61 protein-coding genes, 1 tRNA gene and 1 pseudogene (2 of these 63 cut by a window edge) are annotated in these 56,402 nt (G+C 41.9%); 23 read left to right on the top strand and 40 right to left on the bottom strand.

All coding sequences use genetic code 11. The features are described 5' to 3' along the window. A protein-coding gene (locus V7S75_RS01740; protein WP_459510967.1) for a VOC family protein crosses the window boundary here: on the bottom strand, positions 1 to 368 show its 5' portion. 25 nt of this gene lie to the left of the window's left edge; only the first 368 of its 393 coding nucleotides appear in the window; it begins with the start codon at positions 366 to 368; its stop codon lies beyond the left edge, outside the window. Positions 369 to 386: 18 nt separating this feature from the next. Beyond that, positions 387 to 764, bottom strand: coding sequence for a hypothetical protein (locus tag V7S75_RS01735; protein ID WP_459510966.1), 378 nt, complete (start codon positions 762 to 764; stop codon positions 387 to 389). A gap of 99 nt (positions 765 to 863) precedes the next feature. On the opposite strand from V7S75_RS01735, the gene V7S75_RS01730 reads away from it, so the two are divergent. Together V7S75_RS01730 and V7S75_RS01725 are read left to right on the top strand one after the other, a co-directional pair. Continuing rightward, positions 864 to 1,796: an alpha/beta hydrolase gene (locus V7S75_RS01730; RefSeq protein WP_459510965.1), complete on the top strand. Its 933-nt coding sequence runs from the start codon at positions 864 to 866 to the stop codon at positions 1,794 to 1,796. A 5-nt stretch (positions 1,797 to 1,801) separates the two neighbouring features. Next, positions 1,802 to 2,440: a peptidoglycan DD-metalloendopeptidase family protein gene (locus V7S75_RS01725; RefSeq protein ID WP_459510964.1), complete on the top strand. Its 639-nt coding sequence runs from the start codon at positions 1,802 to 1,804 to the stop codon at positions 2,438 to 2,440. On the opposite strand, the gene V7S75_RS01720 is transcribed toward V7S75_RS01725, so the two are convergent. The 11 genes from V7S75_RS01720 to V7S75_RS01670 form a co-directional block, all read right to left on the bottom strand. Then, on the bottom strand, positions 2,426 to 2,773 hold the full coding sequence (locus V7S75_RS01720) for a hypothetical protein (protein ID WP_459510963.1): 348 nt from the start codon (positions 2,771 to 2,773) through the stop codon (positions 2,426 to 2,428). The two genes, V7S75_RS01725 and V7S75_RS01720, sit on opposite strands and share 15 nt — an antisense overlap. 46 nt (positions 2,774 to 2,819) lie before the next feature. Further along, on the bottom strand, positions 2,820 to 3,224 hold the full coding sequence (locus V7S75_RS01715) for a VOC family protein (RefSeq protein ID WP_459510962.1): 405 nt from the start codon (positions 3,222 to 3,224) through the stop codon (positions 2,820 to 2,822). A gap of 124 nt (positions 3,225 to 3,348) precedes the next feature. Next, positions 3,349 to 3,807, bottom strand: a complete 459-nt coding sequence (locus V7S75_RS01710; protein ID WP_459510961.1) for a hypothetical protein — start codon at positions 3,805 to 3,807, stop codon at positions 3,349 to 3,351. Between the two features lie 2 nt (positions 3,808 to 3,809). Then, a complete protein-coding gene (locus tag V7S75_RS01705) occupies positions 3,810 to 4,004 on the bottom strand; it encodes a hypothetical protein (RefSeq protein WP_459510960.1) in 195 nt (64 codons plus the stop codon). 19 nt (positions 4,005 to 4,023) lie between these two features. Next, positions 4,024 to 4,587 carry a pyridoxamine 5'-phosphate oxidase family protein gene (locus V7S75_RS01700; RefSeq protein WP_459510959.1) on the bottom strand — a complete coding sequence of 188 codons (564 nt, stop codon included), beginning with the start codon at positions 4,585 to 4,587 and terminating at the stop codon, positions 4,024 to 4,026. 190 nt (positions 4,588 to 4,777) lie between these two features. After that, the gene (locus V7S75_RS01695; protein WP_459510958.1) at positions 4,778 to 5,599 is read right to left on the bottom strand and encodes an alpha/beta fold hydrolase; all 822 of its coding nucleotides are present in this window, start codon (positions 5,597 to 5,599) and stop codon (positions 4,778 to 4,780) included. Between the two features lie 59 nt (positions 5,600 to 5,658). Continuing rightward, positions 5,659 to 6,117 (bottom strand): YybH family protein, encoded by a 459-nt coding sequence (locus V7S75_RS01690; protein ID WP_459510957.1) that lies wholly within the window; start codon positions 6,115 to 6,117, stop codon positions 5,659 to 5,661. Positions 6,118 to 6,134: 17 nt separating this feature from the next. Continuing rightward, on the bottom strand, positions 6,135 to 6,989 hold the full coding sequence (locus V7S75_RS01685; protein ID WP_459510956.1) for an alpha/beta hydrolase: 855 nt from the start codon (positions 6,987 to 6,989) through the stop codon (positions 6,135 to 6,137). 18 nt (positions 6,990 to 7,007) lie between these two features. After that, positions 7,008 to 7,850, bottom strand: coding sequence for an alpha/beta hydrolase (locus V7S75_RS01680; RefSeq protein WP_459510955.1), 843 nt, complete (start codon positions 7,848 to 7,850; stop codon positions 7,008 to 7,010). A 13-nt stretch (positions 7,851 to 7,863) separates the two neighbouring features. Continuing rightward, on the bottom strand, positions 7,864 to 8,718 hold the full coding sequence (locus V7S75_RS01675; RefSeq protein WP_459510954.1) for an alpha/beta hydrolase: 855 nt from the start codon (positions 8,716 to 8,718) through the stop codon (positions 7,864 to 7,866). A gap of 14 nt (positions 8,719 to 8,732) precedes the next feature. Continuing rightward, entirely contained in the window at positions 8,733 to 9,458 is a 726-nt protein-coding gene (locus V7S75_RS01670) for a hypothetical protein (RefSeq protein WP_459510953.1), read from the bottom strand. Positions 9,459 to 9,626: 168 nt separating this feature from the next. Here V7S75_RS01670 and V7S75_RS01665 point away from each other — a divergent pair, with 168 nt between their 5' ends. The 3 genes from V7S75_RS01665 (at position 9,627) to V7S75_RS01655 (ending at position 11,679) form a co-directional block, all read left to right on the top strand. Further along, positions 9,627 to 10,298: a DUF5715 family protein gene (locus V7S75_RS01665; protein WP_459510952.1), complete on the top strand. Its 672-nt coding sequence runs from the start codon at positions 9,627 to 9,629 to the stop codon at positions 10,296 to 10,298. A gap of 151 nt (positions 10,299 to 10,449) precedes the next feature. Further along, a complete protein-coding gene (locus tag V7S75_RS01660) occupies positions 10,450 to 11,124 on the top strand; it encodes a DUF1349 domain-containing protein (protein ID WP_459510951.1) in 675 nt (224 codons plus the stop codon). A gap of 114 nt (positions 11,125 to 11,238) precedes the next feature. Next, positions 11,239 to 11,679, top strand: coding sequence for a DinB family protein (locus tag V7S75_RS01655; protein ID WP_459510950.1), 441 nt, complete (start codon positions 11,239 to 11,241; stop codon positions 11,677 to 11,679). 118 nt (positions 11,680 to 11,797) lie between these two features. Here the strand turns inward: V7S75_RS01655 and V7S75_RS01650 are convergent, their stop codons facing one another. The 3 genes from V7S75_RS01650 to V7S75_RS01640 form a co-directional block, all read right to left on the bottom strand. Continuing rightward, entirely contained in the window at positions 11,798 to 12,034 is a 237-nt protein-coding gene (locus tag V7S75_RS01650; RefSeq protein WP_459510949.1) for a DUF1059 domain-containing protein, read from the bottom strand. Between the two features lie 10 nt (positions 12,035 to 12,044). Next, on the bottom strand, positions 12,045 to 12,389 hold the full coding sequence (locus tag V7S75_RS01645) for a TfoX/Sxy family protein (RefSeq protein WP_459510948.1): 345 nt from the start codon (positions 12,387 to 12,389) through the stop codon (positions 12,045 to 12,047). Between the two features lie 153 nt (positions 12,390 to 12,542). After that, positions 12,543 to 13,304, bottom strand: a complete 762-nt coding sequence (locus V7S75_RS01640) for a LamG domain-containing protein (protein WP_459510947.1) — start codon at positions 13,302 to 13,304, stop codon at positions 12,543 to 12,545. Between the two features lie 86 nt (positions 13,305 to 13,390). Here V7S75_RS01640 and V7S75_RS01635 point away from each other — a divergent pair, with 86 nt between their 5' ends. After that, complete coding sequence (locus V7S75_RS01635) at positions 13,391 to 13,738, top strand: winged helix-turn-helix transcriptional regulator (protein WP_459510946.1); 348 nt, start codon at positions 13,391 to 13,393, stop codon at positions 13,736 to 13,738. Positions 13,739 to 13,922: 184 nt separating this feature from the next. Here the strand turns inward: V7S75_RS01635 and V7S75_RS01630 are convergent, their stop codons facing one another. The 7 genes from V7S75_RS01630 to V7S75_RS01600 all read right to left on the bottom strand — a co-directional run bounded on the left by V7S75_RS01630 (position 13,923) and on the right by V7S75_RS01600 (position 19,161). Continuing rightward, positions 13,923 to 14,402, bottom strand: coding sequence for a GyrI-like domain-containing protein (locus V7S75_RS01630; protein WP_459510945.1), 480 nt, complete (start codon positions 14,400 to 14,402; stop codon positions 13,923 to 13,925). A 3-nt stretch (positions 14,403 to 14,405) separates the two neighbouring features. Continuing rightward, positions 14,406 to 14,615 carry a helix-turn-helix domain-containing protein gene (locus V7S75_RS01625; RefSeq protein ID WP_459510944.1) on the bottom strand — a complete coding sequence of 70 codons (210 nt, stop codon included), beginning with the start codon at positions 14,613 to 14,615 and terminating at the stop codon, positions 14,406 to 14,408. Positions 14,616 to 14,618: 3 nt separating this feature from the next. Continuing rightward, positions 14,619 to 15,173 carry a DUF2975 domain-containing protein gene (locus V7S75_RS01620; RefSeq protein ID WP_459510943.1) on the bottom strand — a complete coding sequence of 185 codons (555 nt, stop codon included), beginning with the start codon at positions 15,171 to 15,173 and terminating at the stop codon, positions 14,619 to 14,621. Positions 15,174 to 15,301: 128 nt separating this feature from the next. After that, positions 15,302 to 15,378: transfer RNA gene (locus V7S75_RS01615), tRNA-Asn, on the bottom strand. 76 nt (positions 15,379 to 15,454) lie between these two features. Beyond that, positions 15,455 to 16,837 (bottom strand): efflux RND transporter periplasmic adaptor subunit, encoded by a 1,383-nt coding sequence (locus tag V7S75_RS01610; RefSeq protein WP_459510942.1) that lies wholly within the window; start codon positions 16,835 to 16,837, stop codon positions 15,455 to 15,457. A 104-nt stretch (positions 16,838 to 16,941) separates the two neighbouring features. Then, on the bottom strand, positions 16,942 to 18,396 hold the full coding sequence (locus V7S75_RS01605; RefSeq protein ID WP_459510941.1) for a TolC family protein: 1,455 nt from the start codon (positions 18,394 to 18,396) through the stop codon (positions 16,942 to 16,944). A gap of 96 nt (positions 18,397 to 18,492) precedes the next feature. After that, a complete protein-coding gene (locus V7S75_RS01600; RefSeq protein ID WP_459510940.1) occupies positions 18,493 to 19,161 on the bottom strand; it encodes a M15 family metallopeptidase in 669 nt (222 codons plus the stop codon). A 46-nt stretch (positions 19,162 to 19,207) separates the two neighbouring features. Here V7S75_RS01600 and V7S75_RS01595 point away from each other — a divergent pair, with 46 nt between their 5' ends. Beyond that, the gene (locus V7S75_RS01595; RefSeq protein ID WP_377974352.1) at positions 19,208 to 20,443 is read left to right on the top strand and encodes a nucleoside recognition domain-containing protein; all 1,236 of its coding nucleotides are present in this window, start codon (positions 19,208 to 19,210) and stop codon (positions 20,441 to 20,443) included. Here the strand turns inward: V7S75_RS01595 and V7S75_RS01590 are convergent. From V7S75_RS01590 to V7S75_RS01545, 10 genes are all read right to left on the bottom strand, one after another. Next, on the bottom strand, positions 20,440 to 21,876 hold the full coding sequence (locus tag V7S75_RS01590) for a capsule assembly Wzi family protein (RefSeq protein ID WP_459510939.1): 1,437 nt from the start codon (positions 21,874 to 21,876) through the stop codon (positions 20,440 to 20,442). The genes V7S75_RS01595 and V7S75_RS01590 overlap by 4 nt on opposite strands. 173 nt (positions 21,877 to 22,049) lie before the next feature. After that, on the bottom strand, positions 22,050 to 22,520 hold the full coding sequence (locus V7S75_RS01585) for a UpxY family transcription antiterminator (RefSeq protein ID WP_459510938.1): 471 nt from the start codon (positions 22,518 to 22,520) through the stop codon (positions 22,050 to 22,052). A 1-nt stretch (position 22,521) separates the two neighbouring features. Next, positions 22,522 to 23,775, bottom strand: a complete 1,254-nt coding sequence (locus tag V7S75_RS01580; protein WP_459510937.1) for a nucleotide sugar dehydrogenase — start codon at positions 23,773 to 23,775, stop codon at positions 22,522 to 22,524. Position 23,776: 1 nt separating this feature from the next. Further along, positions 23,777 to 24,853, bottom strand: coding sequence for a GDP-mannose 4,6-dehydratase (gene gmd, locus V7S75_RS01575; protein WP_459510936.1), 1,077 nt, complete (start codon positions 24,851 to 24,853; stop codon positions 23,777 to 23,779). A gap of 98 nt (positions 24,854 to 24,951) precedes the next feature. After that, on the bottom strand, positions 24,952 to 26,727 hold the full coding sequence (locus V7S75_RS01570; protein ID WP_459510935.1) for an AMP-dependent synthetase/ligase: 1,776 nt from the start codon (positions 26,725 to 26,727) through the stop codon (positions 24,952 to 24,954). 487 nt (positions 26,728 to 27,214) lie between these two features. Next, positions 27,215 to 28,825: an Ig-like domain-containing domain gene (locus V7S75_RS01565; protein WP_459510934.1), complete on the bottom strand. Its 1,611-nt coding sequence runs from the start codon at positions 28,823 to 28,825 to the stop codon at positions 27,215 to 27,217. A gap of 4 nt (positions 28,826 to 28,829) precedes the next feature. After that, positions 28,830 to 29,714: a class I SAM-dependent methyltransferase gene (locus V7S75_RS01560; protein WP_459510933.1), complete on the bottom strand. Its 885-nt coding sequence runs from the start codon at positions 29,712 to 29,714 to the stop codon at positions 28,830 to 28,832. Between the two features lie 2 nt (positions 29,715 to 29,716). Next, a complete protein-coding gene (mnmG, locus tag V7S75_RS01555; RefSeq protein ID WP_459511145.1) occupies positions 29,717 to 31,576 on the bottom strand; it encodes a tRNA uridine-5-carboxymethylaminomethyl(34) synthesis enzyme MnmG in 1,860 nt (619 codons plus the stop codon). Between the two features lie 32 nt (positions 31,577 to 31,608). After that, positions 31,609 to 32,019, bottom strand: coding sequence for an rRNA maturation RNase YbeY (gene ybeY, locus V7S75_RS01550; RefSeq protein ID WP_459510932.1), 411 nt, complete (start codon positions 32,017 to 32,019; stop codon positions 31,609 to 31,611). Between the two features lie 22 nt (positions 32,020 to 32,041). Continuing rightward, positions 32,042 to 32,395 carry a YraN family protein gene (locus V7S75_RS01545; RefSeq protein ID WP_459510931.1) on the bottom strand — a complete coding sequence of 118 codons (354 nt, stop codon included), beginning with the start codon at positions 32,393 to 32,395 and terminating at the stop codon, positions 32,042 to 32,044. A gap of 70 nt (positions 32,396 to 32,465) precedes the next feature. Between V7S75_RS01545 and lipB the strand changes: the two genes are divergently transcribed. Both lipB and V7S75_RS01535 read left to right on the top strand, forming a co-directional pair. Further along, positions 32,466 to 33,215 carry a lipoyl(octanoyl) transferase LipB gene (gene lipB / locus V7S75_RS01540; protein ID WP_459510930.1) on the top strand — a complete coding sequence of 250 codons (750 nt, stop codon included), beginning with the start codon at positions 32,466 to 32,468 and terminating at the stop codon, positions 33,213 to 33,215. Continuing rightward, positions 33,205 to 33,918: a 3'-5' exonuclease gene (locus V7S75_RS01535; RefSeq protein ID WP_459510929.1), complete on the top strand. Its 714-nt coding sequence runs from the start codon at positions 33,205 to 33,207 to the stop codon at positions 33,916 to 33,918. The genes lipB and V7S75_RS01535 overlap by 11 nt, the downstream gene beginning before the upstream one ends. Here V7S75_RS01535 and V7S75_RS01530 read toward each other — a convergent pair. From V7S75_RS01530 to V7S75_RS01520, 3 genes are read right to left on the bottom strand one after another with little or no spacing between them, the layout of a single operon-like run. Beyond that, the gene (locus V7S75_RS01530) at positions 33,913 to 34,548 is read right to left on the bottom strand and encodes a PglD-related sugar-binding protein (RefSeq protein ID WP_459510928.1); all 636 of its coding nucleotides are present in this window, start codon (positions 34,546 to 34,548) and stop codon (positions 33,913 to 33,915) included. The two genes, V7S75_RS01535 and V7S75_RS01530, sit on opposite strands and share 6 nt — an antisense overlap. A gap of 3 nt (positions 34,549 to 34,551) precedes the next feature. After that, positions 34,552 to 35,736, bottom strand: a complete 1,185-nt coding sequence (locus V7S75_RS01525) for a M14 family zinc carboxypeptidase (RefSeq protein ID WP_459510927.1) — start codon at positions 35,734 to 35,736, stop codon at positions 34,552 to 34,554. Between the two features lies 1 nt (position 35,737). After that, on the bottom strand, positions 35,738 to 37,066 hold the full coding sequence (locus V7S75_RS01520) for a chloride channel protein (RefSeq protein ID WP_459510926.1): 1,329 nt from the start codon (positions 37,064 to 37,066) through the stop codon (positions 35,738 to 35,740). Here V7S75_RS01520 and V7S75_RS01515 point away from each other — a divergent pair, their 5' ends adjacent. Genes V7S75_RS01515 through V7S75_RS01505 form a run of 3 tightly spaced genes read left to right on the top strand, consistent with a single transcriptional unit; the run spans position 37,067 to position 40,673 of the window. Further along, a complete protein-coding gene (locus V7S75_RS01515) occupies positions 37,067 to 38,482 on the top strand; it encodes a DEAD/DEAH box helicase (RefSeq protein ID WP_459510925.1) in 1,416 nt (471 codons plus the stop codon). A gap of 10 nt (positions 38,483 to 38,492) precedes the next feature. After that, positions 38,493 to 39,176: a tetratricopeptide repeat protein gene (locus V7S75_RS01510; RefSeq protein ID WP_459510924.1), complete on the top strand. Its 684-nt coding sequence runs from the start codon at positions 38,493 to 38,495 to the stop codon at positions 39,174 to 39,176. A gap of 6 nt (positions 39,177 to 39,182) precedes the next feature. Next, on the top strand, positions 39,183 to 40,673 hold the full coding sequence (locus tag V7S75_RS01505) for a GH3 auxin-responsive promoter family protein (RefSeq protein ID WP_459510923.1): 1,491 nt from the start codon (positions 39,183 to 39,185) through the stop codon (positions 40,671 to 40,673). 271 nt (positions 40,674 to 40,944) lie between these two features. Here the strand turns inward: V7S75_RS01505 and V7S75_RS01500 are convergent, their stop codons facing one another. Together V7S75_RS01500 and V7S75_RS01495 are read right to left on the bottom strand one after the other, a co-directional pair. Further along, positions 40,945 to 41,454, bottom strand: coding sequence for a gamma carbonic anhydrase family protein (locus V7S75_RS01500; protein ID WP_459510922.1), 510 nt, complete (start codon positions 41,452 to 41,454; stop codon positions 40,945 to 40,947). Between the two features lie 10 nt (positions 41,455 to 41,464). Beyond that, entirely contained in the window at positions 41,465 to 41,977 is a 513-nt protein-coding gene (locus tag V7S75_RS01495; RefSeq protein WP_459510921.1) for a KdsC family phosphatase, read from the bottom strand. On the opposite strand from V7S75_RS01495, the gene V7S75_RS01490 reads away from it, so the two are divergent. From V7S75_RS01490 to V7S75_RS01445, 10 genes and pseudogenes are all read left to right on the top strand, one after another. Beyond that, entirely contained in the window at positions 41,970 to 46,487 is a 4,518-nt protein-coding gene (locus V7S75_RS01490) for a hypothetical protein (RefSeq protein WP_459510920.1), read from the top strand. The two genes, V7S75_RS01495 and V7S75_RS01490, sit on opposite strands and share 8 nt — an antisense overlap. 1 nt (position 46,488) lies before the next feature. Further along, positions 46,489 to 47,268, top strand: coding sequence for a lysophospholipid acyltransferase family protein (locus tag V7S75_RS01485; RefSeq protein ID WP_459510919.1), 780 nt, complete (start codon positions 46,489 to 46,491; stop codon positions 47,266 to 47,268). Continuing rightward, entirely contained in the window at positions 47,258 to 47,944 is a 687-nt protein-coding gene (gene recO, locus V7S75_RS01480; RefSeq protein WP_459510918.1) for a DNA repair protein RecO, read from the top strand. Before V7S75_RS01485 ends, recO begins: the two co-directional genes overlap by 11 nt. Beyond that, on the top strand, positions 47,941 to 49,407 hold the full coding sequence (locus V7S75_RS01475) for a M61 family metallopeptidase (RefSeq protein ID WP_459510917.1): 1,467 nt from the start codon (positions 47,941 to 47,943) through the stop codon (positions 49,405 to 49,407). Before recO ends, V7S75_RS01475 begins: the two co-directional genes overlap by 4 nt. A gap of 79 nt (positions 49,408 to 49,486) precedes the next feature. Then, entirely contained in the window at positions 49,487 to 49,819 is a 333-nt protein-coding gene (locus V7S75_RS01470) for a helix-turn-helix domain-containing protein (RefSeq protein WP_459510916.1), read from the top strand. A 30-nt stretch (positions 49,820 to 49,849) separates the two neighbouring features. Beyond that, on the top strand, positions 49,850 to 50,821 hold the full coding sequence (gene hemB, locus V7S75_RS01465; protein WP_459510915.1) for a porphobilinogen synthase: 972 nt from the start codon (positions 49,850 to 49,852) through the stop codon (positions 50,819 to 50,821). Between the two features lie 2 nt (positions 50,822 to 50,823). Continuing rightward, positions 50,824 to 51,993, top strand: coding sequence for an AIR synthase related protein (locus tag V7S75_RS01460; RefSeq protein ID WP_459510914.1), 1,170 nt, complete (start codon positions 50,824 to 50,826; stop codon positions 51,991 to 51,993). Between the two features lie 107 nt (positions 51,994 to 52,100). Continuing rightward, positions 52,101 to 52,415 (top strand): 50S ribosomal protein L21, encoded by a 315-nt coding sequence (gene rplU / locus V7S75_RS01455; RefSeq protein ID WP_377974398.1) that lies wholly within the window; start codon positions 52,101 to 52,103, stop codon positions 52,413 to 52,415. A gap of 37 nt (positions 52,416 to 52,452) precedes the next feature. Next, positions 52,453 to 52,710: pseudogene (gene rpmA / locus V7S75_RS01450) on the top strand (50S ribosomal protein L27); the annotation flags it as partial. Between the two features lie 259 nt (positions 52,711 to 52,969). Beyond that, positions 52,970 to 53,563 (top strand): NifU family protein, encoded by a 594-nt coding sequence (locus tag V7S75_RS01445; RefSeq protein WP_459510913.1) that lies wholly within the window; start codon positions 52,970 to 52,972, stop codon positions 53,561 to 53,563. A 228-nt stretch (positions 53,564 to 53,791) separates the two neighbouring features. Here the strand turns inward: V7S75_RS01445 and V7S75_RS01440 are convergent, their stop codons facing one another. Together V7S75_RS01440 and tpiA are read right to left on the bottom strand one after the other, a co-directional pair. Then, positions 53,792 to 54,469: an HAD family hydrolase gene (locus V7S75_RS01440; RefSeq protein WP_459510912.1), complete on the bottom strand. Its 678-nt coding sequence runs from the start codon at positions 54,467 to 54,469 to the stop codon at positions 53,792 to 53,794. 84 nt (positions 54,470 to 54,553) lie between these two features. Continuing rightward, positions 54,554 to 55,315, bottom strand: a complete 762-nt coding sequence (gene tpiA / locus V7S75_RS01435) for a triose-phosphate isomerase (RefSeq protein WP_459510911.1) — start codon at positions 55,313 to 55,315, stop codon at positions 54,554 to 54,556. A gap of 111 nt (positions 55,316 to 55,426) precedes the next feature. Here tpiA and V7S75_RS01430 point away from each other — a divergent pair, with 111 nt between their 5' ends. Then, a protein-coding gene (locus tag V7S75_RS01430) for a glycoside hydrolase family 3 N-terminal domain-containing protein (RefSeq protein WP_459510910.1) crosses the window boundary here: on the top strand, positions 55,427 to 56,402 show its 5' end (the start). The gene runs 2,144 nt beyond the window's last position; 976 of the gene's 3,120 nt are visible here — the first part of the coding sequence; it begins with the start codon at positions 55,427 to 55,429; the stop codon falls past the right edge of the window.

Here is a 56,402-nt window from a genome sequence, read left to right as displayed (position 1 = left end):
ATCAAAAAACCATCCAAATCGCGAACGTATCCAACGATTTGCCCCCAGGGTTTTTCTTTGGCCTCCTCACATAATATCGCACCAGATGCAAGGGCTTGTTTCATGGTTGCCGCAACATCATCCGTTGTAAAACCAATTTCAATTCCCAGCGGCTTTTCATGGATTTTACTTTCGATAAATCCATCGGATAGATTAGAGCCCGCTAATGTTTTGGACGCGAAGGATAGCGTCGTCTCGCCCGTAATAACTTCACCATAGGAATTATCCGGGGTGATAAACTTGGTCATGAATCCGAACGCCTGCTCATAAAATTGAACGGTTTTCGAGACGTCTTCGACGTATAGGATTGTGTAAGCGAATTTGATCATAAAGTCTATATAAAATGATTATTTCCCTACCTGATTGATGGGGCGAAATCGTAATGCACTCCAAGTATCATCGATGGAAATTGCAGAAACAGTCGTGATGCCAAATTCCTCAACGGTCATTCGAATACTATCTCGGTTGATGTTTGATTTCAGTTTAGAGGTTCCTTTAGGATAGGCAATCCAAAAAACGCTATCTGGCACAATGTGTTTGAGTCCATCCTTCAGAAAGTGGGTTAACTCATCCTTATCCGAAACGAAAACAAGCGTGTTTGTGCTTGGGGCCGAATTGAACTCCATTTTACATCCATGTGCAAGTAATGCGTCCGCAAGGTGCTTGGGTGCTTGAATGACGATTCCATCGCCTTTGAATCGGAGTTTTTTGAGGACTTCTTGCATTTTGGATAATAAATAGCTGATTATATGTAGTGGGATTTAAAGGGACAAACAATCAAAAATAAATTAATTATCTTGGCATTCATAACCTATTTAAAAACCATGAAAAAAATTCATCAAATTCTATTTATACTCATCCTTCAATGTGTTGTAATCAATGCCATCGCACAAGACGGAACGATTTATCCGCTTGAGGCCCCCAAAGAGCTTAATGCCATTCCCCTAAACACGGGTTCTGTGAAAGACCAGCCCGCACCTGAAACCTGGTTCCGCCAGTGGGGTGATCCGATGGCACGGAATATTTCAACAGCCACCCTAACTCCTTTCTTTCCTGAAAAAGGCAAGGCCAATGGCGCAGCCGTTATCGTTGCTCCTGGCGGCGGATACCGTTGGCTTTCCATGGGCAATGAGGGCTGGGAGGTCGCAGAAGCGTTGGCCAAACAAGGAATAACGGCCTTCGTTTTAAAATATCGCTTATTTCCTACGCCTGAAAAGCTTGAAGATTTTACAGCTTGGATGAATCGCCCACGCCCTGCTCCCGCAAAAACGGACAGCTCCGCAAAAAATACGAATCCCATGGCGCAAATGGATTTAAGCAATCAATTGCAAGATGCTGAAGCGGCCTATGCGATGATTCTTAAAAACGCGGGAGCCTGGGGTGTCGATACGAAGCGAATCGGGATGATTGGCTTCTCCGCTGGGGCAGGATTAACCATGCACTCGACACTCAATTCCCAAACCATGAAACTCGCTTTTATTGGTCCCATTTATGGCGGCATGGGCCCGGTAAAAGTGCCGGTAAATGCTCCGCCCATGTTCAATGTCATTGCCTCGGATGACTTCTTGTTTAATGGACAATTTGGGGTGATTGATTCGTGGTTTAAGGCCGGCCGACCGGTTGAATTTCATTTATACCAAAATGGTGGACATGGTTTTGGCTTAGGCAATCCGAACCGGACGAGCAATAAATGGTTTGATGCGTTTATACATTGGTTGGATGTGAATAAGTTTTTAATATCAGCCAAAGCAGAGTAATACCTATGATTCATCGCCTCTTTTCCGAAGCATTAAGCCCGCTGAATAGTATCGCGCTCGATCTCAGTGCTACGAATACGGAATTGAATTCCTACATTTATGGGAACACATCCGCCTTCTGTGAATATATTAACGCGAAGTTAGCTGGCAAAATCGGCTATGGCGGTTATTTGGAACATCGTGTGATTTATGAGTCACACGAGAACTTTGCGACGGCCTCCGCAGATTTCCGAAATATTCATTTGGGCATGGATTTTTGGACCGAAGCCGGAACGCCTGTTTTTGCTCCCTTAGCTGGCGTGGTGCATAGCTTTCAGGTCAATCCAGGCTCTGGGAATTATGGGCCTACAATTATTTTATACCACCCGGCGGAAAAGATCTACAGTTTATATGGACACCTAGCAAGTTCTGATTTAGCACAGCTGGAAGTTGGCGCACAGATTACAGCAGGCCAAAAGCTTTGCCACCTCGGAAAACCTGACGAGAATGGAGGCTGGCCACCCCATCTGCATTTCCAATTGATTCGTGATATGCAAGGATTTCAGGGCGATTATCCCGGCGTTTGTTCGCTAAGAGATGTAGACTATTATGCTAAAAACTGTCCGGATCCGAGTTCGTTTGGAAACCGATCAATGGGCGATTGAACTTAGGCTAATCACACGCTGGACATCTGAATCCTTCAAAACCAAGTATGGCTTCACGCCCGTAGATTTAATATCATTACCCTTCATCGCAAAAGCCTCCTGTTTATTATCTGCAATGTAAATCTCGGTGTTTGCGGGCAAGGAATAGGATTTGATTTCGTTGGGGGCCAAGTTGCTCACGCGTGTTTGAATTTTCCCATCCGGCGTGTAGATAATCAATGAAAGATGATAAACATCTTTGTAATCATTGGAGAAGCTAATCTGAATATTATCCATTGCAGAAGCTGAAAATACAAACAAGGAGAGGGAATAAATAAAGGCTAAAATTTTCATGGTAAGAAGTAAAGAGTCCGATTAAACACGTTTTTGAATGGGCTTTTTAAGCCGGCAATTTCGACATATCCATGTGAAATATTTCCCAGGTATGTCCATCGAAGTCCTCAATCGTACGTTGCACCATAAAGCCATAATCGCGCATTTCATTGGGTTCGATACCGCCTGCTCTTAAGCCGCTTTCCACGACTTGATTGACTTCTTCCATACTATCCATAGATAAAGAAAGCAAGGCGGCAATCGATGATTTCGTATCGGCAATGGGCTTTTTGGTAAAACTCAAAAACTTATCATGCGAAAGGATCATCACAAAAATATTGTCCGACCAAACCATGCATTTGCCACTTTCGTCGGAGAACTGCGGATTATTCTTGAAGCCCAAAGCTGTGTAAAATGCCATCGATTTTTCGGGATCTTGTACCGCAAGGTTGATAAAGATTTGATTCGCCATGAAATTGTTAGTTGAATGATTAAAGATAGGGAATCTACCATTTAGAATGCACATGTTGAGAACAATAAAGCCGATCATATTTGATTGGCTAGCACAGGAGCTTGACAGTGGTTGAACCTATTGTTCATAATGTAGAAAGATTTTCCAAATCATTTAAATCCTTAGCTCGACCACTTATTTCCTTGTTTCTTTTCAAGTCATTGATGTGAATTACTTTCATTGGGATTTCTTCAAAAACAGTATCCAATGCATTGGCCGAAATTTCTTGAAAAGTAAACCCTGAGATTTCTTTTAAAATTTCAATACAAACTGGAGGTCTTCCAAAGGTGTATACATTTATATGAGTTTGGTGAAGAAAAGACTCTTCAGTCATATCAAAAAGAGGCATTTGAAATTGTTCAAAGGCATGTACCAATTTTCCATAATTGTTTTTCGAAACCTCAACAAATATATCAATGTCTCCAGTAGTTCTAGGGAATCCATGATAGATAACGGAATATCCTCCAACTAATACATAGTTGACTTCATTTTTATTCAGAGCCAATAAAAATTCTTGAAAATCTGGATTAAAAATGTTCCCCATGGCTAATTTTTGCGTGTTGAAAATGCCGCTTTATCCATTTTAGGAGGATTTCCAAGGGTATAATTAAAAGCAACACTATTTAAATAGGCAAAAACCTTTCCTATTTTTTCTTTGCTCATTCCTACATAATGCGTAACCTCTTCTTTCTGTTCGAAAAGGTTTCCAGAGGTGCTGTATGTCCTATCTAATTTTAACACTATCAAATATACTATTAAATTATATTTTATTTCGCTCAAGCCCCAAAGCCGTTGGCAGCCCATCCAAACTGATCAAATTATTCTCATCGATGTAATGACTCAAGCCTTCTGAACCTTTTTGAGCGGCCCAAGAAAAATGTATATCGCGATGTTCGATAAAATCATAGCGTGGGACACCAAAACCACAAGAACTTTGAACCAATTCTACATCAACGACAATGATTTGACGGGTACTTTCATATACATCAAATTCTTTGGCATAGGTATTCCATTTTTTATTGGACGGTAAAATAGTTTCACCCTTCCCATATAATTTTAATATCAAGGGTTTCTTATCAAAAGAACAAAACATGATGGTTATTCGGCCATTTTCCAACATGTGGGCTGAGGTTTCATTTCCAGAGCTTACCACATCTAAATATGCTACTTGATTGGGGTTTATTACTCTAAAGGAGTCTAAACCTTTAGGCGACACATTGATATGCCCATCGCCTGAAAGGGGGGCTGTCCCAACAAAATACATGTGTTGATTTTTGATAAATGACTCTTGTGTCGCTGAAATCTGTTTATAAAACTCGCCCATGAAATGAAAATTTAGTTTGCTAAAGTAAAAATTAATAATCAAAAAGTGTTGCTACCCTAAACATGGATGAACAACAAAAAAGGCGTCCGTTGATTGACGGACGCCTAGTGCAGTTTGGATACCTTAATAGTTTGAATGTTGCGGCCATTTCCATTATTTTAACTTGCCGGTGTCAAAAGGTACATGATTTCTATTTTCCTAAAAAATCAACAATCAAATTGGAAATCAGCGTTGGTTTCTCCATAAATACCATATGGCTCGTATTGGGTAATATGACCAATTGACTACCAGGAATTGTTCTATAAATATGTAAACCATGTTCTAATTTGATTACATCTCTATCTCCGTATACAATTAAGAACTTGCTTTTAATTTTACGTAAATGGTCATCACTAATTACTTCTTTTGTGATCCACATGTCACGAAGTTGGGTGAAAGTCTTTTGCCAAGTATTTCTATTTGGAGATAATTTTAAAAAATCATTTAGCCAATATTGTTTGTATTCTTCTGAAATATTTTCAGGTGTTCTTGTCTTCATATTCTCCACAAATCCAGCAGGTGCAGCATCATACATATCACTATCTGAACCACAGGCAACCACTTTTTTTACTTTATCGGGTCTATCATGTGCGAGAATAAAAGCAGAATTTCCACCATCACTCCATCCCACAACATAAACACTATCCAGTTTCATTTTATCGATAAATTCTGCATAATAATCTGAGAAAATTTGATAGCTAATCGCATCAATTTGCTCTGACCTTCCTTGGCCCGGACTATCAATAGCAATAACACGGTAGTTCTTAGATAAAGGCCCTATTACTTGATTGAAATTACTAATAGAACCAAATCCACCATGTAATAATAGTAACGGCGTTCCCTTTCCGTATTCTTCATAATAAACCTTTGCCCCTTTGATTGTAATATATTGACCATTATTCGAACCGTAAGGTACTTGTGCATAAAGGGTTTGGGATAGAAATAATATCCCGAGTAATAATAGTTTCTTCATTTTTTTATAGGGTTAAACAGAAAATATATTGCCGCTTTGCGAGTAAGACTGTCCAATGTTTAATTAGGCAAATCTGAATTATTCATTTCACGATGAACTTTCCATTTTCCATTTTCTTTTTTCCAAACGATTAAATATTTCCCGTTGCCAAAACTTTCACCACTTTTTGTTTTAAATACAAAAACCCCTTCCTCTGTCAGGTAATTTTCATCTCCCCAAACTTCCATGGTTGTGATTTTAAGTCCACCTACATTCATATTTCGGATAAATGCTCCCCATGCCTTGATTAAATTTTCCTTCCCTTTTATCGGTTTCTGATGGTCCGCCATCAAATAGCCATCCGTAGAATAAATGGACGCAATGCCCACAGAATCTCCATTTGCCATGAAATTTTCTGCTTCACGATTTGCTGCTTCAATTTCACTTTTTGCCTTTGCTAAATCGAAGCTTGATTTTGTTTCGGATTGACATGAAAACAAGCTTGCGGCAATAACTGCCAAGAATAATAGTTTCTTCATTTCAATAAAATTTAAGATTAGTTCTTTTTATACAAATACCACATACAAGAACTCAACATCGCCGGCATCACAGATCCATGCGTTTCATCCGCAAATTCGACAAATTTGGTTTCGATGTTTTTGTAATGGCTTTTGAGTTGGTTGTCAAAATAGCGTAAATCTTCGATCGCATCTTTAGGTTCTAAACTGCCAAAGGATAAAAACACTTTGGCGGTATATTCTTTGTGCGTGGCTGCATAATTTTTTTCTACCGTTCGAATTTCATTATTCAACCAAAGTCTTTGAGAGGAGCTGTTAATCCCATAACGATTAAACAATTCTGGCGTTTTAAACATCAAAAATGCAGTGATTTGGCCCCCTAAAGAATGTCCTGAAATGCCTCTATTTCCATTGAAACTATATTTAGACTCAATTAATGGGAATATTTGTTTTGTTAGTGTTTGTAAAAATTCTTCGCCTTTTCCGGAATGGAGGCTGCCAACGGGCAAACCAAAGTATTTTGCCGCTCCCACATCATTCAAGGTATCTTTTGAAAATGTGTAATCAGGCCAACGGTTGATCAACCATTCACTGGTTGTCTTTTCTGGACCCGAAATCGTTACAACAATCACATCTTCAATCAAATTTTCAAACTGAAGCGTGCGATGCGCTCCGTGTGCGATGGCTGCTGCATAATACCCATCCAAAATATAATACACGGGATATTTTTTGCTGGCATCATAACTTACGGGCAATGATACCTCCAAGGTGTATTTTGTTTTGTTGAATGTGGATGTCAAATCAAACTTTGCCGTTAAGTCTTTCGTCAAAGGGAATTGCGCATACAGCGATTGAGATAAAAATAATATCCCGAGAAATAAAAGTTTCTTCATGGTAAATAAATTTATGGGTTAATTTTTATTGGAATAAAGTACACGCATGGTCCGACTGATCATCGCTGGGCCAACCGAATTATGTGTTTCGTCTTTGAAAAGGGCAAACGTCGAATTAAACCCTTGATACTTTTTCAAACCGGCTTCAAATTTCAACAGATTATCCAAACCATCTTCTAATTCCGCAATGGAGAAAAACACCTTCGCGTTTAAATTCGTTTGGCCGTAATTAGCTTCGGCTTGAAAAATGTCATTATCCCAAAATAAAAGGGACGGGCTGTTGATTCCAAATTTGGTAAATAAACCATCTCTTTTGAATAAAAGATTGGCCACATACAAACCACTTAACGAGTGCCCTGAAATTCCTCTTTCGTTATTCGTGCTATACTTCGAATCGACCATGGGAATGATTTCATTTTTTATGATTTGATAAAATGTCTCTCCGCCTCCCGAAACCAAACCGGGCGATTTGATATTCCACATATTCGAAAATGTACTGTCTTTCTTCGGTCGGTGGGTAAACGTGTAATCGGTCCAGCGTTTCACTAACCATTCATAATCTGTTTTTTCGTCCCCGGCGATCGAAACTAAAATAAAATCATGGACCAAATTGCCCATTTTAAGGGCTTTCATGGCCTCTTTCGCGATGGGAAAGGCATAATAACCATCCAACAGATAAAAAACAGGATACTTCTTTTCTTTGGTATAGGTGGTCGGTAGTGCCACCGAAATTTTATAAGTGCGGTGGTTTATGGCCGACGTCAAATTTATCTCGTCGGTGTGCATGGGCGCTGTGCTCCATTGAGCATTGCCCAAACTAACACATGCAAAAAGCAAAATAATGGAAAGGCTGAATTTCATTTAGCTGTCTAGTTTAGTTCTTTTTATATAAATACCACATACATTTATTCAACATAAGCGGGATGACCGATGCATGGGTTTCATCGGCAAATTCAACAAATTTAGTCTGTATGTTTTTGTAATGACTTGTTAATTGACCATCAAAATATCGAATATCTTCAACCATTTCTTTGGGTTCTAAGCTGCCAAATGAAAAATATACTTTTGCTTGATAGTCTTTGTTTGATTCTGCAAATGATTTTTCAATATGTCTAATCTCATTGGACAGCCAAAGCCCTTGAAATGAGCTGTTTATACCAAAACGCTCAAACATGTTTGGCTTTTTAAACATGACATAAGCTACGAATTGTGCACCCATGGAATGCCCAGATATCCCCCTTTTCCCATTGAAACTGTATTTGTTCTCGATGAAGGGAAGTATTTGATTGCTTAGGGTCTGTAGAAACAGTTCCCCTTTTCCTGAAACGGTGCTCCCTGCGGGTAGATTAAACATTTTTGCTTGTTTCACATCGTTTGTCGTGTCACGTGAAAATGAAAAATCCGGCCATCTGTTAATGATCCATTCACTTGGCGTTTTTTCTGGCCCCGAAATTGTTACAACAACCACATCTTCGATTGAATTGTCTAGCTGAAGAAATCGATGTGCCCCATGCGCTATATATCCCGCGTAATACCCATCTAGAATATAATACACAGGATATTTTTTATTGACATCATAGGTTACAGGCAATGATACTTCTAGCGTGTATTTTTTATTATTGTATTTCGAGGTCAAATCAAACTTTGCCGTTAAGTCTTTCGTCAAAGGGTATTGCGCAAACATCGAATGAGCAAACAAGAGGACAAAAAAGAAGCAAATGTGTTTCATAGCAGTTGGGTAAATTAAATTTTTGTTAATGGTACATGCGCAAACCAAAATACGAAATCGCGCCAAAAGGGCAAATAGAGTATATCAAACAGGACCATTCCATGCGCAATCATATAAAGGCCTAAAATCAACGGAAATACCCAACGCGCTTTGGCTTGTTTACGTTCGCAATAAATGATCACGAGAAAAACCGCATAAAGCGTAAAAATCGTGGTCAAATAGGCCACAAATGGGTCGCTAATCACCCGAAACGCAAAGCGAATAAAAGCCGGTTCGATGAATGCCAAACCCGTGACAATCATTCCCCGCGCATGTAATTGATAATCCCTTTTGTACCGAATCGCAATGAAAAAAGCGGTCGCCAAAATGACCAAATCCTTGCATGAATTAAACGCCCCTACTAAATCATTATCCGTCAGCCATCCCTGGTGCGGTATGCGCGAATGGGTTAACAAAAGGATCGAAATGAAGATCAAGGGAATCAGCAGATAGCTTATTTTTCCCAGCAAGCGATGATGCGCTACTTGCTTTTTCCGAATTAAAATCGGTTGGATAATCAACAAGCTCATCCAAAGAATAAGCACGGTGGCATGGAAATGAAAATAATAGGAGAAGTTGGCGGTACCATTGAAAAACTTAGCAAAATACGATGGCCAAAAACCCAGGCATACCAACAAGATTAATCCGAAAAAGTAATAGCCTGATAAATCAAAGCGCAATTTTTTAACCTGTTTTTCCATGTGTGTAAACTTCAAGAATCAAGATAGTTTATTCCAGCTGTGTGACAAATGTGACATCGAATAAATGTGTTCCCAAAAAGGAAATGGGAACAAATTGTACAAGTATGCACGCGAAGTTTTAATAGATTTGAATCATATTTATCTTCACAAGCTCAGAAACTCACCAGCATGAAATACATAAACCTGAAAAACATACTCCTGCTAATCGGTGCAATAACCATTTTCCTCATGCTCATTGTTGGGATTAAATATCCCAAACAAATCAAGCGCATCATCAAACGAATTGTCCTTTGGGAATATTTTACGAACCGAGATAGCTCATGTGAGCAATGCGATATCCTATTTCAAGATGGCGTTTCAGAGCAGGAAAAAGCCTTTCAAAGCGAAGGGATCAAACCCAAAAAAAGTTTCGCGGCAATTCACAAGTTAATCGACAAACATGTATTGCGTGAAATCGAAACCTGTGAGGATTATGTCGTGGAACCAATGGATGCATCCGTTCCATGCTTGTTACCTAAAGGGGTCAAATTCTTAAAGCGCTTATCCCAGGATTATCGCGCGCTTTGTATACAACAGCATTTGGAATATGTTCCCTTTCGGATAACAAGTGCCACTCGGACGACCGAGTCGGTGAAAACACTCCAACAAAATAATGGCAATGCCATCGAGAACTCGGCACACCTACGCGGAAAAACATTGGATATTAGCTATTTAACAGCGAAGAGCCAGGTCGAACAAAAGAGGCTTTTCATTAAAGCTTTAGCCGCTTTAAAACAGGAGGGACTATGTTATGTGAAATATGAAGTGAATATGAAATGCTTGCACATTACCTGTAGGTAGTTACCCCATTTTGAAGAATACATGAGCATATTATCATACGCATACTATACTGATTAGAAGCTTATGCAAGAATGACACAGACGCTAATTATTGCTGTTCGCCAAGCTCAAAAAAATAATTATATTCACGATAGTAATTAATCTCCTATCGAATGAAGCATGTATTCACCTGGTTAATCTCCTGTCTCTTATTTTTCCAAGTTGACGGACGATCCAATATCATAAAAAATGATTCCATACAAATACGTGGAATTCCGAGAAGCTTGACTTGGGAAATTAAACCGAGGAAATTTATTCAAGGCAAAAATTCAATAACGATTTTTTCGGGTGAAAAAACGGATATGTTTAGGGATCCTAATGTAACCTACAACACGGACAATGCCCCCAAATTACTTTTCAAGGCCGACTCAAACTTTGTATTTACGGCAGCCATCGAACATGCATTTATGAGCAAATGGGATGGAGGGGCTTTGGTGTTAAAAGCTGATAGTTTGAATTGGGTGAAATGCTGTTTTGAAAAGGATTATACCGGAGCCAGAAGAATTGTGACGGTTGTCACGAAGGGGATTTCAGATGATTGTAACTCGGTTAAGCTAACTAAAAATAAGGTCTATTTTAAAATTGCCAAAGCAGATAATGTGATAACCATTTACTATTCCGAGTCGGGTAAAAAATGGTATTTAATCCGCCATTTTACCTTTGATTCAAGCCACCCGCTACAAGTCGGATTACTCGCTCAGTCGCCCACGGGAAAAGACTGTCGGGTCACCTTCAGCGAACTAACCTACCATGCTAAAAAGATTAAGGATCCCTATGCTGGGGAATAGGTGATACTAAAACAGGCAAAGATCATCCAATTTACTTTCAGCGTGAAAGAGAAAATTCAAAAGATGCCGCGAAAAAAATAGAATTAAATAGTAAAAATCGATTTTCAGACATATATGCCAACAACGTCAATAAAAAAGCTTCAATTTATATGTGACACCCTTCCTGATTTAATGAATCAGATGGATGATGCTACATTTTCAAAGAAAGATGATCCAAACAAATGGAGTAAAAAAGAAATTTTAGGCCATTTGATTGATAGCGCAACCAATAACCACCAACGATTTATCCGGGCTCAATTTGAAACGAATCCTGAAATAATTTATGACCAAGAGAATTGGAATCGATTTAGTTATTACCAACAAATGAACTCGAGTGATTTGATTGGATTTTGGTTCACATACAATAAACATTTGATTAATCTGATCAAAAATATACCAAGGGAAAATTTATCCCGAACGTGTTTCATTGATGGAAACTTACTTACATTACAATTTTTGATAGATGATTATATTGTTCATTTAGAGCATCACATGAAGCAAATATTAAATGATTGAAATTAAAATTGAGTCGGTCAATTGACTGACACCTTGAGTTCTCAGGCCCCTCTTACAGACGAAAGATTCAGCTATCATGTGTTGATAGCGTATGAGTGACTATTTGGTAAATGAAGGGTTAACTATTGCTTAGCTTGTCAAATTCCTCCTTTTTATTTTCAAACCATGTAGCAAAGTCGGATGGTTCTTTCATCATTTTTTGCATTTCATTCATTGCATTTATATGAGCCACATCGCCCTTTTGAAACATTTCCATTCCGTGTTTTTTACTTTGATTGGCAATGTCATCAAAGGTCTCGCCCAAGAATTCAATATCACAAGCTCCACCGAGCTGTTTGCAGGTCATTTTTTTCATGATGATAATTTTATTCTTGGGTTAATAAGTGATTAAATTCCAAAGCTTTTTCAATCCAAAAATCAAGCCCCTCATCCATATCAAAACCAGATGCCTTGATAAATAAAAATCCTCGCATGACTTGTCCAGTAAAGTCCATGATGGTACTTCCGTGTTGGTACAACAAATTCTCGTAATTAAGTTTCCCAACACGCACCATCAATCTGTCTTCATTACATTTTTTATCAAAATCTAATCCGATGCACATCGCATCGCGCACCATAAAAATAAGCCCACCCATCATTTTCTTTTCAGAATAATGAATTCCTTTTAACCGAGCTCGTATTCGGTCCGCTTGATGTACAGAATATGCCATATGCGACGTTTGAACAAATATAAAACAAAAAAGCCGGTCATTTCTGATCGGCTTGCTCTCCTTACAGACGAAAGATGCAACTATATACCAATGATTGAGTATGTGACTATTAGGAAATTAAAGGGTTAAACTTCGTGCAAATTGACAGAGAGTTTAAATACCTTCCTGTTTAACTTCTTTCTTAATTGGAGCTTTATAAGGTCTTTTTATTATTTTCAAATCCTTAAAGTATCCAACTGTAGCAATATCAACATAAAGTCCAACTCCACCTTTTTTAACTTTACCCAACATTTTATCAACGATAAAAGAGGAATATTTCATATTGTTAATAAACATTTCGGCCGTTTCTCCATTTACCTCAATTCTCATTGTTATCCATTCTTTTAAAGCAACTGGTGCCGAACCCTCATACGAGCCAGGAGGATAATTTTTTCTAAGTGTTTCAAATTTTGCATTCGGATAAGAAAAATATTGAACAGCGTGGTTTCTATGCATTTGATTGGGGGCTCTTCCAGCTTTAGGTCGCAAATAAATTGACTCAAACGCAGAATCGTTTGCAGCAATTCGATAATACAAGCCAATAAAACCGGCAGCTCCTGCAAAAGGGGATGGTTCTTGAATTTGACTATACATCTTAATCTCAATGGTTCCATTTTCAAAATCATTTAATCCAACTAATTTTGCATAATGTTTTTCATCTACAGTTGCCTCTAATCTATTGGGGTCAAATGGCAAAGAGTTTAAATCTCTTTCAATTTTAAGGACAGATTCACCTTGAAACTTAATGATTGATCCTGTCACATTATGTAATTCAAAAACTTGTTTCCCTAAAGTCAATTTTGTTTGAGCAAAAACGGAGGAAACAAAAACGAACTTGATTAATAAAAAACTGATAATCTGGATGTAACTTTTCATTTTATATTTTTTTTACAAATCTATTTCAAATGGTATACATTCGTAACTAATTTAGTAAATACAAGTAACCAAAAGGTAACCAAATTATGAGTAGCAAATTTATCGACAACCCATTAAATTGCCCAGTAACCCGCACAATAAGTATCATTGGAGGTAAATGGAAACCCATCATACTAAACTGTATTGGAGATAGGACAATTCGATTTGGGAAACTAAACCAAATCATACCGTCGATTTCAAATAAAGTATTGTCTAGTGAGTTGAGAGAATTAGAGCAATATGGATTGATTCATAGAATTGAATTCACTGAAATGCCTCCTCGAGTAGAATATTCTTTAACTAACGCAGGCAAATCGTTACTCCCATTATTACTTGAACTTGCTAATTGGGGTAATACTCATACTGCTAAAAAAATCATTAAAGAATTTACTTGATATTTAGAACGATGCAACTAGCCTAACTCACTGAAGGACAACAAAAAAGGCGACATTTCTGTCGCCTTGTGCAGTTTTGCTCCCCTTACAGACGAAAGATGCAACTATTATGCGATGATTGAGTATGTGACTATTAGGAAATTGAAGGGTTGAACATCGTGTCAAATTGCAGGAAGTCAATTACTTATTTTGCTTTTATAGGTATCCAGATTTCTTCTTCTGATGATGGGTCATTGTTTTTATATTTTTCACCCAAAACTTCAAAATGTGCTCTATCATCTAATATATATTCTGAATTGGGCACCCATTCGCTATAGATATATTGAAAAAAAGCTGCGGCACCTGAACTCATTCCTTTATAATTAAAAACTGCATAAAGTCCACTTGATAAATTATATGTTTCCAATTCATCTGGGACGTTATTGAAATTTTCAACCTCTACCGTGGCCCATCTTTCAAATTGGTTAGTAGGTTTGAAATCTATAAAGTGATTAGGAGCATATACGACTAATGATATTAAATCGTTTGTCAAAGTATTGGTTATTTCTTTTCTTCTTGGCATAAAACTACCCCATAGTTCTCCAATTCTATAATCGGCATAACTCATTGTCATTCGTTTTCCAACCAATTTCTTATCGTTTATTGTTTCTGTTCTTGGTATCATTTTTCACTTTTTATTTACAAACTCTAATATTTCAGCAGGTTGACAATCCAAAACCTTGCAAATTGCTTCCAATGTGCTAAACCTTATTGCTTTTGCTTTTCCTGTTTTAAGAATTGAAAGGTTTGCCAATGTTAATCCAACTTTTTCAGACAATTCATTTAATGACATTTTTCGTTTTGCCATCATCACATCCAAGTTTACTATAATTGGCATAGGTTATACAGTTAAATCGTTTTCAGATTGTATTTCAATGCCCTTCTTAAATATCATTGCAAATATGAGAAGAATGACACCCATAAATAACCACACATCTCCACCTTCAAATTTTATTTGTTGAAGAGAAGGTAATATTTTGTCATTACTTATAATTTTCAACCAATTAGAAAAATTATTTCCCCAATAAATAAAAAGGCCAATTCCAAATGACAAATAGGATAGATTAAAAATGTATTTACCCATTGTTTCATTAAAAGGTGTTGATAGATTTAATTTCTTTTTGTGAAAAAGGTTGACAATCAAATAAAACAATATGGACTTCAACACTGAAACAATTATCATTAGAACAACTAATGATATAAAATGACTTTCGTTGAATTGATTCAATTCATATAAGTTCATCCCACCCCAGAATTTGGAGGATGCTAAAGGATTGATAAAAATCGAAACAAAGGCATTTACTATCAAACCGCCAGACTCGATACATAATCCAATAAAAATAATCCAAGCAAGTACATTCAGCACTTTGAAAAGAAAATCGGTTCCTTTTGACATAATTCGTAAAATTTATGTCACAAACGTAGTCAATATTTATTGATAAACAATAAATATTTATTTATAAATATAAAATTTTGACATAAAAAAGGGTCATACTATCAAAGTATAACCCTTTTATCTTTTTATGGCTCCCTCTCCTGGGCTCGAACCAGGGACCCCATGATTAACAGTCATGTGCTCTAACCAACTGAGCTAAGAAGGAATTTTGTTCCTATTGGGACTGCAAAAATAGGGGGACAATTCATTAAATGCAAGATTGCCCCCCATTTTTTTTGAAATTATTTCTTATCCGCTTTCTTGGCCTCCTTTTTCTTCACGACTTCACCATCCTTCAACTTCTTCGCAACCGTCGCATAAGGACCCGAAATGATCTCCTGGCCTTCCTTCAAGCCCGAGATAATCTCGATGTTCTCAAAGTCTGATATTCCCGTCTTCACAACGACTTGCTTAGCCTTACCTTTCTCTTCCACAAATACCACTTCCTTCGTGCTCTCCTTACGTTTCTTCGCCACATTCGCATCGTCCTGTGTGGTTACCGCTGCTCCATCTGCTGGCTTCTCTTCGCCTTCTTTTGCTTCCGCTGGTGCACCTAATTCGCGTGTGGTTACCGCCGACAAAGGCACCGTTAAAATATTCGTTTTGGTATTTGTCAAAATCTCCACCGATGCCGTCATGCCTGGCTTCAAAGGATACGATAATTTTCCTTGGATCAAATCCGCATACGAACTGCGCAACACGCGAATCTTCACCTCAAATTCCGTAACCGCATCCGTCGTAACCGATTGCGCTGTACCCGACGAATTTGCCGAACTAGCCACTTCGTACACCACGCCCTTAAACTTCCGCTCAGACGAAGAGAATGCATCTACATCAATCAATACCGTATCTCCCAAACTCACCCGCGTAATGTCATTTTCATTCACATTCACACGCACTTCCATGTTATTCAAATTCGCGATGCGCAACATCTCCGTTCCCGCCATCTGCGAAGTTCCTACCACACGCTCACCCAATTCCACATTCAACTTCGAAATAATCCCACTCTGTGGCGCATAAATAGTTGTCTTCGTTAAGTTTGTCTTCGCCTCTTTAAACGCTGCCTCCGCAGATTTTACGTTGAAGTTGGCCGCCTTCACATTCGCCTTCGCCGCTTCTAAATCTTGTTTGGCAACTAAATAGGCCGACTGGAACTGATCGAAATCTGAATCCGAAATCACCTTATCATTGTGCAAACGGTTATTCCGATCAAAGTCAATCTTCGCCTTGCTCAAACGGGCTTCGCTTTGTGCTAAGACCGCCTTGCTCTGCTCTGAACTTGCTTTCATTGCATTCACTTGCGCTTCCGCACGTGCTAATAAAGACACATAGTTGTCTGGACGAATCTTCAATAATTCCTGACCGGCAACGACAGAATCTCCCTCAGCAACTTTCAAGGATACAATCTCCCCAGACACATCAGGCGACACCTTCACCTCAACCTCCGGCTGAATCTTACCTGAAGCAGAAACCTTCTCCACGATCGTCCCTTTTAGGACTTTGGCATATTCCACCTCCGTAGGCTCCGCCTTCCCAATCCACTCCATCTTCTTCGCCAAAGCCAAGCCTCCAAAAATCAATATCACCACACCTGCGATGATCATCCATGTTTTTTTGTTATTCATATTCTTAATTATTGTAGAGACGCGATACATCGCGTCTTTTGTTAAATAAATCCTTTAATGTTTTATTATTTAGACGCGAAGTATCGCGTCTCTACTATTTAGCACTAAAAAGTCAAACTCTTCCCTTGGTAATAATCCAAAATCTTCGTCCGAAACACAAAATCATATTTCACCTGAATCAAGGCCAAACGCGCCTTATCCAAATTCGTCTTCTGTAAATTATAGCTCACAAAATCAATCGTCCCCGCATTAAAACGACTCTCTGACGCCCGGAAACTTTCCTCCAAGGCCGAAACTTGTTGGGAAGATGCCTCATATTTATTCGCCGCATTCACCATATTCACATAAGCCTGCTCAATATTTTGACGCAAAGTCAAACGTGCACGATCGGCCTCAATTTCCGCATTTTGCTTTTGCAAGCCCGCCTGCATCACCCGCGTACGATTCGCATATTTGGCAAAAATCGGAATGTTTAAATTCAACGAAACGACTTTGTTCTGCGTGTTATTCAATTGATCAAAATACGCCACCGTCGTACCCTCGCCATATTTCGGTTGGACCGTTGAAACCGGATAATTGGTTCCGCCAATCGCCACAGATCCTAAGTTGACCGTTTGCGTGCCTAATAATTCCACCGACTTCAATGCGTTCGATTGATTCGCCGACCAGCTTCCACTCATCGATAGGGTAGGGAGGCGTAAGGCTTTCGCAACATCCACACCTTTCGAGGCTCCTTGCACACGGAAATCCGCAGCACGAACTAAAGGTTGAATGTCCAAGGCTTTGGCATAAATTGCATCAACCGATAAATCATAAGCCTTCGAGGAAGGAACCGGCACCTGAATGCGTTGCAAATCAAATGCCCGAATGCTCGAATCATTCAATAATTGCTGTAAGGTCAATTTGTTGATATCCAAGGTGCTTTGAAAAGACACGACATTGGATTCTTCATTGGCCAACTGTGCCTTCAAATCCAAGACATTCGATATCGGCAAATTACCCGCAGTCACTAATTTCTGCGTACGCTCAATTTGTAATTTGGTGATTTCCGTCTGCGCTTTGGCAATCGATAATTGATCCTCCGCATTCAAAATAGACAAATACGAAAGCACCACCTGCAAGGCAATATTCTCGCGCATCGATTGCAAATCCTGCTGCGTCGCCTTCAGTGAAAACTCATTTTGCAAGATTGTATTACGCAATTGACCACCATTAAAAAGGGTCAAATTCGCATTCAAACCTACGTTGTTGTAATTGATATTGCGTGAATCGTAACCATTGGTATACGGGTTAATCGACCGGCCAAAACTCGCCGCTTGATTAATATTTCCCCCCAAAGATGGCAATTGATTGTATTTCGCTTGTTGGTATGTCAACTCCGCATTCTTCAAGTTCACCTCATAAGACTTCACCGTCAAATTATGCTGCAGCGCGATGTCCACGGCTTGGCTTAAACTCAAATGAACCACCTGCGCATTGCCTTGAATGGCGGTCTGCGCGTGAGCTCCCCAGGACAATCCTGCCAACAAGGTAAGCGAAAGGTATTTTTTAATAGACATAGGCGTCGATAGAATTAGTTCACAATAATACACAAATGCGTTTTGTGCAAGTTTGATTTTTGGATAAACGGCAAGAGTCGCTGATAAAATCCGCGATTACTGCACAACAGGGAAACGGCGTTTCGCCTCCGCACGCGAAAAAGCATTAAAATGCCACCACTCAAATTCAATCCGCATAAAGCCAGCCGCTTGCATGGCTTCCCGCAAAATCAATCGGTTTTGATAGGCTTTTTGGCTTAGTTGGCCTGATGCCAAAAACACCCGCTCCTTGGAAGGATAAGCCAAATCGCCAAAAAAATCATATTTCGTTCCCATGTCCAAAGGCTTTCCATTCGCATCCGCCACCGTTAAATCCAAGGCAGATCCATAATTATGAATGGAATGTTGCTTCGGATCCGCCACGTATTTTTGGCGCTCTGAGGGCGGATATTGTGTCAGCGTATTCCACAAAACCCATTGAATGGATAGGGGACGTGCGGCATCGTAAATCAATAAATGAAAACCCGGATGATTCTTTTCTAGGGCAGACTGCGCTTGTTGAAGCATCGCCATGACCGGTTTTTGCACATAGGCATGTCGCAGGCAACCATAAACATCCTTGCCCATGAAATTATCCGTTGTCCCATATTTCAACTCCACCAATACCCCGGGGGCATTCGATGTAACCTCAAGCAAGCCTTGTTTTTCCATCGCAAGCTCGTACGAACAGGTCGTTTTTTGCGCCCAGGCAGCAAAGGAGAGGAGGACTAAGGCAATCGTGCGCATAATAATCAGAGATTTTGCCTAAATTTAACCAAATTTCCTCGACCCTATGGCATTAAATTGGATTTGGTTTTTATTCTTCGGTGTGGCTTTTGTAGTCGCAATCATTCAATATCTCTTCTTTGGGAATGCCGAAATATTCAAAATCCTCGTAGATGGCATGTTCGATTCCGCGGAATTAGCCGTCATGAAAATTGCCTTGCCTTTGGCAGGTGTCATGACTTTTTTCATGGGTATTTTACAAGTAGGCGAGAAGGCGGGAGCGATTCAATTTTTAGCTAAACGCATCGGTCCTTTTTTCACCCGTTTGTTTCCGGAGATTCCCAAAGACCATCCAGTGCACGGACAAATGATCATGAATTTTTCAGCCAATTTATTGGGTTTGGATAATGCGGCGACGCCTTTTGGGCTGAAAGCGATGCAGAGTTTACAAGAAGTTAACCCCGATAAAGATACGGCCTCCAATTCTCAAATCATGTTCTTGGTTCTGCATTCCGCAGGCCCCGTGTTGATTCCCTTGAGTATTATGGCCCAACGGGCCATTTACGGTGCGCAGGACGCCTCTGATATCTTCATTCCTTGCCTCATGGCAACTTATGCGACGACAATTACGGGTCTGATTTTTGTATCCATCAAACAGAAAATCAACTTATTAGAACCTGTACTTTTCGCCTGGTTAGCCGGCCTAACCGCCTTTCTCGGAGCCATCTTGTGGTACTTCAGCTCCTTACCCAAAGAGGCCATCGAAATGCAATCTAAAGTCTTCTCCAATGGCTTTCTATTCTTGCTGATTTTCTCTTTCATTGCCGCGGGAATGCGCAAGAAAATCGACATTTTCGGAACGTTTGTGGAGGGCGCGAAAGGTGGTTTTGAAACTTCCGTGAAAGTAATTCCTTATTTAGTGGGGCTATTGGTTGCGATTTCTTGCCTGCGTAATTCGGGCGTTTTGGGCTATATGGTTGACGGAATTAAATATCTCGTAGATTTGTCGGGCATCGACAACCGCTGGGTGGATGCCATGCCTACAGCCTTGCTGCACCCGGTGAGTGGCAGTGGATCGCGCGCGATGATGATTGATACGATGAAAACTTTCGGATCAGATTCGTTTGTGGGGCGCTTATCTTGTGTATTCCAAGGTTCAGCAGAAACGGTATTATACGTCGTGGCCTTGTATTTCGGATCTGTTCAGGTGCGTAATATTCGCTACACCTTGTGGGCAGGATTGTTCGCCGATTTTGTGGGAATCGCCACCGCGATTTGGGTGAGCTATTTGTTCTTTGGCTAGTTCAAAGGCAAAACCAAAGAGACATTTCCTCCGACAACATCCGGTTTCCAAAGACCTTTGTCGGCGCCTATCGATGCCTTCAATTGCGCATCATATCCCATCAACTGGACAGGTCGTTGCCATTGCAAGCCAAAGGAATATTGCTTTTTCACGGGGATGTTTTCTATACCAAACCAACCGATGGAATTGCTTAATGACCCTCGAAATGTGAAATCATTTTCACCAAATTTGGCTTGAATTCCTACATAAAACGATTCGACACGGTTATTATCATAGAAGGTTCCATTTGTATTTGTTAAATCCGTTTCAGAATCCAAGGTCATCATGGGTGTTCCTAAGCCTTTGCCCGCATAGGTCCATCCTTCTCGATAAACCGCATTGTTGAAGTAATTATCCAATCCCCGATTCACATCCGTTTGATTGAATACCGATCCGCCTTGAGAGGTAGTATTTAAGTATTCCGCTACGACTTTGGTAATGCCTTGCTCGGATTTACGCGTAAATGAAATTCCATGAAGACCATCGGTAATATTGTTTCCATGGAATAGGGAGCCATCTTCATAAACGCTTTGTCTGTAGAAAAGGAGTTTAGCTTCCTTCCAATCAACTTCCATCCCCACGTCTACGGAACCGAGGTGATTTCCTAGGCGATTCCATCCGTCATTAATTCCATACGTTGCGGTATCGCTGCCAACGACATTCATGCTTTGGCCCGTAATCACGTATAAATAATCCTTGAGACTGCTGGCAATTTTACCATTTTTCGCCGCGAAATTGCCCGGGTCAGCATATTTCAATGTACCAGCCCATTGAACTTGGTGATTAAATCCTCCGTAAAACTTGAAAAGCCAATTGGGTTTTCCCAGTCGGCCATAAAATGATTTTTGATGTAAATAGAAATCGGCCACATCGCCACGTTGGTTATCAAACCACCCATGCGCAAAATTGCCTTTAAAGCCCACGAAATCGTTCATAAATTTGGGCGCCCAATAGTCGTTGACAACCAAATTAACCATGGGCATGGGCAATGCATTTCCCGACCAAATATAAGACCCCGAACTGAGCGTTGAGTCAACAAGGCCTTGAATTTGTTTTTTTCGGCCTACCTGTAATTCAAAGATCCCCATTTTACCTTTGAGGTAGGCTTCTTGTAATAAAACATCCGCTTTAGTCTCTGTTAGATTGACCAATCCGCGAACTCCATACCCCCAACTGTATCGTTTGTTTACTTGGACAAAATCACTCAGCGCAATGGCGGCAGTAGCATAACTTTCTTTTGTGGGAACGGCGCCGTATTGATTGGCACGTAACCAGAAGGGCGTATAGGTACCGGAAGTAAGGCCCATGCCTAATTCCAGGCTAGGACCAATCTTATCCTGAGCTTTCGCGCAAAAGCTGAACAACAAAAGAAATGAAATTGCGCGAAGACGCATGAAAAAGGGTTTAGGTACGCAAAATACGAAAAAAGTATTAAGAAATCTGTAGAGACGCAATAGACTTAGAATGGGTGTAATATGTAGAGACGCGATACCTCGCGTCTTTCTTATATTGCCAGGCATTAGTTCGGGGAACAGACGCGAAGTATCGCGTCTCTACAATACGGATATTACTCCACCCTAGCCACCAATTCAAACCCCAAGGAATCTATCCGTAATCGCACTTCATGCCGATTTTTAATCCCCATAACTTCCGCCTTTTGGCCTTTCAAGGCACCCGCATCAATCGTGATAAAATCACCCACTTGAAGCGTATTTCCAAAAACCTCGACGGCCGCATGCTCCGATAAAAATTGCTGAATCGCCAGAATCTCATCGTCTTGAATGACGGCTGGCTTTTGTAACCAATAGACAAAATTGACAACGCCCAGGGTCCGACGAACCGTTGCGCTCTGTTTTTCTAAATCAATGTTGACAAAAACGTATGAACGAAAAAGAGGCTCCTCGGTGACTTTTCGTCGGTCCGACCACTGTTTTTCGCGCTTATTTACGGGACAATAGGCTTCAATTCCTGCCTCTTTTAGACGCATGGCCACTTTTTTCTCTGTGCGAGATTTCGTGTAAACCGCATACCAAGCCATCTTATAATCGAGCGTCTACGATGGATTTATCTAAAATTGATTTGATATCAAAAAGCACCCCATCTTTGGCTTTTAATTCGCCGAAGGCGAGATCCAAAAATTCCCGGTGCGCCACCGTTAACACAATGGCATCATAGGCCTGACCTAATTCCGTAACAAGACTAATTCCATGCTCATGCTTTACCTCTTTGGCATTCGCCCAAGGATCATACACATCAACATCCATACCGAAATCAACCAACTCTTTGTAAATATCAACTACACGCGAATTTCGAATATCTGGACAGTTTTCTTTGAACGTGATGCCCAACATTAAGGTTTTGGCACCGCCGATTTTCTTCCCTTTTTGAATGAGTAATTTGACCAATTTATTGGCAACAAAAATTCCCATGTTGTCATTCACTCGTCGGCCGGATAGAATAACCTGCGGATAATAGCCCAAACTCTCCGATTTATGCAATAAATAGTATGGATCGACCCCAATACAGTGGCCACCTACTAAACCGGGCTTAAAATTCAAGAAATTCCATTTGGTTCCCGCAGCTTCTAATACCTCAGTTGTATCAATACCCATCCGATCAAAAATCAAGGAAAGCTCATTGACAAAGGAAATATTGACATCGCGTTGGGCATTTTCAATCGCCTTACTCGCCTCGGCAACTTTTAACGATGAGGCCTTGTGCGTCCCTGCGACGATAATCGATTTGTATAATTGATCCACCCATTCCGCGATTTCCGGCGTAGAACCTGATGTAACTTTTTTGATCTTCGTTAACGTGTTGACCTTATCTCCTGGATTAATTCGCTCAGGCGAATAACCACAGAAAAAATCCTGATTAAAGACCAATCCCGAGTGTTTTTCCAACACCGGCACACAATCTTCTTCTGTGCAACCTGGATAAACCGTGGATTCATAAATCACCACGTCACCTTTTTTCAAGACCTTTCCGATCATCTCAGATGCCTTTAACAAAGGACTCAAATCGGGCTTTTTGAAATGATCGATAGGCGTAGGAACCGTAACAATAAAGGTATTACAAGTCGCTAAATCTGCCACTTGTGAAGAAAAACGCAAGTTTTTCGATTCGGCTAATTGGGCAGCACTAACTTCTTGGGTGCGATCCACCCCCGACTTTAATTCATCAATACGCGAAGCGTCGATATCAAAACCCAAGGTTGGATAAATTTTTCCAAACTCCACAGCCAGCGGAAATCCCACATAGCCCAAACCTATTATCGCAATCGATGGATTCATCTTATTTGGTAAATAATTGTACGTCGGAAGCCATCATGTCTTTCACCAATGCCGGCAAATCATATTGCAATTTCCAACCTAATTTTTCCTTCGCTTTGGTAGGATCTCCGATCAACAATTCTACCTCTGTAGGACGGAAATATCGCGGATCGACAGCTACAACTTCTTTACCAATTTCCACTTGATACAAAGGATTGTTGCACGCGGCAATCGTTGCAATTTCATTCACGCCTTCACCCGAAAATTTAATTTCAATGCCCACCTCACTAAATGCCATGCGAATAAAATCACGAACGGTCGTTGTAATACCAGTTGCAATGACAAAGTCCTCCGGTTTTTCTTGTTGCAAAATCAACCACATTGCCTCAACATAATCTTTGGCATGTCCCCAGTCGCGTTTCGCATCTAAGTTTCCTAAATACAATTTATCTTGTTGGCCTAACGCAATCTGCGCCACACCTCGCGTAATTTTTCGCGTTACAAATGTTTCTCCACGTAAGGGTGACTCGTGATTGAACAAAATTCCATTCACTGCAAACATATCGTAAGCCTCACGGTAATTCACCGTAATCCAGTAGCCATATAATTTAGCAACCGCATACGGAGAACGTGGATAAAAAGGTGTTTTTTCCGACTGTGGAACCTCTTGTACTAAACCATATAATTCCGACGTAGACGCCTGATAAATCTTTGTTTTCTTCGTCATGCCCAACAAACGAACGGCCTCCAGAATACGTAAAGTCCCGATTCCGTCTACTTGCGCTGTATATTCCGGTTCGTCAAATGAAACTTTGACATGCGACATCGCACCTAGATTGTAAATTTCATCGGGTTGAACATCTTGAATGATGCGAATAATATTTGTTGAATCACTTAAATCACCGTAATGCAAATGGAAATTGGATGAATTAACGTGTGGATCTTCGTATAAATGGTCGATTCGTTGCGTATTGATCAAAGAACTTCTACGCTTAATTCCATGAACTACGTAGTTTTTACTCAACAACAATTCTGCCAAATAGGCTCCATCCTGACCCGTAATACCCGTAATTAAGGCAACTTTTTTATGCTGTGACATACATCCAATTTAATGACTCCTTGCGGAATATTTTTTCAAACCTCAAAATTACGAAAATTTAGCAGAGCACTAAAGCTAATTCGTGAAAACACATTGTTTTATTCATACAATGTCAAAATTGCTTTTTCATGTTTGGCATAAATAGCCTTGCGCTTCAACTTTAACGTTGGGGTAATTTCTCCATCTTGAACCGTAAACAAACGCGGCAATAATACGAATTTCTTCACCTGTTCATATTTCGCTACAGAACCCATCGTGGACATCACCTCTTCCTCCAGCTTCCGAATAACATCTTTATGTTGAATTAATTCTTCAGGACTTCCTACTGGAATACCATGTTGCTTGCACCAAACACCTAAAGCTGCAAATTCCGGAATAATTAATGCAGAAGGGAATTTTTGGCCTTCGCCGACCACCATGCATTGTTCGATAAACGCAGATTCTTTTAATTTATTTTCCACCAACTGCGGTGCAACATATTTACCACCCGAGGTTTTAAATATTTCCTTTTTGCGATCCGTGATTTTCAAATATTTGCCTTCCACCATTTCACCGATATCGCCTGTGTGGAACCAACCATCTTTATCAACAGCCTCAGCCGTCGCTTCTGGATTTTTGTAATAACCGACCATCACAGAATCCCCGCGTACACAAATTTCACCATCCTCCGCAATTTTCAATTCCATGCTATCCACTAAAGTTCCCACACATCCAATTCGGAAATCGGGAGGATTAACTTGAGATACCGAAATAACTGGCGAAGTCTCCGTCAACCCATATCCTTCACTAACTGGAACGCCAGCCGCCCAGAATACACGTGATAAACGAGGTTGTAAAGCTGCAGAACCTGAGGCAATCAAACGCACGTTTCCTCCTAAAGCCTCACGCCATTTACTAAAAATCAATTTCCGGTAAACTGCTAATTTGATGGAATCCATCAAACCCAATTTTACCATCGGGTCATATTGCAATCCAAACTCAATCGCGCCAAAAAATAATTTACGTTTGATACCCGTTAACTCATTGCCTTTGGCTAAAATTTTATCGTACACTTTTTCCAATAACCGTGGGACAGAAGCAAACATAGATGGCTTAACCTCTTTAATATTATCAGCGATAGTTTCCATGCTCTCCGCGTAATACACTGAAACTCCATAAGACATATACATGTAAATGTCCGTCCGCTCATAAATGTGACAAAGTGGTAAAAAGCTTAATGCTCGATCCGTCGCATGTAAATCAAAAAACTTCCCACGGATTAACGCTTTTACATTAGAAACAATGTTGTGATGGGTCAACATGACCCCTTTTGGCCGACCGGTTGTTCCCGACGTATATATCAAGGTTAATAGATCACTTGGTTTTACTGCGTCTTGCAAAGGTTTTAAAGGTGCTCGATCCTGACCAAAACCAGCATCTTTCACGTCAGTCCACATATCAGCCCCTTCAACAGGATCAAAAGTGTAGACCTTCTTTATCTTCCGATTTCCTTTGGAAGCCTCTTTTGCTTTTAGATATAATTCTTCTCCCTCCACAAACACATACTTCACTTCTGCATTCTCGAAAATGAATGCATAATCTTCCACAGTAATGGTTGGGTACATCGGCACCGAAACGGCACCAATCAATTGAATAGCAAAATCAACAAAATTCCATTCCGGCCGATTGCCCGATATGATGGCAATTTTATCTCCTGGTTTAATCTTCAAAGCCAAAAGTCCCAAAGCAAGATCTTGAATGATATCCAAGGTTTCTTCTGAACTATATTTTCGCCATTCGCCATTTCGCTTCAGGCAAAACAAGTCCGATTTATGAAGCTGATCGTAAATCGGCAGTAAATCAAATACACGGGTGAAATTTGAAAATTCAAGCATGATTGAGTTTGTTGATTATGAATATCAAAGTTAACAAATCAGCCTCTCGATTTGCACTTTTAAACGAATTTTTTGTACACAATAGTCTATTGTCCACAAGTTATCCACAATGCAAGGGGTATAAATATACTATTCTATCTTTTTTAACTATTTTTTTAATATAAAATGTCAATATAACATCAAAAACGATATACCCTGCCGGGGTCAAACGGTAGATTTTACTTTATCCACACATATAAATTAAAAAAAGAAAAACTTTTTAAAATCTTTTCTTTGTTTCTTTTTGTTGTTCTCTGTGGATATGTGGATAAGTCAGAATTTGATTTGTAATATGCTATTAATCAATAAGATGATAATTTTAAATAACGTATCAACTTGTGGATAAGATTTCCGTATTGCGTGGATAAGTGTGGACTTATGCACATTTTCCACAGGGTATGAAATTTTATCCACATTCGTCCACAGGTATTGTGGATAAAATGGGTGTTTATTGAGTACTTATCAACACATCACTGATCTGGAAGTTGGCCTTCAATTTGATCTTGCCGGGGAAGAAATAAATTGACTCTGGCTTTTCTTTTGTTTTAAAGTTGCCTAAATCCCAAAGTCCATTTCCATTGCGATCCTCGATGGCACGTAATTCATATAAACCAGGTTCCACGTGTGGAAAATGGAATGTGTTTTCACCTGTTTGTTGGTATGCCAAAACATTCGTATCCGATTTGATCAACTGAAATACATGTTTGCCTTTAGGTGTATTGATACTCCCTGAAATACTTCCATAATTTTCTAAATCTTGAAATTCAAATGCTTGTGTAAATGTTTGTGAGGAATCTTTTTCCACACTGATGAAAGCATGCTTTGCAAATTTCAATTCGAAACGATTACGCAATGGCAAATAAGCTTTTTGAATGCTCAATTCATTGACAAAGCTATTCCAGTTGTAGGCCTCATCCGGTAATTGAATTTCTTCATCGGGACCTGTTACGAACGAGATTGCTTTCGTATTTATCAAAGCGATCGGTTTTTGAAATTTGATCACAATCGAATCTTCTGGACTTAACAAATGATTACTTGCCGGAAATACTTCCATACGTAAAGGTGTATTGACAACTTTTTCTTTCTTATTAGGTTCTCTGAATTTTAGCTTCAAAGCTAATGTTGTCACCCGATTCAGTGAATCCGTTACAATAGCTGATATACGTACTGTGTCTTGATGTTCCACGTTTCCCACATAGAAACGTAGGTTGCGATTAGCTTCGATTTGGTAAGCTAAATTCTTTGGCTGGATCTCAATTGCCTTAACACCCCTCGACAATTCATATAAAACTGTTTTAGCCGTGCTTGTCGTTTTGCTAATTTTCAAGGGGTCTTGATTTTGCAAAGCAATTTTAAAATCCTGCGTTTGGTTTTTCTTTAAATCAATAAAGTTTTGGGTGATGAAATCTACCGGTTCCTTATTTGAATTATAAACCAAATTATTGTTGATGTCATTAAATGCCGCCATATAATATTTACCAGCTGCAATGTTCTCTATTTGGTAATTTCCGGAGGTATCTGTTTTCGTAAAATAGTACGGCTTTGCCTGATCGATGCGCAAGGTATCCGTGTAAGGATAGAGGCCTACCAAAATAGATTCTAGCTTTTTATTTGTCTCCAAATGTTTTACCTGGCCGCTGATTTGTAAAGAATCAATATCGGATCCCGTACTGAAAACGAGTTTGATGTTTTTGCCTTTATTGCGCTCCGACATATCTTCAATCGCGTTTCGGAAATTGAAGGTATAGGTCGTGTTTTTGTGTAGCGCAGAATCCAATAGTAAAGTTACGCCCGTAGGTCGGATACGTGTTTCATAGGTTCCCACATTCGGAGTGATCAACAATTCTTGATTCAAACTACGAATCGATACATATTCATTGAAATTCAATTCGATTTTCTTTCCGGTATAATTTTTGCTTTTGTTTAGCGGAATACTCGTAACAATTTTGGGCGCTAAGGTATCTTTTTTTCCACCTGGAGGACTTGCCGTTTGTGCACAACGCTGAAACATGCTCAAGCTGATGAACAGGATAAATGTGACGAATGCGAGTTTTTGCACGAATTTAGGCATGTTCAAAAATATAGATATTACTCGAATAATTACCTGTTTTGAAATAGGCAATTAGGTTTGACCAAAGGCCGACGAAAAATGAAGCGATTAATTTCTTGCTTCCGGTTTTGTATTCGTGACTCAACAGGGCAATGTAAAAACTGTCGAAAATTTGCCCGTGTTGTTTGGCTAATTTAAATCCATGTTTTTTGGCAATTGACTGAATTGTTTCAGGATTGAAATGATAAATGTGTCGTGGAACATCATAGGCCGCCCAAAATTCTTTAAAATAATTCGCATCAAAAGATTTCGAATTGGGTAAGGCTAAAAGCAATTTACCCCCTGCATTAATGCGTTTTTTGAAGAACTCAAAATAGGCGTCGATTTCATACACATGTTCCAAAACATGCCACAAACTGATCAATTCAAATTGAGGTTCATCGGGGATGGCTTGTAAATGTGGGAATATGTTTTGACCCGTTAATGCTGCTGCACGCGCTGCCGTTTCAGGATCGAGTTCCATGCCAAAGGTATTCCATCCAGCTAGCTGGCAAGCATGTAAAAAGTGTCCATTGCCACAACCGATATCCAATAGATTATTAGTCCCTTGTTGTTCGCCATTAATCAAATTTGTTTTTTGTTTCAAGGTTATTTTTCGAACCGCATGGTAAAGCTTATTGATGAATCCTTTTTGCGTATTGCTGTGGGAGATGTAATTCTCCGACTGGTAAAAATAGCCAGCTTGTTCTGCTTCCGGTCGTGGGTTTGTGAAGAGTAAATCACATGCTGCACAACGAACGATGTTGAAGGTATTTTTTGAAACGGTATAGTCTTTGGCTTGTAAATGTGTTGTCATTTCTGACGCACCGCATGCCGGACAGTTTTGTAATGTTTCCATAATTAACGACCCATAAATAAAAGTAAAATCGAAACGTCAGCGGCAGAAACCCCTGAGATGCGGCTCGCTTGACCAATGGTCTGTGGACGAATTGATTTAAGTTTAATGCGCGACTCAGTAGACAAGGTTTTGATTTTGTCATAATCGAAGTTCGCCGGAATCGCCAAATCTTCCATGCTCTTCATCTTGTTAACCATCAAACGCTCTTTCTCGATATAGCTTTCGTACTTGACAATAATTTCAACTTGCTCGAGCACTTCTTGTGAATAAGTCTCTTTAATACTTTGCCCAATTTCGTGTTGGAGAATTTGTTCAAAACTTAAGTCGGAGCGCTTCAATAAATTAATCAGCGGTGCCCCCTCCTTCAATGTTGCTGTACCTTGTTCTTGTAACCAATCGTTGATTTCCGCAGGCTTCACTTTCGTTGTTTGAATGGTTTCAATTAACGCAGCTACTTGTTCCTTTTTGTTCAGGTAAGTATCCAAACGTTCTTGCGTTGCCAATCCCAAGCCGAAGCCTTTTTCAGTTAAGCGCTCATCAGCATTATCTTGTCTTAGCAAGGTTCTAAACTCTGCGCGAGATGTAAACATGCGGTATGGTTCATCCGTACCTTTGTTGATTAAGTCGTCAATCAAAACGCCAATGTATGCCTCCGATCTCGATAAGGTAAAGGGTTCTTTTTGGTGTGCTTTTTGGTGCGCATTGATACCTGCCATTAATCCTTGGCAAGCAGCTTCCTCATAGCCTGTCGTTCCGTTAATTTGTCCGGCAAAGAATAAACCCGAAAGACGCTTTGTTTCCAAGGTCGCATTCAATTGCGTCGGCGGGAAATAGTCGTATTCGATCGCATAACCTGGTCGGAACATTTTCGCATTTTCAAATCCTGGGATCAAGCGGATGGCTTCGAATTGAATGTCTTCCGGAAGCGATGTTGAAAATCCATTCACATAAATTTCAACGGTATTCCACCCTTCCGGCTCAACGAAAATTTGATGGGAATCCTTATCCGCAAAGCGATTGATTTTATCTTCCACGGATGGACAATAGCGCGGCCCTAAGCCTTTGATTCTTCCTGCAAACATCGGACTGCGATCAAATCCTTTGCGAAGCACCTCGTGTACTTTTTCATTCGTATGTGTAATCCAACATGAGCGTTGCTCTTGGATTGGTGCCTTCGTTAGATAAGAAAATGAGCTTGGATTCTCATCCCCTTTTTGTTCTTCCATTTTCGAATAATCTAAACTCCGTCCATCCACACGCGGCGGGGTTCCTGTCTTCATCCGACCCGCTTCAAAGCCCAATTGAATTAATTGTTCTGTGATACCTCCAGCCATGGGCTCTGCCATTCTTCCTCCGCCAAAATGTTTTTCCCCAATATGGATTAAGCCATTCAAAAAGGTACCATTCGTTAGTACAACTGTAGGAGCAAAATACTGCATTCCCAATCGGGTGTTCACTCCTTTCACTTCGTCGTTTTCAACGATTAAGCCTTCCACAGAATCTTGCCAAAAATCAACATTGGCATTTTGTTCCAATGCCCAGCGCCATTCTTCTGCAAAACGCGCGCGGTCCGATTGGCATCTTGGCGACCACATCGCCGGCCCCTTCGAACGATTCAACATTCGAAACTGAATCATCGTTTTGTCGGAAATGATTCCCGACATCCCTCCTAGGGCATCTACTTCACGAACGATTTGACCCTTTGCCACACCCCCCATTGCCGGGTTGCAGGACATCTGAGCAATCGTTTGCATGTTCATCGTAATCAACAACACCTTTGAGCCCATTTGGGCTGCTGCATGCGCCGCCTCACAGCCTGCATGCCCCGCTCCTACTACGATTACGTCATATGAATTCTGCATCATCTTCATTTATGTTTCACGTGGAACACGTATTATCTTTTTGCCAAATAATAATTTTCTTTATTCGTCATCTGGTCTTTGTCGGCCTTCGCCTTGTCCTTATACCCACAAAGATGCAACAGGCCATGCACCATGACGCGTTGCAATTCGCTTTCTTCTGTCCCAAATTTTTGCGCATTTTCCAGGATGCGATCATAGGAAATAAAGATGTCTCCTTCGATGATTTTGGGGTCATCCGAATTGTCAAACGTCACGATGTCCGTGTAGGTATCGTGTTGCAAATAATTCTGGTTGATCTCCAATAAATAGCTGTCGGAGCAAAACACATAATTCAACTCTCCGATCTTTTTGTGCTCTTCTTTCGCAACCGCTTGCAGCCATTGCTTGTGCTTGATTTTGTCTTGCAGCTTAAAAGAAACGTCTTCTGTATGGAAACTGATCATATTCGGTTATTAAACCGCGAATTTACGAAAAAGCATCCTCGAAATGCTCGATTTTAACAGCTTGTGGAAAAAAAGTAATGGAAATCGTATCAAACTGTATTTCGCCATGCCATTTTTCTTCCATTTGAAAGCTTTCTGCCGCGTGGTGATAGCGCCGAATCTTGCCCTTTCCTATTTGTTCTTCCGGTTCCCCATAGCGCATCGAATGTTTCGATTTGATTTCAATGAAGAATAACCGTTGGCTTTTTTGTGCAACAATATCTACTTCCGCCTGGCCGCTTCGGTAGTTTTTGTCACGGATATAATAACCCTTTTTTCGTAAATAATCAGTTGCTAGATATTCCGCCTTTTTACCAAGCCTTAAATGTTTCGCCATTCTTGTATATTTGTCTTCCCAAAAGAACTGGTTTCTTCTGGCCAGACCTAACAGTTACTTGATAATCTCGATGCCAAATAAAAATGTCCAATTTGTTGATTTGGGGCTTGTGCCCTACAAGGAAACCTGGGATCTCCAAGAGTCCTTGATGGCGCATACGGCCGGCATTAAATTGGCAAATCGGAATGTGGCTGAGGCGGACTTGAAGTCTACGCCCAACTTCCTTTTGTTTTGCGAACATCCGCATGTTTATACCCTGGGAAAGAGTGGAGACGAGTCTCATTTGTTGATGCAAGAGTCATTTTTGCATACCATTGGCGCTAGCTTTTTCAAGATTAATCGGGGCGGAGATATTACTTACCATGGGCCGGGCCAACTGGTCGGCTACCCTATTTTTGACCTAGAAAACTTTTTTACGGATATTCATTTATATCTCCGCATGCTGGAAGAAGCTATCATGCGAACGTGTGCTCACTATGGTTTGATGGCTGGACGCATCGAAGGCTTGACGGGCGTGTGGATTGATCCAGAATCTGACAATCCACGAAAGATTTGTGCTTTTGGCGTGAAGGCTTCTCGCTGGATCAGCATGCATGGATTTGCCTTAAATGTGAATACTGACCTATCCTATTTCGGACATATTGTGCCGTGTGGCATTGCAACTAAAGGTGTAACTTCTTTACAGCAAGAGCTAGGCCAAACGATGGACTTGGACGAAGTTAAGAGCCTTGTTTTAGCGAATCTTCAAGCGCTTTTCTTATTTACACCCCAATATGTTTCACGTGAAACATTGCCTAAGCCAGAGACAAATGAACTTTAAAAACACGCTTTTTCTTGATATTGAAACCGTGTCTGGAAAATCGGATTTTTCCCAGATTTCTGAAAAGATGCAAGAGTTCTGGCTAAAAAAAGCGAAGAATTTGTACAATGTCGACGCCTTGAGCCTAGAAGACCTATATGCGGATCGCGCAGCATTGTTTGCTGAATTTGGTCGTGTAATTGTGATAGGAATGGGCTTTTTGTATGTCAATAAGGACCAGCAGCTCAGTATGAAGGTGAAAACCATTGCGCATCATGATGAGAAAGAGCTACTGAAGGAGTTTGGCGCATTTATAAATAAGACTTACAAGTCTAAGGAGTTGACGCTTGTGGCGCATAATGGGAAAGAGTTTGATTTTCCGTATTTGTGTAGAAGAATGTTGGCAAATAATCTTGAAATTCCCAAAGCCCTTCAAGTTCAGGGTAAAAAACCATGGGAAATCATTCACCAAGATACCATGGAAATGTGGCGATTTGGAGATCGAAAGAATTATACCTCCTTGGAGTTATTGGCTGAAATGATGGGAATTGAGGGCGCGAAATCAGATCTTTCGGGCGACCAAGTACATGATGTATACTATAAGGAAGGAAATTTGGCGCGGATTGAATCCTATTGCATGGAGGATGTGATTGTGGTGGCCCAACTCTATTTACGGTTTCATTTTATGAACCTAGTTGAGCCACACAACATACAAAAACTATAGTATTTTGGCAGGATTTCCGAAAGCACGTTTGCTTGCTGGAATATTTTCAATTACAACAGAGCCCGCTCCGATGGTTGCGCCCTTCCCTATTTTAATGCTGCCAACGATTGTTGAGTGAATTCCTACAAATGCATTTTTATCGATTTGTGCTTCTTTCCCGATAACTGAACCTGCGCCGATTTGACTAAATTCTTCAATACTTGCACCTGTTTCAATGATTGTTCCAGGTCCAATAATGACGTGATCTGCAATCTTCGTTTCTGCTCCTAGCACGACATTCGCGCCAATGAATATTCCATAAGCTAAGCTCTTCACATTGGCAATTTGCGCACTTGGATGTATCGCGTGAACCGGTTTTGTTTTGCGATCTTCTTCGATTAATTCGATCATTTTCTTACGCTCTGTTGGGTTTTCCAATGCCACAAATACGGCACATGACTTTCCAATTAAGCCCCAATAACTTTCATCTTCTGTGGTTCCCAATACAGGAATTTCACCGATCATGGTGTCTTTTTTCTTAAGGTCATCGTCCAGAAAACCATAGATTACGACGTTATTTTGTTGGAATATGTGTGCAACTTCAAGGGCAAATGGATTTACTCCAATAATGATTACGGGTAATGATGTCATATGTTATTTTATTTTGGCTGTAAAAGTACGTAAATCAAAAGAGGTTTCGCCTCCTTTTGTAAAGATCAAATCACTTATTTCTTGTCCTAATTGTATTGGTTGAACAAATTCCCATTGGCTCGCATCTTGTGTATTTAATGCATGCATGTAAGCAAGGTCTCCTATTTCTTCGACTGTCCAAGTGTAATTTATTTGTGTCTGTCCACTTGCCGTTTCTTTCAAGTTTAGACCAATGTCTGCTCTAATTTTTCCTGTTGATTCTAATGGTGCTTGTGTCAGTTTTATATCGAATATTTGGCGTTCGTTCGTCGCTAAAGCTTCATAGGTTTCGATGCTTTCTTGTTGGTATGTACCCGTAGCAATACTGTAAAAGGCATCTAATAAAATCGCTGCATTGAGTAGGCGCAAAGATTGTTTTTCCAAGTCCCAGCCTGCGCCCCCCGACTCAAGTAATAGTAATCCGAAACCTCTTTTCTGAAAGTTGTCTCCGAATGCACGAGGATTAAATTCATCGGTCCATTTAGCTACTTTGTTGGGTATTTTTTCTTGTGTTAATCGCGTCAATCGATTGGCTAATTTTCCTGCGCGCATTCGTGAATCTGTCCAGGTGCCAGCCTCATCTCCAGCCGTTGCTAGGAAGGCAATGTGCGTTTGATTTGCCGAATTACCTACGGAGTATAATCGATTTTGATCGTGTAGATTAAAGGCAAATGTAGGTTGTATGCGGTCTGCCCAATCAGATAATAATCTCGCTTCAGGGCTATAACAATGTTGAGCATCGCGGTTCATATCTATTCCTAATGCTGTTTCACGAGTCCACCATGCTGCACCATCTGCGTTTAAGTAAGGTATGAATGAAATGCTTAGATTCTGATGCAATATTTCCCTGATTTCAATAAACCTCGAATCATTTGAGTTGATAAAGTTGAATATATCGCACAATGCCATGGTTGCCGTAGCTTCATCGCCATGCATTTGAGACCAGGCAATAATTTGAATGGGACCCTTGCCAAATTTTACCTCATGAATCGCTCTTTTTTCAAATGTTTCCCCAATTTTCGTTACCTGTAAATGAGGAGAATTAGTCCATTCTTGTATGAGTTCTTGCCATAAACTTTCGTCAAAACGACGCTGTTGAATTCGTGTTTCTTTGTACTGTGAATAGTTGTCGAAAAAGAAATGGTACATATTAAAAGGGGAGTTTGGGCATATAATTGGCCCATGTTTGTGATTTGAAAATTCCTTTATTCCCTGAGAAATAGATAACAATGCAGGTTACGATGAGGTAACAAAACCAAGTATCCATTCCGAAAAGTTCAACGCCCATGCACATCGCTGCAATGGGAGTTTTTGTTAATCCCATGTAAAGGCAGGTGAAGCCCAAGGCCGCTAAAAACGGACCTGGCAAATTGATTAGATCTGAAAAACTTGCCATGGCATGTGAGCCGATTAAAAATAAGGGCGTTGCTTCTCCCCCTTTATAACCGAGTCCAAGACTCAAGCATGTCGCGATGAGTTTTTGGAAAGCGAATGTTCCCGATTGAAAATTCTCTTCAAAGGGTCTTAGTAAATATTCGGAACCCAATCCGATGCTTTCTTGGAAAATGGGAAATTGAAATAGCGCGAGTAAAATGAGGCCCGCGAGAATCGCTTTTTGGTAGGCCTGTATGGGTAATTTATCAGAAGCAAAATAAATAATCGATTCTAAGCGCGAATAGAAGCGTGCAATGAGGGCTAAAAAAAGGCCTATAAGCGCTAATTTGGCCCAAAATACAGGTGAAATCTCAGGTAATAAAATGTGGGGATACAAAACGTGTTTTGTTCCATACACGTGGAGACTTACGAGATTTGCTGCAAAAGCGGTGGATAAGCATGCAAAAACTGAGCGAAAATGAATTTTGCCTACTTCTTTAATTTCGAGTCCGAATAAACATCCGGCCCAAGGTGTTCCGAAAATTGCCGCAAAGCCTGCACTCATTCCGGCGCGTAGCCAAATGGATTTTTCCTCCTGCGAAATATTGAATGGCTGAGTACTCGCATTTGCGATCGAGCCGCCCATGAATACTGCCGCCCCTTCCCTACCTACAGATGCTCCGACCAAATGACTTAGCCAGGTGCTGGCTAATGTATAGGGTGCCTGGAAAACAGAAGTATCCTGGGTGTCTCCTTGTAGCTGCTTGATGAGGTCGTTTGTCCCTAATGTGGTGAATGACCATTTGCGCATCCATACGAGTAATAAACCAACCAAAGGAAGTCCTAGTAAAAAATAAGTTTGTCGATTTTCTGCGATGAATTGCAAGCCCCAGAGGAAAAGTGATGCAACACTACCGCTGGCGAAGGAGATGATGGCCCATAATAGGAATCTAATGCCCCAAATTCGCATGATTAAGAGAATTTTTGTTTCAAAGGTAGGGAATTTTATTTTGCCTACCTTTGTCGTGGAATTGCGATTGGGCGCCGGCAGCGTTCGCGAACGGAATTCCGCGAAGGAAATTGTCCCTTCATCAAAATTAATCATATGACTGATTTTTCTTCGCTTGGTTTAAACCCTCAATTGTGTCGCGCCTGTGACGCTTTGGGCTATGTTACTCCAAGCCCCATACAAGAGAAGGCGATTCCTCTTATGTTGCAAGGACACGACGTCCTTGGCATCGCACAAACCGGCACGGGAAAAACGGCAGCCTATGCATTGCCTATATTAATGCGTTGTAAATACGCCCAAGGGAAAAATCCTCGCACCTTAATTTTAGCACCCACACGTGAGTTGGTCATGCAAATTCATGAAGTGATGGTTGGCTTAGCCGTCGAAACAGATTTACGAATTTTGGCATTATATGGCGGATTAGGACCCAAAACCCAAATTCAATCCTTAGAAGCGGGCGTTGATATTTTGGTTTCTACACCGGGTCGCTTTTTGGAATTATATCGCAAGGATGCGATTGTCGTTAAGGAATTAAAGATTTTGATTTTGGACGAAGCGGATAAAATGATGGATATGGGTTTCATGCCACAGATCCGCGAAATACTCGAGAAAATCCCTTATAAAAAGCGTCAAAACGGATTGTTTTCCGCGACTTTCCCTGAGAAAGTAGAGAACTTGTCGCATGAGTTTTTGGAGTTTCCTCAAAAAGTGGAAATTACACGACAAGCCACTCCGGCTAGTCAGGTGACCCAATTTGTTTATGAGGCACCGAATTTAAGTACGAAAATCAATGCTTTGGCCTATTTTCTTAAGCAAGATCGTTTTGAGCGTGTGATGGTTTTTTGTCGGAGTAAGGACGTTGCCAACCAGGTTGAAAAGTTCTTAATCCGCAAGGTTTTATCGGAAGACCAAGTGCGTGCGATTCACTCGAATAAAGGCCAAAATACGCGTATCAATGCCATGCAGCAGTTTCGCGAAGGCTTAATTCGGGTGTTGGTGACGACCGATGTGGCTGCACGCGGTATTGATATTCCCAAAGTTTCCCATGTCATCAACTTTGATGTTCCTTTGATTTACGAAGATTATGTCCACCGGATTGGTCGGACGGGTCGGGCGGATCAGGTAGGCGAGTCGATCACTTTTATTACCTTGGCTGAGCAATATCACTGGGCAAAGATTGAGGAAATAATTCAGCAAACGATTGAAATTCAAGACCTTCCGGCAGAAATCAATCGGGAGGAGACTCCTTTTGTGGAACAACAAGACATGTTACGTGCGGTCGATGATCAGCGGAAACGTGAAGATCCCGATTTTAAAGGCGCGTTCCACGAGAAAAAATGGGTGATCAAAGCGCGTGCGAGTGGCCAAAAGGTTCCTACGCGCAAAGCGGTGACAAAAACAGGCCCTAAAGGGGGTGCTGTTTCTACTCCGAAACCACCCCAACGGAATAATCGCCCAGGAAAAAACGCAAAATTTCGCCCAGGAGCACCATCATCTAAAAAGAAAAGGTAGATTTGCAGCGATGAAAGTACTACTAATGAGTTTGTTTATGTTCGTTGGAAGCCTAGCTTTGGCCCAACAAACAGCAGCGCCAAAAGAGGCAAAATATTTGCCACTATATGGTCAAAAGGCCTTATCCGCCAAAGACCAAAAGGAATTAACGCAATTCGTGGAGTCTTGTGATGCTAGTTTTGGGTCACGTAAAGAGGCCGTGGAATTCTTTTCTGAGCGCGCTTGGGAATTTGTCTCTTCGGGACATTTGGACACCGCAACGTATCGATTTAATCTAGTTCAAGCGCTTGATAATCAGGCTGTTGATTCTTATTGGGGATTAGGAGTGATTACTTTCCAACGACAAGATTTTCCAAAGGCCATTGAGTTTTTATCCAAAGGATTAGCATTAGACAGTACGCAAAGTATTCTTCGCGTGGACTTAGCGATTGTAAAATTGAGTTGTTATTTGAAGTCCATGGATTGTGGTACTTTGGATGAGACAGATGCATTATTACAGAGAGCTCTGTTGCAAACACCGAATTATGCGACAGCGTGGATGAAGCGGGCGCAAGTGGCCTATTTGCAGGAAAAATATGAAAACGCCTGGGCCTATTTACATGAATGTAGAAAGCTGGATATCACGCAGTTAGATTTAAATTTAGGACATAGTTTAGCGGAAAAATTGCCTGATCCGCAGGGCGTGTTTAAGTAAGTTACCATGGGAATTCGATCCTTTTTTGCAAAACCTTTTGCGCGTAAGGTGGTAAAAAAACACCAAAAGAGTCACGCGCAGGCGATTCAAATTCAGGAAAATTGGCTGAAGAATAACCTCAAAAAAGCGGAGCAGACCATCTTTGGTCAGGCCTATGAATTCGATAAAATCCGTAATTATTTAGAATATAAAATCCGTGTTCCCATCGCAGAATACGAGGATTTGAAGACCTACATCGATGAGATGGTTTTGGGTTCTCCCAATATTTTATGGCCGGGAAAGCCTGCCTATTTTGCCAAAACATCTGGCACGACTTCCGGTGCGAAATACATTCCGATTTCCAAAGAGTCGATGCCGTTTCACATTACGGGTGCACGCGACGCCTTGTTGCATTATGTGCACTATTCAGGTAATTCTGCATTTTTAGATCAAAAATTGATTTTTTTGTCGGGCTCTCCTGAGCTTGAGTCGAAGCATGGAATTCCGACAGGGCGCTTGTCGGGGATTGTCAATCATCACGTTCCTGGCTATTTGCGAAGTAATCAATTGCCATCTTATGAGACAAATTGCATCGAAGATTGGGAGGAGAAATTGGAGGCGATTGTGCAAGAAACCATCCAACAACGCATGGGGCTGATTTCAGGAATTCCGCCTTGGGTGCAGATGTATTTTGATCGGCTTGAGTCTTTATCTGGTCAAAAGATCGGTGATTTATTCCCTGATTTTCAATTGTTTGTCACGGGTGGGGTGAATTTTGAGCCTTATCGCCAGAAATTGATGGATTCGATTGGTCGGGAAATTGATGTCGTAGAGACCTATCCAGCTTCGGAGGGTTTTATCGCATTTCAGGACTCAACGGGCGAGGAGGGATTATTGTTGAATGTCGATGGGGGAATCTTCTTTGAGTTTGTGCCAACTGATACCTATTTCACGGCGACGCCAAAGCGTTTAATGCTTTCGGAGGTTCAATTGGGCGTGAATTATGCTTTATTGATGTCGACGAATGCGGGACTTTGGTCATATTCGATTGGAGATACGGTAAAGTTTGTGTCCCTGAATCCGTTTCGTATTGTGGTGACGGGTCGGATAAAGCACTTTATATCTGCATTTGGGGAGCATGTGATTGCGGAAGAGGCGGAGCGAGCGATGGCTGAGGCATTAAAGGCCTGTCCGGAAGCAAGTCTTGTTGAATTTACCTTAGCCCCGCAGGTAAATCCACCTACGGGTGAATTGCCTTACCATGAGTGGTTGGTCGAATTTGCTCAGGCACCGCAGGACCCTACGCGTTTTCAAGCCGTTTTAGAGGCATCTATGAACGCTCAAAACATCTATTACAAGGATTTGATTACCGGAAAGGTTTTGCAGCCGTTAAAACTCACGATTTTGAAGCCTAATGCTTTTATTGATTACATGAAATCGCAGGGGAAATTAGGGGGTCAAAATAAGGTTCCACGGTTGGCGAATGACCGGGTGATCGCGGATGGCTTAGGGAGGTAGGGGTGGCAGTGGACTGAAGTCAGTGGTCAGTCGTCAGTCCGGAGGGAAATAGTCCGGAGTGTAGAGACGCGATACTTCGCGTCTAAATCTTTTAAGTCGTCAGTCGCTAGTCATCAGTCCGGAGGGAAATAGTCCGTAGAGTAGAGACGCGATACCTCGCGTCTAAAACGTAAAAAAGACGCGAGGTATCGCGTCTCTACAACATTTTCCAACGGCGAACGACCACCATCCAACGACCACCGTCCAACGTCCAAAGTCTAACGTCCAATGTCTACTTCTGCCACCCCGCATATTCCAAATAATTCATCGCGGTTCGCATGAATACTTCTGCAGCTTCAGGGCTCACAGGCTTGAGTAATTTGGCTGGGTTTCCCGCAAAGATACTACCAGCAGGAACGCGGGTATTTTGGGTTACAACAGCACCTGCGGCGATGATGGATCCTGTTTCAATTAACGCACCGTCCATGATGATGGCACCCATGCCCACGAGGACATAATCCTCGATGGTACAACCATGAACGATGGCATTGTGTGCGATGGACACGTAATTCCCAATATGCGTTTCGGTTTTTTGGTAGGTGCAATGGATCACCGCACCGTCTTGAATGTTGCTGTAATTGCCTATGCGGATGCGATTCACATCCCCACGAACGACCGCATTATACCATACCGTGCAGTGTGTACCAAACGTCACATCACCTACGATGGTAGCGTTCGCTGCCTGCCAATTTTCTTCCCCAAATTGCGGCGAAATACCCTTTATTGGAACAATTAATGCCATTTTCGTATTGTTAAGCAGGCCATTTGCCCTGTAATTTCATCACTTTTTCAATCACATCTCGCACGGCTCCTTTGCCTCCACCAAAAGGCGATACATATTTACAGGCCATTTGAATTTCTGGAATGGCATCTGCTGGGCAAGTACTCAATAATGCCGGTCGGGAAAGAATTTTTAAGTCTGGAACGTCGTCGCCCATGTACAAAACCTCCGACTCGTCGATTCCCATTTTGTCCAACCAGCCCAAATAAGTTTCCAATTTATCCTTGCCGCCCAAACCAAAATAGATGTCTTGAAACTTCAGGTTTTCCAATCTTTTTTTGACGCCCTTATGGCCTCCGCCGGTAATGACACACAAATTATATTCCGCTTCTCGAGCCTTCTCGATGGCATATCCGTCCCGAATGTGAAAGGTTCGGTAATGTTCTCCGGTTTCCAAGACATGAACGCTTCCGTCTGTCATGACGCCGTCAATGTCGAATACAAAGGCCTTAATTTGCGCAAATTGCGTGAGTACGTTGGACATATTGATTGATTTGAATGGTAATTTACATAAATCTGCGGAAAGACTTGATGCGATTCGTGATGGCTTTTTTGTATTTTTACCCCCTATGAGGCTTTTGCGTATAATTTTCTGGGTTGGCTCCTTGGCATTTTTGCCCACCTATGCCCATGCCCAACAAAATTCCAACGCCTCTCTTGTCGCCGATTTATGCTCGAGCATTAGCCAAAGTAAGTTTTCAGACGCGCCTGTTGTTGTCAACCAATTGCAAAGTCTTTATGCACAGCAACCGCAAGCGGAATTTTTTATTCGGGCCCAACAAATGCGCGCGGCGGGTTATAAAACTCCTTCGTTTTCTTATTTGTTTGCACGAACGTTTTTACAAGCTAACCCTAATTTACAGAAGGAATTAATGCGTGTTGCGGAAGAGCTTGCCAACCGAAAAGTAGGCAAACTCGCGCTTGATTTTTACGAACAAGTGGATGCTTGGCAGTATAATCAACAGCTGTTACAAACGGGAAATTACGCTATCCGTGTGCAGGGAAACCTGTCGGTTCATTGGCAAGATGCGGATAGTACTTTGGCGCCCGCCGACAATTGGGATACGCCTTCCGAAGAAAGCCCTGCTGAAACTTGGATTCAATATCAAGTGAAAAGCCCGGGGCCGGTTTTGGTTTGGACAGATGCAATTTGTGAATCGCTCATTGGCAAGGATAGTCTTCGGATAGCTGCGAAACAGGTTTTGTTTTCGGTAAAAGATCGTTTGTTTTTTGGTCAACATGCGCTTGTGGAACAAGGAACTTTGGCCTTACCGTTATTTCAAATCAACCCGCGCAAAGGCTATTTGCTCAGCGAGGAAATGAACTGGAAAGAAGGAGATCGATCCATTGTGGGGGCACTGCGGATGCAATTGAAAAAGAAGGGGGGTGCCAAGCAATTCGACCTCGAGTTTCGATCCAAACAATTTGTTAGCGAGGCTTTACAAGGGAAATATTTCAAAGGTTTTGGTCGCTTGCTGGTACGCGGAAATCAATTAGGTTTGCTTGGTTCCAAAGAAAAACCAGCAAGGGTGGAGATTTGGGCCCCCCAACGGAAATTGGGTGAAATTTTGACGACGCAAGCCTTGATGCAAGCGAACGAATCCATTCAGATTAAAGAAGGAGCATTTATTGGCTATGTCGGGAAAAAGGATTCGCTGTATCACGGGTTTGTGACTGCGAATTGGATTCCCGCCGAGGCCGCTTGGCACCTCAAACCCACGCAAGAAGAAATTCGTTTTGAAGATAGTTTTCACCAAGTATCGATTTCTGCCGACTTAGGTGTTCTACACGCAGATACGCAGAAAATGGATTTTTTCCGGTTGTCGGGCAAAAGCCAAAACCCCGCCTGGGTCGAGTCCTTTGACTTTTTTGATGCGGGCCGATTGGATAGCCAGCAGGGCATATTAACCTATGATCCGATTCGAATATTGTATAACCATTTGGCTATGATTAAACGAAGTCATGCTAATTTGTATGATATCGCCGAGGCAAATAAAAAGGACCCAAAGCTACTTCAAGGCGGTTTCCAACAGTTCAAGCATGCAGGATATTTGAATTTTGACGAGCTGAGTGGCGACGTTTCTTTCACGCGTTTGGGACGTCATTATGCGCAAGTGAAATATGCCCAAAAGGATTTTGATCGGTTTTATGTCCCTTCGTTTGGGGGGATGTTGGCAAAGGATACGGCGAATATTTCTTTGGATTTAGGCCAACAAAAACTCGTGATTCGCGGTATTAAGGAAGTTATGGTGTCGGATTCTTTGAAGGCCAACTTTATTCCTTCGAACAATCAAATTGTGTTTGGGCAGGGTCGTGACTTCGATTTTATGGGTGAAATTAAGATTGGGAATTACCGCTTCCGGGGCCAGGGATTCCGCTTTAATTTCACGGATTATTCGATTAATTTACCTCAAATTGATTCGATTACCTTCGTTCGAAAGGGGACGAATCGTGAGCTGGGTGGGCAGTTTCGCTATGAGGCGGGTCATATTCTATTAGCGCCCCCGAATAATAAATCGGGCCGACTGGGTCTTGCTGCTTTTCCTAAATTGATTATTCCGAAAGGGGTTGTTTCCTATTTCGATGAGCCTTGGAGGGCGACAGGCGTTTACAGCAAAAAACATTATTTTCAAGTTCCACGCATTGAGCTGGATAGTTTAACTCAAAAGGAAATTACGTTTGAGGGAAGTTTTTATTCGGATGGTTTGTTGCCCACATTCAAGGCTTCTTTGGTATTGATGCCAGATCAGAGTTTTGGCTTTTCGTATAATCAAAAATCACCTCTCAGCATTTACCGAAATAAGGCGACATATCAATTAAAAAGCCCCTTGTTGATGAATAAATCAGGCCTTTCCGCGACGGGTTCGATGACGTATCAAGGGCTCATTTCAAATCAAAAAGAATCACATTTTTACCCGGATTCTTTGATTGCTACGGGCTTAGAAGCAAATATGCAAGGGAAGGGTTTTCCAAACATGCAAATGAGCGAGCATCGTTTCACGTGGATGCAGGAAACGGACAGCTTGTGGATGCATCCTTTTAAGCAATCCATTTCGTTGTATAACAAAGAAGTCCAACTGACCGGGTCGCTGGGCATGCACAAAAAACAGGTTTTCGGTCGGGGGAATTTAACCTTGCAAGACGGGATTATGGAATCGTCCAATTTCCGTTTTGATGCTACTTTGTGGACTGCATCGGAGGCGAATTTGAAAATTGGGAAACAAATGGCGCTATTCCCGCCGTCTGTTTTCATGGATCGGGTGGCTTTAGAGGCGAATATGACATCCCATAAAGTCATGATACGGCCCATGAAAGGCGACATGGGGTCAGCGATTACATTTCCCTATGTGGCCTACCAAAGTTCATTGGCTGAGGCGACTTGGGATTTGACGAATCAGAAGTTTTTGATGGGGGGCCAACAAGGTTTTGAGCTAAAAAGTTTGGACAGCACGGGAATCGCGGGGTCCATAATCAAGGCAACAAATGCTTCGTATGATCTGAAAGCGCAGTATTTGGCACTAAGTGGTGTGAAAGAAGTGGAGGTGGGTTCGGCATTATTGTATCCTGAAAAAGGTATTTTGGGGATTCAAAAAGATGGAGCTTTTAAACCTTTTACGGGTGCCAAAGCGGTCTTGAATGGCAAACATTTGCTGAAGGATTTAAAGATTTCGGAAGGAAATTCCGCTGGCTGGAAAGGGGAGGCTAATTATCAATTTCCACGTAGCGACGGCGATACCGTGGCCGTTGCTTTGCGAAATTTTCATTTTGAGGGGAAAAGTTACATTACGGCAGATGGACTTTTGTCGGAGAAAGTACCCTTGCGTTTCAGCAAACACCAGCAATTCAAAGGAGAAGTTTCGTTGGATACACGCTTGCCTAATTTGAATTTTAAGGGATTTATTCGACCAGTAATTGGTTTGCCTAATTTCCGTGCGGCATGGATTCCATTTGAGAGCAACAAAGGCGAAGAACCGCATTTGGTCTTGAACAAAGAACTACATGATGAGGCCGGTCGGCCGATTACCGCTGGAATTTTTATCAATGCGCAAAACCGATTGTATCCGACATTTTTAAGTCCACAATCGGACGATTTGGATCCCGTATTATTTCAGGCGGAAGGGGATGTGATTGAGGCGAATGATCGCTATGAGGTGAAGGGAAAACAGACGCAGATGCAATTGTTTATTGATAAGCATCGAGTGGAAGCAGAGGGGCCGATCCAATTGTTTACGGGAAATCAGTCGATTCGGGCCTTTGGTCAGTTAACTATGTCGACGGACAGTTTGATTCCTCGCTTAGATACCTGGGTGAATTTGCAATTTCCGTATCCGGCCAAATTGCTGAAAGTGATGGGCGATCGCATCGTCAAATATTTATTGGACGAAGGAATCCAAAGTGACCCTGCGGATGATCCGGAGCGTCGGGATGCGTATTTAAAGCGTGCGGAACAAGTATTGGGAAAAGCAATTCCGGAGGCGATGCGGACCAAAATGGATCAGGTCCACATGGCCTTGGATAAAGTGGCGCCTGAATTCGCCAATTCGATTAACTTTTCTGGGGTTTCGTGGGTTTGGTCTCCAAACACCTCTGCTTTTTATTCGGTTGGCGGAATTCCTTGGGTAAATGTGGGTCCGGTGGATGTGAATGCGACGGTTCGAGGGTACATGGAAGTGATTAAGAAACCGAGCAAAGAGGAGTTTTATGGGTATTGGGAATTGTCGGAAGATTTATGGTATTATTTTGCCTATTTCAATGGCGAGTTGGGTGTATATTCTTCGGATCCGGCCTTTTTGGCCAGCATTCGAGAAGCGGTAAAATCAGATAAAAAGGGTAAATTGGTCGTTGTGGAAGCGGCGGGAGATGAGAAAGATGCATTTGTGAAGCGATTCTTGGCGTATTATCGAGGAACAACGCCAACGAAAAAAGTGAAAAAAGCGGCCGCGCCAGTTAAATCTACGGCGCCCGCAACGAAGTCGAAAAAAGGAGGATTTTAATATGAGTCAGTCAAAGTTGGCCAAAGTATTTCGTTTCATGGACACGCTCGGATTGGGTGAGCGGGATCCCTTTGGCAATCCTATTTTGTTTAAGCGGATAGTGATGATGATTTTGGGCTTTATTTCCTACAATCGCTTAACCGTTTACAATAAAACGAAGATTATGGGAACGGAGCATTTGGAAAATTTGCCCAATGAAGGCGTGCTTTTTTTACCGAATCATCAGACCTATTTCATGGATGTGGTGTGTTTGTACCATATCTTTTTTTCGGTCAAATGGGGCTTTCGGAATACGTTAAATTACCCGCTTTATTTACTGGCACCTCGGTCGAATCTCTTTTATGTGGCTGCGTCTGAAACGATGAAAAATGATGGTTTATTGCCGCGCGTTTTTGCACAGGCGGGAGCGATTTTGGTGAACCGCTCTTGGCGTGCTGAGGGTGTTGATGTGAAGCGCGAGGTTGATTTGGCGGCGGTGGAGAAGATTGGGAAAGGCTTAAAATTCGGTTGGGTGATTAGTTTTCCACAAGGAACGACGCGCGCATTTGCGCCCTTGCGGAAGGGGACAGCGCATTTGATTAAGGGAGAAAATCCGATTGTGGTGCCGGTGCGCATTAATGGGTTCCGACGGGCATTTGATAAAAAAGGTTTATTGTGGCGGAAGCGGAATACGACGCTGACGGTTGAGTTCCGTGAGCCGATTCGCTTTGCGGCGGATGCGACGACCGATGAGATTTTGACTCTTTTGCAGCACGAAATCGGCTTGGATCATGCTGAATAAGACCAAAGGAATCGTTATTCAATACATGAAATACAGGGAATCATCCCTGTTGGTGACCATATACACCGCCGAATTTGGCATCAGCTCCTATGTGGAAAATGGGGTGCGTTCGGCTAAGGCCAAACATAAAATTGCCTTGTTTCAGCCATTGACCTTATTGGATTTAGAGGTATATCACAAGCCGGGAAAGGGCTTGCATCGGATTTCAGAGGCCAAATGTTATTATCCTTATCGAAAGATTCCCTTTGATATAGCTTCATCGAGTATCGCGTTGTTTTTGACGGAGGTATTGAGCAAGGTGTTGCGGGAAGAGGAGGCGAATCCGGTATTGTTTTCGTTTTTGGAGGAGTCTTTTCAGATATTGGATCAAGGGAAGGGGCATTTGGAGAATTTCCATTTGCAGTTTTTGTGGCGCTTGAGTGAGTTCTTGGGATTTCATGCGGGTCAGGTGGCGGAGTTTTTGGATCAATTGCGGGAGGCTGGCGTTCCGGGGATGGGGGATTTAGAAGCGTCGACTGTGCAGGAATTGTTTGATGCGGATTATGGGGACGGAGTAGGGGTTAATCGGGTGCAGCGTGCGGCGATTTTGCGGGCTTTGATTTATTATTATGGCTTGCACATGGAGTCCTTTGGGGAATTGAGGTCATTGCAGGTTTTACAAGAAGTATTGTCATGAGGACATTGAAATATCGAATAAAGCCATCGTTTCATGCGTTGGATATTGAGTTGACATTTATGCCTTCGCGCACAGGGCCGCTGGTATTGCATTTGCCTATTTGGCGGCCCGGGCGATATCAGGTGCAACATTTTGCGAAAAACATTGCCACAGTTACTTGTGCTGATGCAGTGGTTGTGAAATCGGATTTGTCCTCATGGACGGTAGATATCCTGGAGTTGAAACCCATCACGGTATCCTATCGCTACCATGCGGAGCAGCCGGATGCGGGGGGATCTTGGGTAGATGAATCGATGGTTTACATCAATTTTGTGAATTGTTTGTTGTTCCCACATCGGGGGGAGAATCGGGCGTGTGAGGTGGAGGTATTGTTACCGCCGGTGGGATTTTCGCCGACGGAGGAGCTGGAATTAGCAGGGTCGTTTCCGGCGAATATCACGCCGGCAGGGTGTTATGAAACATCCTGTGCATTAAGGACTTACGGAAATAAATTTCGGGCAAAATCGTATCGCGAACTGGTTGATTCGCCTTTTCTTGCTGCGCCTCAACTCCATACACTTGCTTGGAAAACCCATGGGGTAAAATTCTATATGCAAGGCTTAGGGCCTAAGACGCATTTTTCGGAACGTTTGTTTAAGGCTTACCAGAAATTTGTTGCTTATCAGCTCGATTATATGGGGGAGTTTCCTGTTCGGGATTATCGATTTATGTTGTGGATTTGCCCTAAACCATTTTATCACGGTGTTGAGCATACGAAATCGACAATGATGGTCATGGGGCCGGAGGATCGGGATTCCTATGAGGATTTGATTGGTTTGGGTTCGCATGAATTGTATCATGTGTGGAATGTGGCGACGATCCGGCCGAAAGCTTTATTGCCCTATGATTACACCAAAGCTGTTATTTTTGACACGGGTTGGATTATTGAAGGGATTACGACCTATCTAGGGGATTGGTTTTTGTGGGCATCGGGTGTGGTGAATGCGGAGGAATATGTGAATTTATTGGCGGGTAATTTGAAACTACATTTTGAGCGAGATGGAGCATCAAAGCAGTCGTTGATAGAAAGTTCGATTGATTTGTGGTTGGACGGTTACGGTTCTTCATTACCAGGTAAACGGGTTTCAATCTATTTTAAGGGGGCATTGGTAGCCTTGGGCCTGGATCTGTTGATTCGTCGGAAGTTTCAACATGCCAAATCGCTTCGCGACGTCATGTTGCTCATGCAAAAACGCTATGGCCGACTAAAAAAGGGGTATACTCGTCAAGAATTTTATGCGTTGGTGGAAGAAGTTTACGGAGAATCTTTATTGGAATTTTGGACTCGTTGGGTAGAATCCTCGGAGCACTTAGTAGGCGAAATTGCTGCACTTTTGGAAAGTGTAGGCTTACGTTTTGAGTCGGAAGGTGTCTTGACAATTTCAGATTTGAATCGCTTGGAAGCCTTTGGCATAGCACAATAAGAAAAATTATTTCGATATGTGACATATTTTGTCGGCGAAGTCATAACGGCTGAGTATATACGATTCATTATCTTGCCTTATGAAAAAATATGCAGCAAGACTCCGGAAGATTCGAATATCTCATGAGTATAGCCAGGAGTATATGGCATTAAAATTGGGAATGGCGATTTCAACCTATTCCAAATTAGAGCAAGGCAAGACAGAGCTGACTTTATCGCGCTTAGTGCAGTTGTCGGAGATTTTACAGTTTAATCTTCCCCAATTTTTTGATGAGGAGCCTGAAGTGCAAGTGCCAGAGAATGTCTATGCGGGTTATGGATTTGTGACACGCGCGGAATTTGTCCAGCATGTTGATAAATTACATTTATTGGAGCGACAATTAAGCAAGATCCTTTCCCAACTGCCGCAATAATTCCTACCTTTGTGCCTTAAATCATTCGATATGTTACAAAGGCCGCGTAGAAATCGTCAGAGTGCAGTCATTCGAGATATGGTGGAGGAGACTCGCCTGTCGGTGAAAGATATGTTATTTCCCTTGTTTGTTCAGTCGGGTTCGGGTAAAAAGACCCCGATTGTTTCTATGCCGGGCATACATCGTTATTCGCTTGATTTATTGTTGAAGGAGATTGAGGAATGTGTTGAATTGGGTATTCGCTCATTCGCATTATTTCCGCAGGTTGAGGAGTCCTTAAAGGATTCCATCGCCTCTGAAAGTTACCGCAAGGGTTCTTTATATTTAGATGCGATTCATGCGGTTTCAAGCCGTTTTCCAGAAATTTCTTTGTTGACCGACGTGGCCATGGATCCTTACAGTTCAGATGGGCATGATGGGATTGTGAAAGACGGTCAAATTTTGAATGATGAAACGTTGCCAGTACTTGCTAAAATGGCGATTGCACAAGCGCAAGCGGGTTCTCGCTTGATTGGACCTTCGGATATGATGGATGGGCGTGTGGGTTATTTGCGTGAAGCATTGGACAGTGCAGGATTTTCGAATGTAGGTATTATGGCTTACACGGCTAAATATGCGAGTGCATTTTATGGCCCATTTCGGGATGCATTAGAATCGGCACCTAAATTTGGAGATAAGAAGACATACCAAATGAATCCGGCGAATCGTCGGGAGGCTTTAATCGAATTGGAATTGGATGAGGCTGAAGGTGCGGATTTCTTGATGGTGAAGCCGGCTTTGGCCTACCTAGATATTATTGCTTTGTTGCGTGAAAATAGTCATTTGCCCATTGCGGCGTATAATGTTTCAGGAGAATATGCCATGATTAAAGCAGCTGCGCAAAATGGCTGGTTAGATGGCGAGAAGGCGATGTTGGAAAGTTTATTATCGATTAAACGGGCGGGTGCGCAGGTGATTCTGACGTATTTTGCCAAAGAATTTGCTCAATTAAATCAAGCGTAAATATGTCAACCGATCGCTACATGCAACGGGGAGTTTCGGCTTCTAAAGAAGATGTTCACAAGGCCATTGCCAAGTTAGATAAGGGTTTGTTTCCACAAGCTTTTTGCAAGATTTCACCTGATGTTTTGGGTGGAGATGCGGATTATTGCAACATTATGCATGCGGATGGGGCAGGGACGAAGTCGTCTTTGGCTTATTTGTATTGGAAGGAAACGGGAGATATTTCGGTTTGGAGAGGGATTGCACAGGATGCGGTGGTGATGAATACGGATGATTTGATTTGTGTGGGGGCGACGGATCAAATGTTGCTTTCGAGTACGATTGGTCGGAATAAGAATTTGATTCCAGGCGAGGTGATTGCGGAGATTATTAATGGGACCGAAGAGGTGCTGGAGATGTTGCGCGAGAATGGTTTAGGGATATATAGCACGGGAGGCGAGACGGCAGATGTGGGAGATTTAGTTCGTACGATTATTGTGGATAGTACGGTGATTGGTCGGATGAAGCGTTCGGATGTGATTTCGAATGGCAATATTCAAGCCGGCGATGTGATTGTAGGTTTGGCTTCGGATGGGCAGGCGACTTATGAGAAGACGTATAATGGGGGGATGGGTAGCAATGGTTTGACATCTGCGCGCCATGATGTGTTAGACAATTATTTGGCAGGAAAATATCCAGAGAGTTTTGATCCATCGGTGCCGACTGATTTAGTTTATTCCGGTTCACGTTCGTTGACGGAAGCTGTTCCCGGAACACCGTTGAATGTAGGCCAATTGATTTTGTCCCCTACGCGGACCTATGCGCCCGTGATTAAGGCGATTTTGGGTTCATTAAGGGCGCAGATTCATGGGATGGTTCATTGTTCTGGTGGGGCGCAGACGAAAGTCATGCATTTTGTGGAGGGCGTTCATGTGATTAAGGACAATTTATTTCCGATTCCGCCGCTGTTTGATTTGATTCAAAAGGAAAGTGGTACGAGTTTTCAGGAGATGTACAAGGTGTTTAACATGGGACATCGGATGGAGATTTATGTGGCGCCTGAGTTTGCGGATGAGATTATTCAAATTTCGGAGTCATTTGGCATTCCAGCGCAGATTGTGGGGCGTGTGGAGGCGGCTCCAACGAAGAAATTGACGATAAAAAGTACTTACGGAGAATTTATTTACGAATAAGGCTTTGCTTTGTAGCAATTCCTTTTTATATTTGCGACCCCATTTAAAAGGCTTTGTAAAGGTAACGACCTGGCCTCGTGGGATTGTTTCACTTAAATACATATAAAATGTACGCAATCGTAGAAATTGCCGGGCAGCAATTTAAAGTAGAAAAAGACCGTACCGTATATACCCACCGTTTGGCGGGAGCGGAAGGCGCTGCACTGGTTATCGACAAGGTATTACTTGTTGACAATGACGGAAAGATTTCCGTAGGAGCACCCACCGTAGCTGGTGCGACTGTTCAAGCTAAAATCGTAGCACACGTTCGTGGCGAGAAGGTTTTGGTATTCAAAAAGAAACGTAGAAAGTCTTACCAAAAAATGAATGGACACCGTCAAGATTTGACGCAAGTGTTAATCGAAGGTATCTCAGTTAAATAATTGAAAATTAGCGTTTTAACGCATAAAATAAAAAAACATGGCACATAAGAAAGGCGCCGGATCGTCGAAAAACGGGCGCGAGTCACATAGTAAACGCTTAGGCGTTAAGTTATTTGGAGGCCAAGCAGTTATCGCGGGGAACATCATTGTTCGTCAACGTGGAACAGCGCACAACCCAGGTGAAAATGTTGGTCTTGGAAAAGATCATACATTATTTGCTTTAGCGGATGGTGTAGTAGCATTCAAAAAAGGATTTAAAGGTCGTTCATTTGTGCACGTATTGCCAGCAGTGGCTGCGGCAGCACCAGTGGCACCGGTAGCGAAAAAAGCTCCAGCGAAAAAAGCAGCTCCAGCAGTGGAGGCGGCTCCAGTAGCAGAGGTTGCGGTAGAAGCAGCTCCAAAAGCAAAGAAAGCTCCTGCTAAGAAAAAAGAAGCTGCAGCTGAGTAATCAATTGCAAATTTCAGAGAGAACCTGACATGAAAGTGTCAGGTTTTTTTTATTTTACGAAACCTTATTGGCCAATTGTTGGTTTAGGCTCTATAACTTCACTTTTATGCTTACCTCTACAGTAACAATTTATACAGAATCTACGCCTAATCCACATTCGATGAAATTCGTCTTTAATGTGGAATTATTGCCAGATGGCATGTCATTTGACTATACCCAACCAGCAGACGGATTGACCAAAGAGAAAAATTCTCCTTTAGCGGTAGCCTTATTCGGCTTTGAATTTGTTCGTCGGGTGTTTATCACGAATAATTTTATCACGTTAACAAAGACGGAAAATGCGGCTTGGGAAGATGAATTGTTTGGGATTAAGCAATACTTGAAGAAATATTTCGCGGAGAAACAGCCTGTATTTTCGTTGCCTGCGTCTGAATTTGCGGCAGAGGGGGACTCTTCGGATTCTGAAATTATCACACAAATTAAGCAAGTTTTAGAGGAGTATGTGAAGCCTGCCGTTGAATCAGATGGTGGAGCTATTACCTTTCATTCATTTGATGAATCAACGGGTCAAATGAAAGTTTTATTGCAAGGTTCTTGCTCCGGGTGCCCATCGTCTCAAATGACGCTTAAGGCAGGTATTGAGACCCTGATGACCCGAATGGTACCTTCGGTGAAGGAAGTTGTCGCAGAGGGCGTTTAAATAAGTTTATTGGACAATATAGCTCTGGCTTGCGCGTTGGAGCGTGGTAGACGCTGCCGGGGTCGCAGACCCCGGCAGCGTCACCTTTTCACCCCCACTTCCCGAATTAACCCTCCTGCTAAACAAACTGATTATTTCCCGCCTTTAGGCCGCTTAAAAGGAATAATGATTCTCATGATTATCAAGTTCTTGATAAACTGCCTACCCCAATCCCATAAAAATTTCTAATTATAAAAACGAGAGAACCTCGTCTAAGCGTTCGATCTCCCGGAAGTTCTCATGTTCCACGGGATGGCTCACCATTTCATGTGCCCAGGTCGTATGAAATGGAATATGAACGCCATGTCCTCCTAGTTCCAAAACGGGCAAAATGTCGGATTTTAACGAGTTCCCAATCATAAAAAACTGCTCTGGAGCAATGTCTAAATGACGTATTAATTTCTGATAATCTTCCGGTTTTTTATCCGACATGATTTCAATGTGATGGAAGTATTTGGCGAGGCCCGACTTTTTTAATTTTCGCTCTTGATCGAGCAAATCACCCTTGGTAGCAACCACAAGGCGGTATTTTGTTGATAGCGCTTCTAGAACAGTATCCACATGTGGAAGGATTTCAATGGGTCTTTCGAGTAGTTCCTTCCCGATTTCCAATATCTGACGTGTACCTTCAGCGGATAAATTTCCACCCGTAATTCGAATGGCTGTTTCAATCATGGAAAGCATAAAACCTTTCACCCCATAGCCATATAGCGCCAGGTTATCCATCTCGGTTTTAAACAATTCCTGTTGGGTTTGATGCAAAGGCAAATAGTCCTCAAATAGGGCTGCGAAGGCTTCTTCGCTCTCACGAAAATAGGGTTCATTTACCCAAAGCGTGTCATCTGCGTCAAATGCGATTACCAACATATTGATATACTTTTTTCGACTATAAAGCGTTCGGAGGAGTAACGCTGCCGGGGTCTTCAGACCCCGGCAGCGTTTACCCAAAAATTAAAACGATTTCGCAATCGTAATGAAATCCGCCGCGATCAACGAAGCACCACCGATCAATCCGCCATCCACATCTGGACCCGCGAAAATCTCCTGTGCGTTTTTCGCATTGCAAGATCCACCATATAAAATCGAACAATTATCTGCTACCGTTGCGCCGTATTTGGCAGCAATGTGAACACGTAAATGTGCATGCATTTCTTGCGCTTGCTCAGCCGAAGCCGTCAAACCCGTTCCAATCGCCCAAATAGGCTCATATGCAATCACCACTTTACCGAACTCCTCAGCCGATAAGTGAAATAAACTTGCCGTTAATTGATCCGCTACAAAAGCCAAAAACTCACCACCCTCACGCAAAGCTAAACTCTCTCCGCAACAGAAAATCGGTGTGATTCCATTCGCTAATGCCGCATCCACTTTAGCAGCTAATTGCTCATTCGACTCCGCGAAATATTCACGACGCTCCGAGTGTCCAATCAATACATAAGGAATCGCAGCAGATGCCAATTGCACCGCCGAAATCTCCCCCGTATACGCTCCTGATGCTTTTTCGTGGCAGTTTTGTGCCGCTACAGCCAAATTATCAATGCCCTCAATTACCTGAGAAACACCTGTCAAATACAAGGCTGGCGTCGCCATAATCACTTGTACATCCGCCGGAACCTCCGACTTCACCAATTGCGCTACCTCAGTAGCCAAAACGAATGCCTCAGCAGCCGTTTTATTCATTTTCCAGTTTCCAGCAACAATTTTTTTTCTCATACGTTCATCTAATTAAGCTCCAAAAATACAATTCCTTTCCCGCTTACGAAAATCCAAGCAATAAAATCCCAAAGATTCCGTATTTTCACAATCCATTACCTCATTTTACACATGATCAAACGCTTTCTATTTGCCTTGCTTTTCATCGCCTCAGGCAAAACCGCATACAGCCAAACTGACCTATTTCCGCATACCAAATCCAAATGGGTGGATTCCGTCATGAAAAGCTTGTCGGTCGACCAAAAAATAGGCCAGGTCCTCATGCCACGCGGTAATACCAATGCAACGTATGACACAGCCCGACTCTATGACATCGTGAGAAATTATCATGTAGGGGGATTTGTGTTGTTTGCGGGCTATCCGACCAACCAGGCGAATTTGGTAAATAAGTTGCAATCGATGTCCAAAGTACCCATGTTCATCGGTATGGATTTGGAATGGGGCTTGAACATGCGTTTGGACTCCACGGTTCGTTATCCCTACCAAATGACGCTCGGGGCGATTCAAGGCAACGATGCGCTCATCGAGAAAATGGGTTTTCAAATCGCCCAACAATGCAAGCGCATGGGTGTGCATATCAATTACGCACCGGTTGTTGACGTGAATAATAACCCGAACAATCCTGTCATCAATTTCCGCTCTTTCGGCGAGAACCGCGAGGCGGTAACCTCGAAGTCTTTGGCCTATATGCGCGGCCTGCAAAAAGGGGGTATTATTACCTCTGCCAAACACTTTCCAGGCCATGGTGATACAGGAACCGATTCACATTACGATATACCCGTGTTGACGCATAGCCGTAACCGATTGGATTCTTTAGAACTTTTCCCTTACCGGGAATTGATCAAAAAAGGCCTTCAGGGTGTCATGGTGGGCCACTTAAGCATTCCTGCCTTGGACACAACAGCCATGCTGGCGTCTACGATGTCTAAGCCTATCGTAACGGGTTTGTTACGTGATTCCTTGAAATTTGAAGGCCTCGTTTTCACGGATGCCATGGACATGAAAGGGGCGACAAAAATGTTCCCGGAAGGCCAAGCGAACGTGAAAGCTTTCCTAGCTGGAAACGATATTTTAGAAACGTTTGTGG

The organism is Aquirufa sp. TARAVU-A1A, assembly GCF_054558675.1.
The sequence above is the reverse complement of the archived record's forward strand: the minus strand, read 5'-3'. Positions and strand labels throughout refer to the sequence as shown.

Bases quoted from the DNA above. Each gene is read 5' to 3' on its own strand.
- V7S75_RS01735 (WP_459510966.1), bottom strand. From the start codon at position 764: ATGCAAGAAGTCCTCAAAAAACTCCGATTCAAAGGCGATGGAATCGTC.
- V7S75_RS01730 (WP_459510965.1), top strand. From the start codon at position 864: ATGAAAAAAATTCATCAAATTCTATTTATACTCATCCTTCAATGTGTT.
- V7S75_RS01725 (WP_459510964.1), top strand. From the start codon at position 1,802: ATGATTCATCGCCTCTTTTCCGAAGCATTAAGCCCGCTGAATAGTATC.
- V7S75_RS01720 (WP_459510963.1), bottom strand. From the start codon at position 2,773: ATGAAAATTTTAGCCTTTATTTATTCCCTCTCCTTGTTTGTATTTTCA.
- V7S75_RS01715 (WP_459510962.1), bottom strand. From the start codon at position 3,224: ATGGCGAATCAAATCTTTATCAACCTTGCGGTACAAGATCCCGAAAAA.
- V7S75_RS01710 (WP_459510961.1), bottom strand. From the start codon at position 3,807: ATGGGGAACATTTTTAATCCAGATTTTCAAGAATTTTTATTGGCTCTG.
- V7S75_RS01700 (WP_459510959.1), bottom strand. From the start codon at position 4,587: ATGGGCGAGTTTTATAAACAGATTTCAGCGACACAAGAGTCATTTATC.
- V7S75_RS01695 (WP_459510958.1), bottom strand. From the start codon at position 5,599: ATGAAGAAACTATTATTACTCGGGATATTATTTCTATCCCAAACCCTT.
- V7S75_RS01690 (WP_459510957.1), bottom strand. From the start codon at position 6,117: ATGAAGAAACTATTATTCTTGGCAGTTATTGCCGCAAGCTTGTTTTCA.
- V7S75_RS01685 (WP_459510956.1), bottom strand. From the start codon at position 6,989: ATGAAGAAACTTTTATTTCTCGGGATATTATTTTTATCTCAATCGCTG.
- V7S75_RS01680 (WP_459510955.1), bottom strand. From the start codon at position 7,850: ATGAAATTCAGCCTTTCCATTATTTTGCTTTTTGCATGTGTTAGTTTG.
- V7S75_RS01675 (WP_459510954.1), bottom strand. From the start codon at position 8,718: ATGAAACACATTTGCTTCTTTTTTGTCCTCTTGTTTGCTCATTCGATG.
- V7S75_RS01670 (WP_459510953.1), bottom strand. From the start codon at position 9,458: ATGGAAAAACAGGTTAAAAAATTGCGCTTTGATTTATCAGGCTATTAC.
- V7S75_RS01665 (WP_459510952.1), top strand. From the start codon at position 9,627: ATGAAATACATAAACCTGAAAAACATACTCCTGCTAATCGGTGCAATA.
- V7S75_RS01660 (WP_459510951.1), top strand. From the start codon at position 10,450: ATGAAGCATGTATTCACCTGGTTAATCTCCTGTCTCTTATTTTTCCAA.
- V7S75_RS01655 (WP_459510950.1), top strand. From the start codon at position 11,239: ATGCCAACAACGTCAATAAAAAAGCTTCAATTTATATGTGACACCCTT.
- V7S75_RS01650 (WP_459510949.1), bottom strand. From the start codon at position 12,034: ATGAAAAAAATGACCTGCAAACAGCTCGGTGGAGCTTGTGATATTGAA.
- V7S75_RS01645 (WP_459510948.1), bottom strand. From the start codon at position 12,389: ATGGCATATTCTGTACATCAAGCGGACCGAATACGAGCTCGGTTAAAA.
- V7S75_RS01640 (WP_459510947.1), bottom strand. From the start codon at position 13,304: ATGAAAAGTTACATCCAGATTATCAGTTTTTTATTAATCAAGTTCGTT.
- V7S75_RS01635 (WP_459510946.1), top strand. From the start codon at position 13,391: ATGAGTAGCAAATTTATCGACAACCCATTAAATTGCCCAGTAACCCGC.
- V7S75_RS01630 (WP_459510945.1), bottom strand. From the start codon at position 14,402: ATGATACCAAGAACAGAAACAATAAACGATAAGAAATTGGTTGGAAAA.
- V7S75_RS01625 (WP_459510944.1), bottom strand. From the start codon at position 14,615: ATGCCAATTATAGTAAACTTGGATGTGATGATGGCAAAACGAAAAATG.
- V7S75_RS01620 (WP_459510943.1), bottom strand. From the start codon at position 15,173: ATGTCAAAAGGAACCGATTTTCTTTTCAAAGTGCTGAATGTACTTGCT.
- V7S75_RS01610 (WP_459510942.1), bottom strand. From the start codon at position 16,837: ATGAATAACAAAAAAACATGGATGATCATCGCAGGTGTGGTGATATTG.
- V7S75_RS01605 (WP_459510941.1), bottom strand. From the start codon at position 18,396: ATGTCTATTAAAAAATACCTTTCGCTTACCTTGTTGGCAGGATTGTCC.
- V7S75_RS01600 (WP_459510940.1), bottom strand. From the start codon at position 19,161: ATGCGCACGATTGCCTTAGTCCTCCTCTCCTTTGCTGCCTGGGCGCAA.
- V7S75_RS01595 (WP_377974352.1), top strand. From the start codon at position 19,208: ATGGCATTAAATTGGATTTGGTTTTTATTCTTCGGTGTGGCTTTTGTA.
- V7S75_RS01590 (WP_459510939.1), bottom strand. From the start codon at position 21,876: ATGCGTCTTCGCGCAATTTCATTTCTTTTGTTGTTCAGCTTTTGCGCG.
- V7S75_RS01585 (WP_459510938.1), bottom strand. From the start codon at position 22,520: ATGGCTTGGTATGCGGTTTACACGAAATCTCGCACAGAGAAAAAAGTG.
- V7S75_RS01580 (WP_459510937.1), bottom strand. From the start codon at position 23,775: ATGAATCCATCGATTGCGATAATAGGTTTGGGCTATGTGGGATTTCCG.
- gmd (WP_459510936.1), bottom strand. From the start codon at position 24,853: ATGTCACAGCATAAAAAAGTTGCCTTAATTACGGGTATTACGGGTCAG.
- V7S75_RS01570 (WP_459510935.1), bottom strand. From the start codon at position 26,727: ATGCTTGAATTTTCAAATTTCACCCGTGTATTTGATTTACTGCCGATT.
- V7S75_RS01560 (WP_459510933.1), bottom strand. From the start codon at position 29,714: ATGGAAACATTACAAAACTGTCCGGCATGCGGTGCGTCAGAAATGACA.
- mnmG (WP_459511145.1), bottom strand. From the start codon at position 31,576: ATGCAGAATTCATATGACGTAATCGTAGTAGGAGCGGGGCATGCAGGC.
- ybeY (WP_459510932.1), bottom strand. From the start codon at position 32,019: ATGATCAGTTTCCATACAGAAGACGTTTCTTTTAAGCTGCAAGACAAA.
- V7S75_RS01545 (WP_459510931.1), bottom strand. From the start codon at position 32,395: ATGGCGAAACATTTAAGGCTTGGTAAAAAGGCGGAATATCTAGCAACT.
- lipB (WP_459510930.1), top strand. From the start codon at position 32,466: ATGCCAAATAAAAATGTCCAATTTGTTGATTTGGGGCTTGTGCCCTAC.
- V7S75_RS01535 (WP_459510929.1), top strand. From the start codon at position 33,205: ATGAACTTTAAAAACACGCTTTTTCTTGATATTGAAACCGTGTCTGGA.
- V7S75_RS01530 (WP_459510928.1), bottom strand. From the start codon at position 34,548: ATGACATCATTACCCGTAATCATTATTGGAGTAAATCCATTTGCCCTT.
- V7S75_RS01525 (WP_459510927.1), bottom strand. From the start codon at position 35,736: ATGTACCATTTCTTTTTCGACAACTATTCACAGTACAAAGAAACACGA.
- V7S75_RS01520 (WP_459510926.1), bottom strand. From the start codon at position 37,066: ATGATTAATTTTGATGAAGGGACAATTTCCTTCGCGGAATTCCGTTCG.
- V7S75_RS01515 (WP_459510925.1), top strand. From the start codon at position 37,067: ATGACTGATTTTTCTTCGCTTGGTTTAAACCCTCAATTGTGTCGCGCC.
- V7S75_RS01510 (WP_459510924.1), top strand. From the start codon at position 38,493: ATGAAAGTACTACTAATGAGTTTGTTTATGTTCGTTGGAAGCCTAGCT.
- V7S75_RS01505 (WP_459510923.1), top strand. From the start codon at position 39,183: ATGGGAATTCGATCCTTTTTTGCAAAACCTTTTGCGCGTAAGGTGGTA.
- V7S75_RS01500 (WP_459510922.1), bottom strand. From the start codon at position 41,454: ATGGCATTAATTGTTCCAATAAAGGGTATTTCGCCGCAATTTGGGGAA.
- V7S75_RS01495 (WP_459510921.1), bottom strand. From the start codon at position 41,977: ATGTCCAACGTACTCACGCAATTTGCGCAAATTAAGGCCTTTGTATTC.
- V7S75_RS01485 (WP_459510919.1), top strand. From the start codon at position 46,489: ATGAGTCAGTCAAAGTTGGCCAAAGTATTTCGTTTCATGGACACGCTC.
- recO (WP_459510918.1), top strand. From the start codon at position 47,258: ATGCTGAATAAGACCAAAGGAATCGTTATTCAATACATGAAATACAGG.
- V7S75_RS01475 (WP_459510917.1), top strand. From the start codon at position 47,941: ATGAGGACATTGAAATATCGAATAAAGCCATCGTTTCATGCGTTGGAT.
- V7S75_RS01470 (WP_459510916.1), top strand. From the start codon at position 49,487: ATGAAAAAATATGCAGCAAGACTCCGGAAGATTCGAATATCTCATGAG.
- hemB (WP_459510915.1), top strand. From the start codon at position 49,850: ATGTTACAAAGGCCGCGTAGAAATCGTCAGAGTGCAGTCATTCGAGAT.
- V7S75_RS01460 (WP_459510914.1), top strand. From the start codon at position 50,824: ATGTCAACCGATCGCTACATGCAACGGGGAGTTTCGGCTTCTAAAGAA.
- rplU (WP_377974398.1), top strand. From the start codon at position 52,101: ATGTACGCAATCGTAGAAATTGCCGGGCAGCAATTTAAAGTAGAAAAA.
- V7S75_RS01445 (WP_459510913.1), top strand. From the start codon at position 52,970: ATGCTTACCTCTACAGTAACAATTTATACAGAATCTACGCCTAATCCA.
- V7S75_RS01440 (WP_459510912.1), bottom strand. From the start codon at position 54,469: ATGTTGGTAATCGCATTTGACGCAGATGACACGCTTTGGGTAAATGAA.
- tpiA (WP_459510911.1), bottom strand. From the start codon at position 55,315: ATGAGAAAAAAAATTGTTGCTGGAAACTGGAAAATGAATAAAACGGCT.